This is a genomic window from Nocardia sp. CC227C, assembly GCF_030767025.1.
GTDB lineage: Bacteria > Actinomycetota > Actinomycetes > Mycobacteriales > Mycobacteriaceae > Nocardia.
In genome coordinates this window covers 574,290-629,834 of record NZ_JASITE010000001.1, presented here as the reverse complement: position 1 = coordinate 629,834, position 55,545 = coordinate 574,290, and the positions used below count along the sequence as shown (strand labels likewise).

55 protein-coding genes, 2 tRNA genes and 1 pseudogene (2 of these 58 running past the window's edge) are annotated in these 55,545 nt (G+C 67.4%); 22 read left to right on the top strand and 36 right to left on the bottom strand.

Features of this window, described 5'->3' with window-relative positions:
- Together QMO76_RS02810 and QMO76_RS02805 are read right to left on the bottom strand one after the other, a co-directional pair.
- Window positions 1-995, bottom strand: partial view of an ABC transporter substrate-binding protein gene (locus tag QMO76_RS02810; protein ID WP_306359536.1) — the 5' portion only. It extends 559 nt beyond the left edge of the window; 995 of the gene's 1,554 nt are visible here — the first part of the coding sequence; it begins with the start codon at window positions 993-995; its stop codon lies off the left edge, out of view.
- A gap of 255 nt (window positions 996-1,250) precedes the next feature.
- Window positions 1,251-2,606, bottom strand: coding sequence for an FAD-binding oxidoreductase (locus QMO76_RS02805; protein ID WP_306359535.1), 1,356 nt, complete (start codon window positions 2,604-2,606; stop codon window positions 1,251-1,253).
- A gap of 71 nt (window positions 2,607-2,677) precedes the next feature.
- On the opposite strand from QMO76_RS02805, the gene QMO76_RS02800 reads away from it, so the two are divergent.
- Window positions 2,678-3,586 (top strand): LysR family transcriptional regulator, encoded by a 909-nt coding sequence (locus QMO76_RS02800; protein ID WP_306359534.1) that lies wholly within the window; start codon window positions 2,678-2,680, stop codon window positions 3,584-3,586.
- Window positions 3,587-3,813: 227 nt separating this feature from the next.
- On the opposite strand, the gene QMO76_RS02795 is transcribed toward QMO76_RS02800, so the two are convergent.
- From QMO76_RS02795 to QMO76_RS02780, 4 genes are all read right to left on the bottom strand, one after another.
- Window positions 3,814-4,566 (bottom strand): amino acid ABC transporter ATP-binding protein, encoded by a 753-nt coding sequence (locus tag QMO76_RS02795; RefSeq protein ID WP_306359665.1) that lies wholly within the window; start codon window positions 4,564-4,566, stop codon window positions 3,814-3,816.
- A gap of 26 nt (window positions 4,567-4,592) precedes the next feature.
- Window positions 4,593-5,549 (bottom strand): amino acid ABC transporter permease, encoded by a 957-nt coding sequence (locus QMO76_RS02790; protein WP_306359533.1) that lies wholly within the window; start codon window positions 5,547-5,549, stop codon window positions 4,593-4,595.
- 9 nt (window positions 5,550-5,558) lie between these two features.
- On the bottom strand, window positions 5,559-6,407 hold the full coding sequence (locus QMO76_RS02785; RefSeq protein WP_306359664.1) for an ABC transporter substrate-binding protein: 849 nt from the start codon (window positions 6,405-6,407) through the stop codon (window positions 5,559-5,561).
- A 208-nt stretch (window positions 6,408-6,615) separates the two neighbouring features.
- Entirely contained in the window at window positions 6,616-7,698 is a 1,083-nt protein-coding gene (locus tag QMO76_RS02780) for an isocitrate/isopropylmalate dehydrogenase family protein (RefSeq protein ID WP_306359532.1), read from the bottom strand.
- A 74-nt stretch (window positions 7,699-7,772) separates the two neighbouring features.
- Here QMO76_RS02780 and QMO76_RS02775 point away from each other — a divergent pair, with 74 nt between their 5' ends.
- Window positions 7,773-8,273, top strand: a complete 501-nt coding sequence (locus tag QMO76_RS02775; protein ID WP_306359531.1) for a 2'-5' RNA ligase family protein — start codon at window positions 7,773-7,775, stop codon at window positions 8,271-8,273.
- A 57-nt stretch (window positions 8,274-8,330) separates the two neighbouring features.
- Window positions 8,331-8,696, top strand: coding sequence for a thioredoxin (gene trxA / locus QMO76_RS02770; protein ID WP_029929033.1), 366 nt, complete (start codon window positions 8,331-8,333; stop codon window positions 8,694-8,696).
- A 113-nt stretch (window positions 8,697-8,809) separates the two neighbouring features.
- On the opposite strand, the gene QMO76_RS02765 is transcribed toward trxA, so the two are convergent.
- The gene (locus QMO76_RS02765) at window positions 8,810-9,253 is read right to left on the bottom strand and encodes a 2-keto-3-deoxygluconate kinase (RefSeq protein WP_306359530.1); all 444 of its coding nucleotides are present in this window, start codon (window positions 9,251-9,253) and stop codon (window positions 8,810-8,812) included.
- Window positions 9,254-9,638: 385 nt separating this feature from the next.
- On the opposite strand from QMO76_RS02765, the gene QMO76_RS02760 reads away from it, so the two are divergent.
- Complete coding sequence (locus QMO76_RS02760; protein ID WP_306359529.1) at window positions 9,639-9,980, top strand: hypothetical protein; 342 nt, start codon at window positions 9,639-9,641, stop codon at window positions 9,978-9,980.
- A 108-nt stretch (window positions 9,981-10,088) separates the two neighbouring features.
- Here QMO76_RS02760 and polA read toward each other — a convergent pair whose 3' ends face one another.
- Complete coding sequence (polA, locus tag QMO76_RS02755) at window positions 10,089-12,830, bottom strand: DNA polymerase I (protein ID WP_372341872.1); 2,742 nt, start codon at window positions 12,828-12,830, stop codon at window positions 10,089-10,091.
- A 112-nt stretch (window positions 12,831-12,942) separates the two neighbouring features.
- Between polA and QMO76_RS02750 the strand changes: the two genes are divergently transcribed.
- Window positions 12,943-13,015, top strand: a tRNA-Trp gene (locus QMO76_RS02750).
- Between the two features lie 55 nt (window positions 13,016-13,070).
- Here the strand turns inward: QMO76_RS02750 and QMO76_RS02745 are convergent.
- From QMO76_RS02745 to QMO76_RS02720, 6 genes and pseudogenes are all read right to left on the bottom strand, one after another.
- Window positions 13,071-13,784: an ABC transporter ATP-binding protein gene (locus QMO76_RS02745; RefSeq protein ID WP_306359662.1), complete on the bottom strand. Its 714-nt coding sequence runs from the start codon at window positions 13,782-13,784 to the stop codon at window positions 13,071-13,073.
- 114 nt (window positions 13,785-13,898) lie between these two features.
- Window positions 13,899-14,900 (bottom strand): annotated as a pseudogene (locus QMO76_RS02740) (ABC transporter ATP-binding protein); the annotation flags it as partial.
- On the bottom strand, window positions 14,897-16,138 hold the full coding sequence (locus QMO76_RS02735; protein ID WP_306359528.1) for a branched-chain amino acid ABC transporter permease: 1,242 nt from the start codon (window positions 16,136-16,138) through the stop codon (window positions 14,897-14,899). The gene QMO76_RS02735 and the pseudogene QMO76_RS02740, both read right to left, overlap by 4 nt.
- Window positions 16,135-17,202: a branched-chain amino acid ABC transporter permease gene (locus QMO76_RS02730; RefSeq protein WP_306359527.1), complete on the bottom strand. Its 1,068-nt coding sequence runs from the start codon at window positions 17,200-17,202 to the stop codon at window positions 16,135-16,137. The genes QMO76_RS02735 and QMO76_RS02730 overlap by 4 nt, the downstream gene beginning before the upstream one ends.
- Window positions 17,203-17,339: 137 nt before the next feature.
- Window positions 17,340-18,530, bottom strand: coding sequence for a branched-chain amino acid ABC transporter substrate-binding protein (locus tag QMO76_RS02725; RefSeq protein WP_306359526.1), 1,191 nt, complete (start codon window positions 18,528-18,530; stop codon window positions 17,340-17,342).
- A gap of 246 nt (window positions 18,531-18,776) precedes the next feature.
- Complete coding sequence (locus tag QMO76_RS02720) at window positions 18,777-19,403, bottom strand: ANTAR domain-containing response regulator (RefSeq protein ID WP_306359525.1); 627 nt, start codon at window positions 19,401-19,403, stop codon at window positions 18,777-18,779.
- Between the two features lie 220 nt (window positions 19,404-19,623).
- On the opposite strand from QMO76_RS02720, the gene QMO76_RS02715 reads away from it, so the two are divergent.
- Window positions 19,624-19,710, top strand: a tRNA-Leu gene (locus QMO76_RS02715).
- A 42-nt stretch (window positions 19,711-19,752) separates the two neighbouring features.
- Here QMO76_RS02715 and QMO76_RS02710 read toward each other — a convergent pair.
- From QMO76_RS02710 to QMO76_RS02630, 17 genes are read right to left on the bottom strand one after another with little or no spacing between them, the layout of a single operon-like run.
- Window positions 19,753-20,961, bottom strand: a complete 1,209-nt coding sequence (locus QMO76_RS02710) for a site-specific integrase (RefSeq protein ID WP_306359524.1) — start codon at window positions 20,959-20,961, stop codon at window positions 19,753-19,755.
- A gap of 2 nt (window positions 20,962-20,963) precedes the next feature.
- Window positions 20,964-21,164 carry an AlpA family transcriptional regulator gene (locus QMO76_RS02705; protein WP_306359523.1) on the bottom strand — a complete coding sequence of 67 codons (201 nt, stop codon included), beginning with the start codon at window positions 21,162-21,164 and terminating at the stop codon, window positions 20,964-20,966.
- 2 nt (window positions 21,165-21,166) lie between these two features.
- Window positions 21,167-22,162, bottom strand: a complete 996-nt coding sequence (locus tag QMO76_RS02700; protein WP_306359522.1) for a hypothetical protein — start codon at window positions 22,160-22,162, stop codon at window positions 21,167-21,169.
- Complete coding sequence (locus tag QMO76_RS02695) at window positions 22,159-22,569, bottom strand: hypothetical protein (protein WP_306359521.1); 411 nt, start codon at window positions 22,567-22,569, stop codon at window positions 22,159-22,161. Before QMO76_RS02695 ends, QMO76_RS02700 begins: the two co-directional genes overlap by 4 nt.
- 37 nt (window positions 22,570-22,606) lie before the next feature.
- Window positions 22,607-23,590 carry a toprim domain-containing protein gene (locus QMO76_RS02690; protein WP_306359520.1) on the bottom strand — a complete coding sequence of 328 codons (984 nt, stop codon included), beginning with the start codon at window positions 23,588-23,590 and terminating at the stop codon, window positions 22,607-22,609.
- Window positions 23,591-23,596: 6 nt separating this feature from the next.
- A complete protein-coding gene (locus QMO76_RS02685) occupies window positions 23,597-23,974 on the bottom strand; it encodes a hypothetical protein (RefSeq protein WP_306359519.1) in 378 nt (125 codons plus the stop codon).
- Window positions 23,975-23,980: 6 nt separating this feature from the next.
- Window positions 23,981-24,367 (bottom strand): hypothetical protein, encoded by a 387-nt coding sequence (locus QMO76_RS02680; RefSeq protein ID WP_306359518.1) that lies wholly within the window; start codon window positions 24,365-24,367, stop codon window positions 23,981-23,983.
- A gap of 3 nt (window positions 24,368-24,370) precedes the next feature.
- A complete protein-coding gene (locus QMO76_RS02675) occupies window positions 24,371-25,942 on the bottom strand; it encodes a hypothetical protein (protein WP_306359517.1) in 1,572 nt (523 codons plus the stop codon).
- A gap of 35 nt (window positions 25,943-25,977) precedes the next feature.
- Window positions 25,978-26,358, bottom strand: a complete 381-nt coding sequence (locus QMO76_RS02670; protein WP_306359516.1) for a hypothetical protein — start codon at window positions 26,356-26,358, stop codon at window positions 25,978-25,980.
- Window positions 26,359-26,388: 30 nt separating this feature from the next.
- Complete coding sequence (locus QMO76_RS02665) at window positions 26,389-26,976, bottom strand: hypothetical protein (protein WP_306359515.1); 588 nt, start codon at window positions 26,974-26,976, stop codon at window positions 26,389-26,391.
- Window positions 26,977-27,013: 37 nt separating this feature from the next.
- On the bottom strand, window positions 27,014-29,032 hold the full coding sequence (locus tag QMO76_RS02660; protein WP_306359514.1) for a hypothetical protein: 2,019 nt from the start codon (window positions 29,030-29,032) through the stop codon (window positions 27,014-27,016).
- Complete coding sequence (locus tag QMO76_RS02655) at window positions 29,029-30,108, bottom strand: hypothetical protein (RefSeq protein ID WP_306359513.1); 1,080 nt, start codon at window positions 30,106-30,108, stop codon at window positions 29,029-29,031. Before QMO76_RS02655 ends, QMO76_RS02660 begins: the two co-directional genes overlap by 4 nt.
- On the bottom strand, window positions 30,105-30,602 hold the full coding sequence (locus tag QMO76_RS02650; RefSeq protein WP_306359512.1) for a hypothetical protein: 498 nt from the start codon (window positions 30,600-30,602) through the stop codon (window positions 30,105-30,107). Before QMO76_RS02650 ends, QMO76_RS02655 begins: the two co-directional genes overlap by 4 nt.
- The gene (locus QMO76_RS02645) at window positions 30,599-30,937 is read right to left on the bottom strand and encodes a hypothetical protein (RefSeq protein WP_306359511.1); all 339 of its coding nucleotides are present in this window, start codon (window positions 30,935-30,937) and stop codon (window positions 30,599-30,601) included. The genes QMO76_RS02650 and QMO76_RS02645 overlap by 4 nt, the downstream gene beginning before the upstream one ends.
- The gene (locus QMO76_RS02640) at window positions 30,934-31,236 is read right to left on the bottom strand and encodes a hypothetical protein (RefSeq protein WP_306359510.1); all 303 of its coding nucleotides are present in this window, start codon (window positions 31,234-31,236) and stop codon (window positions 30,934-30,936) included. The genes QMO76_RS02645 and QMO76_RS02640 overlap by 4 nt, the downstream gene beginning before the upstream one ends.
- Window positions 31,233-31,385, bottom strand: a complete 153-nt coding sequence (locus QMO76_RS02635) for a hypothetical protein (RefSeq protein ID WP_306359509.1) — start codon at window positions 31,383-31,385, stop codon at window positions 31,233-31,235. The genes QMO76_RS02640 and QMO76_RS02635 overlap by 4 nt, the downstream gene beginning before the upstream one ends.
- The gene (locus tag QMO76_RS02630) at window positions 31,382-31,612 is read right to left on the bottom strand and encodes a helix-turn-helix domain-containing protein (RefSeq protein WP_306359508.1); all 231 of its coding nucleotides are present in this window, start codon (window positions 31,610-31,612) and stop codon (window positions 31,382-31,384) included. Before QMO76_RS02630 ends, QMO76_RS02635 begins: the two co-directional genes overlap by 4 nt.
- A gap of 188 nt (window positions 31,613-31,800) precedes the next feature.
- Between QMO76_RS02630 and QMO76_RS02625 the strand changes: the two genes are divergently transcribed.
- The 5 genes from QMO76_RS02625 to QMO76_RS02605 all read left to right on the top strand — a co-directional run bounded on the left by QMO76_RS02625 (window position 31,801) and on the right by QMO76_RS02605 (window position 39,054).
- A complete protein-coding gene (locus QMO76_RS02625) occupies window positions 31,801-32,661 on the top strand; it encodes a DUF5919 domain-containing protein (protein WP_306359507.1) in 861 nt (286 codons plus the stop codon).
- On the top strand, window positions 32,658-33,452 hold the full coding sequence (locus QMO76_RS02620) for an inositol monophosphatase family protein (protein ID WP_306359506.1): 795 nt from the start codon (window positions 32,658-32,660) through the stop codon (window positions 33,450-33,452). The genes QMO76_RS02625 and QMO76_RS02620 overlap by 4 nt, the downstream gene beginning before the upstream one ends.
- A gap of 205 nt (window positions 33,453-33,657) precedes the next feature.
- Window positions 33,658-36,879 carry a hypothetical protein gene (locus QMO76_RS02615; RefSeq protein WP_306359505.1) on the top strand — a complete coding sequence of 1,074 codons (3,222 nt, stop codon included), beginning with the start codon at window positions 33,658-33,660 and terminating at the stop codon, window positions 36,877-36,879.
- 235 nt (window positions 36,880-37,114) lie between these two features.
- The gene (locus QMO76_RS02610) at window positions 37,115-37,744 is read left to right on the top strand and encodes an AAA family ATPase (RefSeq protein WP_306359504.1); all 630 of its coding nucleotides are present in this window, start codon (window positions 37,115-37,117) and stop codon (window positions 37,742-37,744) included.
- Between the two features lie 614 nt (window positions 37,745-38,358).
- Entirely contained in the window at window positions 38,359-39,054 is a 696-nt protein-coding gene (locus QMO76_RS02605) for a hypothetical protein (protein ID WP_306359503.1), read from the top strand.
- 138 nt (window positions 39,055-39,192) lie between these two features.
- Here the strand turns inward: QMO76_RS02605 and QMO76_RS35245 are convergent, their stop codons facing one another.
- Both QMO76_RS35245 and QMO76_RS02595 read right to left on the bottom strand, forming a co-directional pair.
- Complete coding sequence (locus tag QMO76_RS35245) at window positions 39,193-40,101, bottom strand: restriction endonuclease (RefSeq protein ID WP_372341886.1); 909 nt, start codon at window positions 40,099-40,101, stop codon at window positions 39,193-39,195.
- A gap of 688 nt (window positions 40,102-40,789) precedes the next feature.
- Window positions 40,790-41,395, bottom strand: coding sequence for a dihydrofolate reductase family protein (locus QMO76_RS02595; protein WP_306359501.1), 606 nt, complete (start codon window positions 41,393-41,395; stop codon window positions 40,790-40,792).
- Window positions 41,396-41,576: 181 nt separating this feature from the next.
- On the opposite strand from QMO76_RS02595, the gene QMO76_RS02590 reads away from it, so the two are divergent.
- Entirely contained in the window at window positions 41,577-42,134 is a 558-nt protein-coding gene (locus tag QMO76_RS02590) for a TetR/AcrR family transcriptional regulator (RefSeq protein WP_306359500.1), read from the top strand.
- Between the two features lie 3 nt (window positions 42,135-42,137).
- On the opposite strand, the gene QMO76_RS02585 is transcribed toward QMO76_RS02590, so the two are convergent.
- Window positions 42,138-43,721 (bottom strand): GMC oxidoreductase, encoded by a 1,584-nt coding sequence (locus QMO76_RS02585; protein WP_306359499.1) that lies wholly within the window; start codon window positions 43,719-43,721, stop codon window positions 42,138-42,140.
- Window positions 43,722-43,877: 156 nt separating this feature from the next.
- On the opposite strand from QMO76_RS02585, the gene QMO76_RS02580 reads away from it, so the two are divergent.
- Window positions 43,878-44,138 (top strand): NUDIX domain-containing protein, encoded by a 261-nt coding sequence (locus QMO76_RS02580; protein WP_306359498.1) that lies wholly within the window; start codon window positions 43,878-43,880, stop codon window positions 44,136-44,138.
- Window positions 44,139-44,456: 318 nt separating this feature from the next.
- Window positions 44,457-45,038, top strand: a complete 582-nt coding sequence (locus QMO76_RS02575) for a GNAT family N-acetyltransferase (RefSeq protein WP_306359497.1) — start codon at window positions 44,457-44,459, stop codon at window positions 45,036-45,038.
- A 1-nt stretch (window position 45,039) separates the two neighbouring features.
- Here the strand turns inward: QMO76_RS02575 and hutC are convergent, their stop codons facing one another.
- Window positions 45,040-45,819: a histidine utilization repressor gene (hutC, locus tag QMO76_RS02570; RefSeq protein WP_306359496.1), complete on the bottom strand. Its 780-nt coding sequence runs from the start codon at window positions 45,817-45,819 to the stop codon at window positions 45,040-45,042.
- Between the two features lie 71 nt (window positions 45,820-45,890).
- Here hutC and hutU point away from each other — a divergent pair, with 71 nt between their 5' ends.
- From hutU to QMO76_RS02550, 4 genes are all read left to right on the top strand, one after another.
- Complete coding sequence (gene hutU, locus QMO76_RS02565) at window positions 45,891-47,567, top strand: urocanate hydratase (RefSeq protein ID WP_306359495.1); 1,677 nt, start codon at window positions 45,891-45,893, stop codon at window positions 47,565-47,567.
- A 65-nt stretch (window positions 47,568-47,632) separates the two neighbouring features.
- Window positions 47,633-48,814, top strand: coding sequence for an imidazolonepropionase (hutI, locus tag QMO76_RS02560; RefSeq protein ID WP_306359494.1), 1,182 nt, complete (start codon window positions 47,633-47,635; stop codon window positions 48,812-48,814).
- Window positions 48,811-49,785, top strand: a complete 975-nt coding sequence (hutG, locus tag QMO76_RS02555; protein WP_306359493.1) for a formimidoylglutamase — start codon at window positions 48,811-48,813, stop codon at window positions 49,783-49,785. The genes hutI and hutG overlap by 4 nt, the downstream gene beginning before the upstream one ends.
- 42 nt (window positions 49,786-49,827) lie before the next feature.
- A complete protein-coding gene (locus tag QMO76_RS02550) occupies window positions 49,828-50,322 on the top strand; it encodes a hypothetical protein (protein WP_306359492.1) in 495 nt (164 codons plus the stop codon).
- Window positions 50,323-50,324: 2 nt separating this feature from the next.
- On the opposite strand, the gene QMO76_RS02545 is transcribed toward QMO76_RS02550, so the two are convergent.
- Window positions 50,325-51,896, bottom strand: coding sequence for a bifunctional phosphatase PAP2/diacylglycerol kinase family protein (locus QMO76_RS02545; RefSeq protein ID WP_306359491.1), 1,572 nt, complete (start codon window positions 51,894-51,896; stop codon window positions 50,325-50,327).
- Between the two features lie 408 nt (window positions 51,897-52,304).
- On the opposite strand from QMO76_RS02545, the gene QMO76_RS02540 reads away from it, so the two are divergent.
- From QMO76_RS02540 to QMO76_RS02525, 4 genes are all read left to right on the top strand, one after another.
- Complete coding sequence (locus tag QMO76_RS02540; RefSeq protein WP_306359490.1) at window positions 52,305-53,051, top strand: hypothetical protein; 747 nt, start codon at window positions 52,305-52,307, stop codon at window positions 53,049-53,051.
- A gap of 407 nt (window positions 53,052-53,458) precedes the next feature.
- Window positions 53,459-54,301: a helix-turn-helix transcriptional regulator gene (locus tag QMO76_RS02535; RefSeq protein ID WP_306359489.1), complete on the top strand. Its 843-nt coding sequence runs from the start codon at window positions 53,459-53,461 to the stop codon at window positions 54,299-54,301.
- 141 nt (window positions 54,302-54,442) lie between these two features.
- Complete coding sequence (locus QMO76_RS02530) at window positions 54,443-55,372, top strand: SDR family oxidoreductase (RefSeq protein ID WP_306359488.1); 930 nt, start codon at window positions 54,443-54,445, stop codon at window positions 55,370-55,372.
- Window positions 55,373-55,467: 95 nt separating this feature from the next.
- On the top strand, window positions 55,468-55,545 hold the 5' portion of the coding sequence (locus QMO76_RS02525) for a monooxygenase family protein (protein ID WP_306359487.1). It continues 423 nt past the right edge of the window; 78 of the gene's 501 nt are visible here — the first part of the coding sequence; its start codon is at window positions 55,468-55,470; the stop codon falls past the right edge of the window.

Below are 55,545 nucleotides of genomic sequence, written 5' to 3'. Positions count from 1 at the left end.
TTGAACGGTTCCACCGCTCCCGGGAAGCCCTGTGGCACCGAGGAGTACGCGGGCGTGTAGGTGCCCTTGTACACGTTCGCCGCCAGCGCCTCGCGGTCGATCGAGGAGGCGATGGCCTTGCGGATGGCGAGCTTCTGCTCGGGGGTGTCGCCCGGCATGGTGTTCATGTTGAAGACGAAGTACCGCAGTTCGCCACCGGGTCCCTCGTGCACCGTCACGCTGCTCTCGGCGCGCAGCGAGTCCACGTCGGTGGGAGTGAGGCTGCGCCACGCGACGTCGATCGCCCCGTTCTGCACGTCGAGCTTCATATTCTCGGTGGTGGCGTAGTAACGGGTGGAGATGGTGTCGGTCTTCGGGGTGCCGAGCGCGCCGTCGTAGTCCGGATTCGCCTGGTACTCCACCAGTTTGTTCTTGTCGTAGCTGACGATGGAGTACGGGCCGGAGAACGGCTTGCCGTTCACCACCTCGTTGTCGTCGAGCACCCGGTCGGCGGGGAACACCTTCTCGTCCACGATGGGTCCGGCCTGTGTGGTGAGCACGGCCGGGAAGGTCTGGTCGTTCGCCTCCTTCAGGGTGAAGCGGACGGTCCGCTCGTCGACGGCCTCGGTCTTGTCCAGATTGCCCAGCAGCGAGGCCGGCCCGTTGGGGTCGTTGATCCCCAGCATGCGGTCGAAGGAGAATTTGACACTGGCGGAGGTCAGTGGATTGCCGTTGGCGAACTTCAAACCCTCACGCAGTGTGCAGGTATAGGTGATGGGATCGGTGAATTCACACTCCTGCGCCGCATCCGGCGTGGGGGTGGTTTCCCCCGGCGGCAGGTTCAGCAGGAATTGATAGACCTGGGTCTCCGGCAGCAGCGACCCATTGTCGTAGGCGGCGGCGGGGTCCAGCGAGAAGATCTTGTCGGTGGTGCCGACCACGATCCCCTCACCGCCCCCGCCGCCCGTGCGGCCCGAACCGCAGCCCGCCACCGCGAGCACCGCGAGGCTCGTCATACCCAGCGCCGCAACACTTCTCGCTAGCCCGGGCCGCTTCGGCCACGAGTGTCCAGCCGAACTTCTCATCTCGATCCCTCATCTCGAAACCGCCGCCGACGACCCCGGATCACAAGACCGATGCGACAACGGTGAACTTTCGGTATGGCGGCACAGTACCGACGAGTAATTGCCGCTATGTTGCGTTTGCAAAGAATCGTGCCCGCATTGATGGGATGATGATGGAAAAATTGTCACGCGGGGATTACTTCACGATCATCGGGTCGCCGGGCGGATATTTCGGTTGCTCCGGAACAGATTCCGGGCGTCGTGGGTCGCCTTGAGCGCGGCGAGGCGCGCGTACGTGTCGGGTGCGTAGCCTTCCCGCGTCTGCTCCTCGTCCGCCCGTGCGCCACCGCCGTACAGGAAGTTCAGGTGGTGACCGATGGTCCACGGGGACAGGCCGTCGCGGATATCCGCCAACCGTTCGTCGACACCCGGCCCCGGGCTGGCGATCACGCGGGCGACGTACTCGGCTTCCCGGTGGTCCACCGCGATCCCGGCCGGCCCGGGTCGGCGCAGCGCACCGCCGAGGTGCCGGAGCCCGGCGACGACGGGAACACCCGAGTCCGGCCCGGTGCGGTCGAGGAAGGTCTCCGCCGCACGCGTGGGCAACGCGCTCAGCAGGGCATTGGTGGCGGTGTAGGGGTGCGGATCGGCCGGATCCCGGTGAATGCCGTGGCTTTCGGCATAGGGCATGGTGCGCAGATCGTCGGCGAGCCGGGCGCCCACCGCCCGCAGCGGAGCGACCAGGCGCTCTCCCTCGGCCGCGGTGCCGGTGTAGGCGAGGGCGATCGTCGCGGTGTAGCGCCCGCGCAGGGGTTCGGGGACCTGCGGGATGTTCGGAATGGTGAGCATGGTGATGGCGGAGGTCATCGTCTCGGGCAGGTCGTGCGTCCACAGCCGCCAGGCTTCCAGCGCCGGTTCCACCAGCCGGGTGTCGAAGGTGAGCTGGCCGCCGTACACCTCGGTGAGCGGCATCAGGTCCAGCTCCAGCGCGGTGACCACGCCGAAGTTCCCGCCGGTGCCGAGTACGGCGGCGAACAGCTCGTCACCGGGCTCGAGGCGGCGCAGGCGGCCGTCGGCGGTCACCAGCTCGACCGCGCGCACATGGTCGGCGGCGTAGCCGAATTCGCGGGCGAGGATGCCGATCCCGCCGCCGAGGGTGTAGCCGACGACACCGACCGTCGGCGAGGAGCCGTTGAGCGGGGCCAGTCCGTGCGCGGCGGCCGCGTCGACCAGCGCCCCGGCGCGGACGCCGGCGGCCACCCGGGCGGTGCCGGCCGCGGGGTCGATCCGGATATCGGTCATGCGCCGGGTGCTGATCAGCACACCGCCGTCGGCCGCCACCGACAGACCGTGGCCGGTGGCCTGGACCGCGACCGGAAGTCCGTGGCGCGCGGCGTATTCCACGGCGGCGCGCACATCCTCGGCGTGCAGTGCGCCGACGACCAGGGCCGGGCGGTGGGTGTAGGCCGTCTGGAAACCGGTGATCTCGGCGTCGTAACCGGGCTCGCCCGCACGGAAGACCGGGCCGGTGGTGGACAGGTCGGGAATGGCTGTTCTCGTCATACCTCCGACCCTGCCTAGCCGAGCACGATAACTCCAACAGATAGTTCTTCTTCTCGCTAGAATAATCAGTTATGGAACTGCGACAGCTGCGCTACTTCGTCACCGTGGCCGAGGAGGCCAACTTCACCCGCGCCGCCGCGCGCCTGCACCTGGCCCAGCCGGGCCTGAGCGCCCAGATCCGCCAACTGGAACGCGAACTCGGACAACAACTCCTGGACCGCTCCGGCCGCACGGTCACCCTCACCCCGGTGGGCGCGGCGGTGCTGCCGCTGGCGCGGGCGGCGCTGGAGGCGACCGAGCGCATCACTCATACGGTCGACGAGTTCACCGGACTGCTGCGCGGCCAGGTGCGCATCGGCATGATCTCCGGGGCCGCCACCGACGAGTTCGACGCGGCCGGGGTGCTGGCGGCCTTCCACCGCGATCACCCCCAGGTCGGGATCAGTCTCACCGAGGACACCTCCGACCGCATGCTCGCCGCTCTGGGACGCGGCGAACTCGATCTCGCCATCGTCGGCGACAGCGGGGCGGAACTGGGTCCCGCCGTGGCCGCCGAAACCGTCCTCGACACCGCCATCGTCGCCGCGGTGGCCGCCGACGACACCCGGTTCGGTTCCGCGCTCACCCTGGCGGAGCTGTGCCGCCACCCGCTCATCGCCCTACCGCGCGGCACCGGCATCCGTGGCGTGCTCGAACGCGCCTGCGCCACAGCCGGTCTCAGCCCCGATATCGCCTTCGAGGCGGCCGCTCCCCCGCTGCTCATCCGGCTGGCCGCGTACGGCCTCGGCGTGGCGGTCGTACCGGAGCCGACCGACACCGAGCCGACCGACACCGAGGCGGCCGGATCGGGGGTGCGCACCCTGCCGCTGACCCCCGCCCTGCGCGGTCGCCTGATCCTGACCTGGCGCACCGACCGACCGCTCAGCCCGGCGGCCAAAGTCCTGCTGGGACAGCTGCGCATCGCGCTCACCGGCCGCTGAGATCCCGTGGACGCACCGTGCGGCGCGAGCCCTGCGTACGTGCGGGGCGAACCCGGCGTACGCGCGGAGCGAACCCGGAGTACGCGCGCGGCGCGAACCCGGAGTACGCGGCGGCAACTCGAACCTGGCACCGCCCGGACGTTCGTGCCGCGCGACGACCGCACTCACGACGGATCGGCCCCGCTCCGCGCTGCGGAACGGGGCCGATCGGGTAAGCCGCTGCGCCGCTACAGAATCCGGGACAGGAAGGTCTTGGTGCGCTCGTGCTTGGGATCGGCCAGCACCTCGCGCGGGTTACCGGCCTCCACCACCACGCCGCCGTCCATGAACACCAGCTGATCGGCGACCTCGCGGGCGAAGCCCATTTCGTGCGTCACCACCACCATGGTCATGCCGTCGGCCGCGAGTTCCCGCATGACGCCGAGCACCTCGCCGACCAGCTCCGGGTCCAGCGCCGAGGTGGGCTCGTCGAAGAGCATCAGCTTGGGATCCATGGCCAGCGCCCGGGCGATGGCGACGCGCTGCTGCTGGCCGCCGGACAGCTGGGCGGGGTAGGTGTCGGCCTTGTCCGCCAGGCCGACCCGGTCCAGCAGTTCCTTGGCGCGGGCCACCGCGTCGGCCTTGGCGGTCTTCTTGACCTGGGTGGGCGCCTCGATGATGTTCTCCAGCGCGGTCCGGTGCGGGAACAGGTTGAAATGCTGGAACACCATGCCGATGTCGCGGCGCTGACGGGCGGCCTCGCGCGGATGCAATTCGTAGAGCTTGTCACCCTTTTCGCGGTAGCCGACCAGTTCGCCGTCCACGTACAGCCGTCCGGCGTTCACCTGCTCCAGATGGTTGATGCAGCGCAGGAAGGTGGACTTGCCGGAGCCGGACGGGCCGATGAGGCACAGCACCTCACCGCGTTTCACCTCCAGCGTGATGCCCTTGAGCACCCGCAGCGCACCGAAGTTCTTGCAGACCCGGTCGGCGCGCACCATGGGCGGCACGGTGTCGGATGTCGCGGTCACTTACCCTCCTCCACCACGTGCTGTTGGGAAGCCAAGGCCCGCAACTGCTTTCCGGTCAACTGCCGCGAGGAACCGCGTGAGTAGTAGCGCTCCAGGTAGAACTGGCCCACCATGAGCACGCTGGTCACCACCAGATACCAGGTCGCCGCGACCAGCAGCAGCGGCACCGGCTGGAAGTTCACGCCGTAGATGTCGCGCGCCCGGCCGTACAGGTCGGTGGTCAGCGGAATCGCCGTGACCAGCGAAGTGGTCTTGAGCATGGAGATGAGCTCGTTGCCGGTGGGCGGAATGATCACCCGCATGGCCTGCGGCAGCACGGTGCGGCGCATGGTTTGCGACCAGGACATGCCCAGCGCCACCGATGCCTCGCGCTGCCCCTCGCCCACGGAATTCACACCGGCACGGACGATTTCGGCCATGTAGGCGGCCTCGTTGAGTCCCAGGCCGATCACCGCGAACAGGAACGGGGCCCGCCAGTCCAGCACATTGAAATCCGCGAAGGACGGACCGAAGGGCACTCCGACGGTGATGGTCTGGTACAAGCCGGGGAACAGGCCCCAGAACACCAGTTGCACGTACACCGGAGTGCCGCGGAAGATCCAGAGGTAGGCCCACGCCACCGAGCGCAGCACCGGGTTCGGCGACAGCCGCATGATGGCCAGCACCACGCCCAGCACGGCGCCGAGCACCATGGCCAGCACGGTCAGCTCCAGCGTGACCAGCGCGCCTTCCAGGATCCGCTTGTCGAACAGGTAGTTCGCGTACGTATCCCAGTGGTAGGCGGGATTGGTCGCCGCGCCGTACAGGAACAGGCCCAGCAGCACCAGGATGATCGCGGCGGCGATCCACCGGCCCGGACGCCGCAAGGGGATGGCCTTGATGGGCTCCGGCTCGGCACCGGCCGCCGCCGCGGTGGCGGCGGCGGACTCCGGCTTCTCGAACTTATCGGACATCGTGTGTGATCAGCCCTGTGCGCCGTTGATGACCGACTTGGCGATCACGCCCTCTTCGACACCCCAGTTCTCGGCGATCTGCCGGTACTGGCCGTTGTCGATCAGGTACTGCATGGCCTGCTGCAGCACCGGGGCCAGCGGCGAACCCTTCTTGACCGGCCAGCCGTAGGGGGCGGAGTCGAAGATCGGACCGGCGGCCTCGATCACCTTCGCGTCCTTGTTGGCTTCCTTGATGGCATAGGCGGTGACCGGCGAATCGGCGGACATGGCGTCCACCTGGCCCTGCACCAGCGCGGTGGCGGCGGCGCTCTGCTCGTCGTAGGCCACCTTCACGATCTCCGGCTTGCCCTCGGCGACGCACTCGGCGCTGCGGTCGGGAATCTCGTCGGTGTCCTGAACGGTGGTGCGCTGCACCGCGACCCGCTTGCCGCAGGCGTCGTCCGGGTTCACGTCCGAACCCACCTTGCGGGCCCACTGGCTGCCCGCGTTGAAGTAGGTGACGAAGTCGGCGGTCTGCTCACGCTCCTTGTTGTCGGTGAACGACGACATGCCGACGTTGTAGGTGCCGACCTCGATGGAGGGGATGATCTTCTCGAAGTCGGATTCCTGGTATTCGGCGGTCACGCCGAGCACCTGGGCGACCGCGTCCATCAGGTCCACGTCGAAGCCGATGATCTCACCGGTGGCGGGATCCTTGAACTCGTTGGGCGCGTAGGGCACATTGACGCCGACGACGAGCTTGCCCGAGTTCTTGATGTCCTCCGGCAGCTGCGCCGCGATGGCGTCCACCTTGGTGATGCCCTCGACCTTGGCGACCTCGGGGCCGCCGCTCTCGGTGTTGCTACACGCGGTCAGCATCAGGACGCCACCGGCGAGCGCACAGGCGGCCCGCAGGGCACGCCCGCGGAAAAATCGAACAGACACAGGTCCTCCACAGTTCGGTTACGCGACATCCGGGCGTCGCCCGCCGTTCGAAATGTAGGCGAGTCGGACATTCCGCGCGGATCGGTAACGGAAGATTAATCCGCGACACGCTGGCGCGTGCCCGTTACGCGCCGGACATCGCTCACCAGCGGTGCAGACGTGCCCGCACCTGCTCGGTGAATTCGGTGGTAGATGCTAACCCACCCAAATCGGATGTGGCGACTCCGGCCCGCAACGTCTCCGCTACCGCGTTGTCGATGCGATCGGCGGCGCGGTGCAGGGCGGAACGGCCGTCGCGGTTGGCCAACCAGCGCAACATCATCGCGGCGGACCGGATGAGCGCGAGCGGATTCGCCCGATTGTGTCCGGCCAGGGCGGGCGCAGCGCCGTGCACGGCCTGGGCCATGGCGTGGGTGTCCGAGCAGTTCAGCGAGGGTGCCATCCCCAGCGAACCGCTCAGTTCGCCCGCCAGGTCGGAGAGGATGTCGCCGAACAGGTTCTCGGTGACCAACACGTCGAAGGCATCGGGCGTGCGCACCAGCAGCGCCGTGATCGCATCCACGTGCTCATCGGTCACCTCGACATTCGGGTAGCGCTCGGCGACCTCGTAGCACACCTCGCGGAACAGGCCCGTGGTCAGGGGCAGCACATTCGCCTTGTGCACGATGGTGACCTTCTTGCGCCGGGTCTCGGCCACCTCGAAGGCCAGCCGGGCGATGCGCTCGATGGCCGCGCGGGTGAACACGCCGACCGCCAGGGCAACATCCGGGGTCGGCCGGAACTCACCCGATCCGGCATACATATTGCGGTCGGCGTAGAGACCCTCGCTGTTCTCGCGCACGATGACCAGATCCATCTCGGCGGCCACCGCCCGCACCCCCGCCATCCCGCGCGCCGGGCGGATATTGCCGTACAGGCCGAACCGCTTGCGCACCGCGCCCGCGGGCGGCAGCCCGGTCCGGTGCTCGGCCGCGTACGACGCACTGTCGTGCGGGCCCATGATCCACGCGTCCACCCCTTCCAGACCCTTCAGCGTCGCCTCGGGCACCGGATCGCCGAACTCCGCGATGGCGGCGTGCCCGATCAGCAGCGGCACCCACTCCACCGCCGGAATCCCCAGTACCGCCAGCGCCTCGTCCACCACGTCGCGGGCGGCGCGCACCACGTCCGGGCCGATTCCGTCCCCCTCGATCAGCCCCAGCCGCAGATTCCCGCCGTCACTCATGCCGGTAATCCTCCCGCAACCACCGCGCTCGCGCGGAACCGGACCCCGGACACTTCCTCACGTATCGTCCACCTGTGGTCCAGTCGGTTGAACTGATCCTCGACGAGGCGGCGGAATCCACCATCCGCGACCAGTGGCGCCTGCTGGCCGAGGCCGGCCTGCACTCCCCCGACGCGAACCACCGCCCCCACATCACCGTCGCCGTCGCCCGCGAAATCTGGCCCCGCCTCGACAAATCCCTGGCCCGGGAGCCCTTCACCGCCATCCCCGTCCTCCTCGGCGGCCTCCTCGTCTTCGGCGCCCGCCGCCCGATCCTGGTCCGCGCCGTCGTCCCCTCCCTCCCCCTGCTGGACCTACAGCGCCGATTGTTCGGTGTCATCTCCCCCTGCCCGGGTATCCCCTCTACCGTGCGTCCCGACGCGTGGACCCCACATGTCACACTGGCCAGGCGCGTGACCCCGACCCAGTTGCCGACCGCCCTGGCGGCCGTCGGCCGGGACGGGGATTTCCCGGCTACCGTTGTGGGTATACGACGGTGGGACGGTGATCGGCGGCGCGAGTGGCCGGTCGGGTAGGGAACACAACCGCATCGTTCGGTGTTGGACCGGACGAAACCGACACGAGAGGATGCCATGGCCACCCAGACTCTTACCGAGCAGAACTTCGATGAGGTCGTGACAGGAAACGACGTGGTACTCGTCGATTTCTGGGCCGATTGGTGCGGCCCGTGCAAGAGCTTCGCGCCGACCTACGAGGCGTCGTCCGAGAAGCACCCCGATGTGGTGTTCGGCAAGGTCGACACCGAGTCGGAGCAGGGGCTCGCCGCGGCGGCGCAGATCCGCTCGATTCCGACCATCATGGCTTTCCGCGAGGGCGTGCTCGTCTTCGCACAGCCCGGCGCGCTGCCCCCGGCCGCGCTGGAGGACCTCATCGGTCAGGTCAAGGATCTCGATATGGAAGAGGTCCGCAAGCAGCTCGCCGAGCAGCAGTCGCAGTAGACCGACGCGAGCTCGCCGCACCCGGGATCGGGTGCGGCGCTGCTGTTTTCGGACCCATCCCGCAATGCACCCCGCCACCGTGCGGGTGGCGGGGTGCGGGGAGCGGCGCTACCTCAGAAGTGTGTTCCGAGGTGGTTGATGCCCGCGATCATGGCACGGATGGCGGATTCGGCTCCGTCGTCGGCGAGGGCGGCGCCCCAGCCGCGGCGGCCGTTGAACTCACACTGGACGAAGGTGGCGATGCCGTCATCGGTGCGGCGCTGATGGAAGGCGAGGATCTCGACCGGATAGCCCTCGTCGTAGAGGGCCGAGGTCAGTGTCGCCACCGGACTGCCCGTCGCCACGACGGTGCGGAGGTGGTCGGCGATCTCCAGGGTCGCCGTGTAGCGCCCGCCGGGTCCGTGGTGCCCGATGGGCGTCCACTCACTGAGCTTGACCGGGCCTTCGTGTTCGCAGTACCGGTCGTAGAACTCGGCGGGGGTGAGGTCGCGGCACTCGGCCCGCAGACTCGCGGGGGCGGCGGCGATGAACATGTCGGTATCGATGGTGATGGTCATGGTGAGGTTTGGTCTTCCCGAATCTTCCGAGGAATGGCAGAGGGGACCAGCGAGAAATCAAGAGCAGAGTGGCCGCAGCGAGGGGGCCGGTCCGAATCAGACCCCGCTACGGCGGGCTACTACGAGAATTCGCGCCACAGCCACCATCGCGGTGAGCGGAAGAAGCGCGGCGCGGTCGCGGTCGGCGACATCGAGCGCGGCGCTGCGGCTGTAGGCGGGATTCGGCACGGCGTCGAGCTTAAGGGGACATCTCGGGGATAGCAACCATATTCCGCGCCGACCCACGAGTAACTTTCGACACGCTCGGACCGGCATGGCTTCGGGATGCCGGAGAGCCACTCCCCGACAATGGGCAAACCAGCAGCGAACTCTCTGGAAGGTTGCGATGACCGATCCGAAGATCCAGAGCACCATCGACCGGCTGCGCGACTGCCACCACAGCTGCCGACGCCGCATCCGGGCCGCATCGGATCTCGGTGCGGCGCATCCGGACCGGCGGTATATCGCCATGCTGACCGACGTGTCCGAACTCAGCGGACTCGCCGCCGATCTGCTGGACAGCGAATCCCCCTGGGCGGACTGGATGTGCGAGCTGACCGCCGACGCCTGCGCCGAACTGGCCGAGCAGTGCGAACTGCGCGGTGAGCGGGGCTGCGCCGAGAGATGCCGCACCACCGCGCTGGCGTGCGCGACAATCGCGCCGAACACGCTGCCGCCACACCACTGATCACCGGCCACCGCCGCCCGGCGTGCGGCCGGGCGAGTGCGCACTCCGCCGATCACGCGCGGCCATCGCCCACGAGCACCGTGCCCACGGGCGATGGTCGCGCACCGGTCAGTGCGCCGCGGCGTCCCAGCTGCGGCCGACGCCCACCGACACCTCGAGCGGCACCGAGAGCTCGATAGCCTTCGACATATGTTCGCGGGCAAGGGATTCCAGCGCCTCACGCTCCCCCGACGCCACTTCGAAGACGAGTTCGTCGTGGATCTGCAAGAGCATCCGCGACTTCAGGCCCGCCGCCCGGATGGCCCGCTGGGTGTCGATCATGGCGACCTTGATGATGTCGGCGGCCGTGCCCTGGATGGGCGCGTTGAGCGCCATGCGTTCGGCGGCCTCGCGGCGCTGGCGGTTGCTGGAGTCCAGGTCCGGCAGGTAGCGGCGGCGGCCGAACAGGGTTTCGGTGTAGCCCACCTTGCGCGCCTGCTCGACGGCGTCGCGCAGATAGTCGCGAATGGCGCCGAAGCGGTTGAAGTACACCTCCATCTGCGCCTTGGCCTCCTCGGCGCTGATCTTCAACTGCTGGGACAGGCCGTAGGCGGACAGCCCGTAGGCCAGGCCGTAGGACATGGCCTTGATGCGGCGGCGCATTTCCGGATGCACCTCCGACAGCGGGATGTCGAATGCCTTGGACGCCACGAAGGTGTGCAGGTCCTCACCGGAGTTGAACGCCTCGATCAGGCCCTCGTCCTTGGACAGGTGCGCCATGATCCGCATTTCGATCTGGCTGTAGTCGGCGGTCATGAGCGAGTCGTAGCCGGGGCCGACCACGAAGGTGTCGCGGATGCGGCGGCCGGTGTCGGTGCGGATCGGGATGTTCTGCAGATTCGGCTCGGTGGACGACAGCCGTCCGGTGGCGGCGATGGTCTGGTTGAAGGTGGTGTGGATGCGCCCGTCGTCGGCGACGGATTTGAGCAGGCCGTCCACGGTCACCTTGAGCCGGGTGGCGTCGCGGTGCTCGAGCAGATGCTGCAGGAACGGGTGCTGGGTCTTCTCGTAGAGACCCTCGAGCGCGTCGGCGTCGGTGGTGTAGCCGGTCTTGGTGCGCTTGGTCTTGGGCATGTCGAGCTTGTCGAACAGCACCACCTGCAACTGTTTGGGCGAGCCGAGGTTGATCTGCTCGCCGATCACCTCGTAGGCATTGTTCGCGGCCTCGGCGACCCGGTCGGCGAATTCGCGCTGCAACTGCTCGAGCTGATCGGCGTCGACGGCGATTCCGGCCTGTTCGAGATCGGCGAGCACGGCCAGCAGCGGCAGTTCCATATCGCGCAGCAGGGCGGTGGACTCGATGCGCTCGAGCTCCTCGTCGAAGGCGGCGGCGAGGTCGGAGACCGCTTGGGCGCGCAGGATCTCGGCTTTGGCGATTTCCTCGTCGACCTGGTCCTCGTCGTCGAGCAGGGACAGCTGGGCCGCGCCCGCATCCTCGACCCGCAGTTCGCGCTTGAGGTAGCGCAGCGACAGATCGTCGAGGGTGAAGGTGCGCTGGCCCGGCCGCACCAGATAGGCGGCCAGGGCGGTATCGCTGGTGAGGCCGCCGAGGTTCCAGCCGCGGGCACGCAGCGCGTGCATGGCGGACTTGGCCTCGTGCAGGGCCTTCGGGGTGTCCGGATCGGCCAGCCAGGCGCCCAGGGCGGCTTCGTCCTCCGGGGTCAGGGCGTGGACGTCCAGGTAGCCGCCCTCGCCGTCGGCGGCCGCGATGGCGATGGCCTTGGCGTCGCCGTCGACCGGACTGCCGATGCCGACCACCGAAACACCGTGGCGCCGACCGGCTTCGGCGTGTTCGGCCAGCCAGTCGGCGACCGAGCCCGGAGCCAGGGTGCCGCCGCTGATCTCGAATCCCGACTCGGCTTCCGGCTCGACCGGGGCCAGGGTGTCGAACAGGCGGTCGCGCAGGACGCGGAACTCCAGGTCGTCGAACAGGGCGTGGATCTTCTCCCGATCCCACGGCTGCATGGCCAGCTGGTCCGGGGTGTAGGGCACCGGCACATCGCGCACCATCTCGGTGAGCTGCCGGTTCAGCACCACGCTGGAGAGGTTGGCGCGCAGCGCGTCTCCCACCTTGCCCTTGACGGTGTCCACCTTGTCCACCAGCGCCGCCAGGTCGCCGTATTCGCGCACCCATTTGGCGGCGGTCTTCTCACCGACGCCCGGGATGCCGGGCAGGTTGTCGCTCGGGTCGCCGCGCAGCGCCGCGAAGTCGGGGTACTGGGCCGGGGTGAGCCCGTACTTCTCCGCCACCGCCGCCGGGGTGAACCGGGTCAGCTCGCTGACGCCCTTCTTCGGGTAGAGCACGGTGACATCGTCGTTGACCAGTTGCAGCGAATCCCGGTCGCCGGACACGATCAGCACCCGGTATCCCTGCGGCACCGCCTGCGTGGTGAGGGTGGCGATGATGTCGTCCGCCTCGTACCCCTCCATCGCCATGGTGGGAATCCCGAGCGCCCCCAGCACCTCCTGGGTGATCTCCACCTGCCCGCGGAACTCGTCCGGCGTGGTGATCCGGTTCGCCTTGTACTCCGGATACGCCTCGGTCCGGAACGTCTTCCGGTTCACGTCGAACGCCGCCGCCACATGCGTCGGCTTCTCGTCCCGCAGCAGATTGATCAGCATCGCCGTGAACCCGTACACCGCGTTCGTGGTCTGCCCGCTCTGTGTCTTGAAGTTCTCCGCCGGCAGCGCGTAGAACGCCCGATAAGCCAGTGAATGCCCATCGAGCAGCAACAACGTGGGCCGCTCCCCCACATCGGGGGTAGCGGTGGACACAGCACTCGGACGCTGATCGATAGAGGCAGGAGTCACGCCCCAGAGTCTAGGGACGTCCACCGACAGCCGGACGCACCGGGCGCGAACAGCACCGACGAAATCCGATTTCGCCCCGGGGCGGCGGCTTGGTACCGTGTTCGAGCAACGAAGGGGCGTAGCTCAATTGGCAGAGCAGCGGTCTCCAAAACCGCAGGTTGCAGGTTCAAGTCCTGTCGCCCCTGCAAGCAGATCGGGCCGGTCATCCGTGGATGACCGGCCCGATCTCGGATTCCGGGTTCAGCCGACGCCGAGGTAGGCGGATTTGATGGCGGGGTCGACCAGGAGGTCACGACCGGGGCCGGACTTGGTCACCTCGCCGGTTTCCAGGATGTAGGCGCGGTCACTGCGGGTGAGGGCCTGCTGGGCGTTCTGCTCGACCAGCAGGACCGTGGTGCCGCTGTCGTTGATCTCGGTGATGATGCGGAAGATCTGCTGGATCACCATGGGGGCCAGACCCATCGACGGCTCGTCCAGGAGCAGGAGTTTCGGACGGGCCATGAGGGCGCGGCCGATGGCGAGCATCTGCTGTTCGCCGCCGGAGAGGGTGCCGCCGACCTGGCGACGGCGCTCGGCGAGGCGGGGGAACAGTTCGAAAACCCAGTCCAGGGTGGAGTCGTACTCGGACCGCTGCTTGAACGGGCGCGCGTAGCAGCCCATGTCCAGATTCTCCTGGACCGTCATACCGGGGAAGACGCCCCGACCCTCGGGAGCCTGGATGAGCCCGGCGAGCACCCGTTCGTGCGCCTTCATACGGGTGATGTCCTCGCCCTCGAACAGGATTCGCCCCTTGGTCAGGGGCAGCAGGCCGGACAGCGCGCGCATGGTGGTGGTCTTGCCCGCGCCGTTCGCGCCCAGCAGGGTCACCAGTTCACCGGAGCCGACATTGAGCGAGATCCCGTGCAGCGCTTGAATTCTGCCGTAGTTGACGACGATGTCCTCGACCTGGAGCAGCGCGGACGGCTCCGCCTCGGCCGTGGCACCCTCGGGTTTGCGCAGCGTGACCGCCGGATCGGGCGTTGCGGTCGCACCGGACTCCATCGCCTCGGCCACCTCCGCCGCGACCTCCTCGGCGGCGGCGTCCTCCGCCACGGCCTCGACCGCCGTCTCGGCCGCCGGACTCTCCTCCGGCACACCCAGATACGCCGCGATCACCGCCGGATCCTCGCGGATCTCCTCCGGCAGCCCATCGGCGATCTTGCGCCCGAACTCGAGCACCACGATCCGGTCCGTCACACCCATGACCAGCCGCATATCGTGCTCGATGAGCAGCACGGTGAAGCCGTCGTCACGGATCTTGCGGATGAGGTCCATGAGCGCGGACTTCTCGCTGGGGTTGAATCCGGCGGCGGGCTCGTCCAGGCACAGCAGTTTCGGCTCGGTGGCCAGTGCCCGGGCGATCTCCAGCCGACGCTGGTCGCCGTAGGAGAGATTGCGCGCCTTCTCCACCGCGCGCGGCGCGATGCCGACGAATTCCAGCAGCGCCATTCCCCGTTCGATGGCGTCGCGCTCCTCGCGCCGGTGGCGGGCGGTGCGGAACAGCGCGCCGGGCACCGAAGTCCGGTGCCGCGCATCGGTTCCCACCACGACGTTCTCCAGCGCGGTCATCTCCTCGAACAGCCGGATGTTCTGGAAGGTGCGCGCGATGCCGAGCCGGGTGATCTCGTTGCGTTTGGTCTTGGTGAGCGGTTTGCCGTCGAAGGTGACGGTGCCCCCGCTCGGCCGGTAGACCCCGGTGATGGCATTGAAGCAGGTGGTCTTGCCCGCGCCGTTGGGCCCGATGAGTCCGAGGATCTCGCCGCGCCGAATCTCGAAACTCACCTGGTCCAACGCCGTCAGGCCGCCGAACCGCACGGTCAGGTCGTCGGTGCGCAACAGCGGTGCGCCGACCGCGGTCGCGATCTCACGATGCGGTGCGACCACCTCCGCGACGGCCGCCGCGCTGCCCAGACCGGGCAGCACCGCGGAGACGTCCACGGTGCCGGTGCTCTCGATCTCGGGTGCCTCGGTGTATCCGGCCGCGAAATCCTCGTTGTCGAACAGCGCGTCGCCCGCGCCCGGCCCGGTCATCGCCGTGCTCCCGTCGTCGCCGGAGCCGCCGTGGCCGCCGGCTTGTGCACTGCCCGGTACACCTGCCGCCCGTAGGCGAGCAGCCGCTGCCGGACCGGGAACAGACCCTGCGGCCTGAAGATCATCACCACCACCAACGCGAGACCGAAGAACAGATACTTGTAGTCACCCAGCGACTGGTCGCCCACCTCCACCGACATGAACCGGTTCGGCAGGTACACCACCAGGAACGCGCCGACGATCACCCCGAGCTTGTTGCCCTGACCGCCGATCACCACGGCGCACAGGAACAGCATGGAGTTGATGATGTTGAACACGCCCGGGTTGATGTACTGCACCTGGCCCGCGTACAGCGCGCCCGACAGGCCGCCGATGGCCGCGCCGATGGTGAAGGCCCACAGCTTGAACTTGAAGGCGGGCACGCCCATGATCTCGGCGGCGTCCTCGTCCTCGCGGATGGCCACCCAGGCCCGGCCGACGCGGCTGCGTTCGAGGTTGCCCACCAGCACCAGCACCACGATCACCAGCGCCATGCCGATCCAGAACCACCAGGTGCCGGAGTTGGCGCGGTCCAACAGATTTCCGCTCTCGGAATCGCCGAGATTGCCGGAGGAGAAGTAGCCGCCGGGGTGATCCTCCGATTCGCCGACCCGCGGGTAGGCGATACCGGAGAGCCCGAGGCTGCCATTGGTGATATCGCCGAGGTTGTCGGCCAGCAGCCGTACGATCTCACCGAAGCCGAGGGTCACGATGGCCAGGTAGTCACCGCGCACCCGCAGTGTCGGCGTGCCCAGGATGAGACCGGAGATGGCGGTCAGCAGAATGGCGACCGGCACACAGGCCAGCCACGCCCACTCGGTATTGAGAAAGCCGCCGTCGGTCTGATTCCACGGACTGTTCGGACTGGTGAGCAGACCCACCGAGTAGGCGCCCACGGCATAGAAGCCGACATAGCCCAGATCGAGCAGACCCGCCTGTCCCACAACGACATTGAGGCCGATGGCGATGAGCGCCGTCATGGCGAACTGCGCCATCACACCGCCGAAACTGGTGCCCGGGGTGTCGAGCAGCGGCGGCGGGAACAGCGGCAGCAGCGCCAGCACCACGATGGCCGGTACGCCGACGGCCCACTGCGCGGGCCGGGACAGCCCGCTCCACCAGGAGCGCAGCGCATCGCCGACGCCCCGCATGGTCCGCTCCGGGTCCTGCGACGGACCGGTCTTCTTCGGTTCGCTCATGCGCGGGCCCTCCCCAGACTCTCACCCAGAATGCCGGTCGGCCGGAACATCAGCACGGCGACCAGCAGCACGAAGGCGACCACGTCACGCCATTCGGTGCCGAACAGGATCTGTCCGTACATCTCGGCCAGCCCGAGCAGCAGTCCGCCCAGCAACGCGCCCCGCAGGTTGCCGATGCCGCCCAGCACGGCGGCGCTGAACGCCTTGATGCCCAGGATGAATCCGCCGGAATAGATGATGCCGTTGGGCACCCGCAGCGTGTAGAGCAGCGCCGCGGCGCCGGCGAGCAGGCCGCCGATGAAGAAGGTCAGCATGATGACCCGCTCGCGGGAGACGCCCATCAGGGTGGCGGTATCGGGATCCTGTGCGACCGCGCGCACGCCGCGGCCGAATTTGGTTCTGTTGATGAAGAATTCGGTGGCGACGGCCAGCAGCACCGCGGCCACGACGATGACGACCGCGGTATTGGTGACGGCGGCGTCGAAGATGGTGAACAGTTCCGTCGGCTGCACCAGCATGATCGGCTGCTGGGCATTGGTGCCGCCCATACCCGGCCAGATCTTCGGCAGCACGTAGTGCACGAACTCCTGCAGGACGAACGACATGCCGATCGCGGTGATCAGGAAGATGAGCCGTTTCGCGCCGCGTTTGCGCAAGGGCCGGTAGGCGACTCGCTCCAATCCGACCGCGGCGCCGCCGGAGACCAGCATGCCGATGATCATGGCGGTGCCGAGGTACACGATCGTCAATCCGGTGCCCTGCGCGTAGACATTTCCGCTGGCCCCGAAACCGAGCAGCATCAGTCCGATCAGCTGACCGAACATGCCCAACATGAATACTTCCGAATGGGCGAAATTGATGAGGCGCAGTACACCGTAAACGAGGGTGTAGCCCACCGCGACCAGAGCGTAGATCGAACCATAGGTGAGACCGTCGACGGTGAGCCGCCAGAATTGGTCGATCACCCCGGTGACATTGAAATCGATGGACCCGTTCGCCAGCAGGGTCACACCGGACCACGCGGTGTAAGCGTCAGGCCCGGAGGCGGCGGCCTGCGTAACCATGGAGGGCCCGATTACGCCGCCATCGAGTACAGCTGGTGAAGACATTCGCTACTTTCGCCGTAGAGGAAACAGCGTGTGCCGGACGGGCCCGACAACCGGCCCAGAATTCCGGCACACGCTGTTTCGAATCGGTGCTGCTACTTGACCTCGTACATCCAGATCAGCGCCTTCTCCAGTTCACCGGTCGGGCCCCACTTGTACTCGCGGGCCAGGCCCTGTCCCTGGTAGGTGCGCACGTACTCGACCATGTCGGCGCGCGACACCTTGCCGGCGACGATGCCCTTCAGCATGATCGTGGTCAGGTCGTAGCCCTCGGTGGAGTACGTACCCGGGTCGTAGCCGTTGAAGTCCTTGTACGCCTGGGTGAACTCCTCCGGCGAGGGACCGCACGGGCAGGAGATGAGCGCGCCCTCGGAGGCGTCACCGGCCTGCCGCACGAACTCCACATCCTTGGCGCCGTCATCGGAGATGAACTCGGCCGTCACACCGCCCGAGCGCAGCTGCTGGACCAGCGGGGCCGCCTCGGCGTAGTAGCCCGCGTAGTAGATGGCGTCCGGCGCGGCCGACGACAGCTTCGACACCGCGGCGGAGAAGTCCTTGTCGCCTTCCTTGACATTGACCGCGCAGCCCGGGTCGGCGACCGACCCCAGGGTCTCGGTCAGGGTCCGGGCCAGGCCGACACCGTAGTCGGTGTTGTCCGCGACGACGCAGATCTTGTTGTACTTGCCGGTCTGCAGCAGGTAGTTGGCGACCGCCGGGCCCTGGATACCGTCATTGCCGAGGCCGCGGAAGAAGGTCTTCCAGCCGTTCTTGGTGAGGTCGACATTGGTGGCCGACGGGGAGAGCGCCAGCAGCCCGGCGTCGCTGAGCACCTGACCGGTCGCCTTGGTCTCGCCGGAGAAGGTCGGGCCGAGCAGACCGACGATCGACGGATCGTTGATGATCGTCGGGATCACCTGGGTGGCCTTCTGCGGGTTGCCCTCGGTGTCGAATTCCTTCAGTGTCACCTGACAGTCGGGATTGGCCTTGTTGAACTCGTCGATCGCCAGCTTGGCGCCGCGGACGATATTCAGACCGAGGTTGGCGTTCGGTCCGGTCAGCGGGCCCGCCATGGCGATGGACTGCGGGTCGCACTTGGCATTGCCGTCACCGGCCGGATCTGCCGCGGCCCCGGAATCGCTGGCGGCGACCTCGCTGCCGTCCAGATCGACCTGGACCAGCGGCTCGATGCTGAGCCCCCCACCGTCTGTGCCGTTGTCGGTCGATTTGCTGCTGCACCCCGCCAGCGCGAGCGCCGCTGCCGCCCCGATGACCACTACGCGTGCCATGCGACCGCGCCGCAGGGAAGACGTGCGCGTCATTGAACCAAGCACGATTCACCTCTATGTTCTGTGCTCCCCCGGCTCGCCGAGGGGGCCGCCTCATCTGTCGGCCCGGTCAGAACATAGCCCCGCCGCGTTAGCTGCGCATCACATTCGCATCAGTCATGTGACATCGAGACAAACTATTTTCCCGCCCGTGTTGCCAGGGCGTTAAGGATCTACGGCCCGCCCCGGCAACATAGCGGTTATCTATTATTTAGGTGCGAGATTATCCAGCACCACTTCGGCGACCGCCTTCATGGTGGTGCGTCGGTCCATGGCCGTGCGCTGTATCCACTTGAAAGCCTGCGGTTCCGATAGCCCCTGCGTCTGCATGAGCACACCCTTGGCACGCTCCACCAGCTTGCGGGTCTCGAGCCGGTCCGCGAGATTGGCGACCTCCCCCTCGAGGGCCGTGATCTCGTGGAAGCGGCTGGCGGCCAGCTCGATGGCGGGCACCAGATCCGATTTCGTGAACGGCTTGACCAGGTACGCCATCGCACCGGCGTCCCGCGCCCGCTCCACCAGGTCACGCTGGCTGAACGCGGTCAGAATCACCACGGGGGCAACGCGTTTCGAGGCGATCTCGGCGGCGGCGTCGATCCCGTCCCGCCGCGGCATCTTGACGTCCATGATCACCAGATCGGGACGCAGCTCCTCGGCCAGGTCGACCGCCTGCTGGCCGTCACCCGCCTCTCCGACGACGTTATAGCCCTCCTCGGAGAGCATCTCGACGAGATCCATCCGGATGAGGGCCTCGTCCTCGGCGACCACCACCCGCTTGGGGGCGGACGGCGCGGAGTCCTTCTTCGCGCCCGCGCCCCCTGCTGTCGTTCCCATAGATAGACCCCTGTCGCTTCCGATAACCAACCACCGACGCTGCTCGTCCGACGCCACCCTCGCCGACCGGCACGCATCCGAGTAACCCAAAGACTACCGCCCACCTCCGCCCACAACCCATCTACCCAGCGCAAACCGACCAGTATCACAACGTCACCCGCCGTTCCCCGGCGTGGTTAGGTCTCCGGCCAGGTCACCCGCTATAGTTTTCACCCGGTGCGCCGGGTTGGCGGAACTGGCAGACGCGACGGTCTCAAAAACCGTTGTCCGAAAGGACGTGTGGGTTCGAGTCCCACACTCGGCACCAAGGTCAGGGGCCGTTTCCGAGATCAGCGGAACGGCCCCGTTCTCATCCCGTACGCAGTTCGTACGCAGCAGCCCGCGCGCCGGCTTCCATTCCCGCGGCGACGGCGTCCAGATCATCCGGGAACAGGTGCCCGTAGAGGTCCAGGGTCAGCATGGCCGTCTTGTGCCCCAGCATTCGCTGCACGACTTTGATATTCGCTCCGGCACTGATCGCGAGCGAGGCTGCGGTATGCCGAAGACCATGCGGGACAACATTATTCAAACCGGCTTCTTTGACCGCCTTGTCGAATACCCACCGGAACTCCGTGGAGGTCAGAAAGCCGCCCTTGTGGCTGGGGAAGACCAGTGCGTCCGGCTGGCGGTCCTCGAGCAGCGTCCGAAGTTCCTTGGCCAGGGTGGCGGGGATCGGCACCGTGCGCGTGGTGTGGTTCTTGGTGTCGGTCTCGACATATCCCTGTCCTGTTACCGGTGTCGCTGACCGGGCCACGGTGATCCGATTGGCGTCGAGGTCGACGGCCCACGCCCGCAGTGCGATGGCCTCTCCGAAGCGGATGCCGGTATAGGCGAGGGTGAACACCAGCGGCCGGAAGCGGCCGGCGGCCATCGCCAGGCGCATCACCTCCAGGTGGGTGAGATACCGGCGCTCCGCGGACGCCATCGACGGAAGGTCGATCTCCTCGGCGGGATTGGTCGCCAGCCGCTTGGCCTTGATGGCGAACCGCAACACCTGGTTGAACACCTGATAGGACTGGATCACCCGCGAGGCCGAGAGCCCGCGGCCCTCGAATCTGCTGCTGCCGGTCTGCGACAGTTCGACGACCCATTCCTGGATGTCCTCGAACTCGATATCGCGTAGCGGCGTCTCTCCCCACCGCGGAATGACGATGCTGTCGAGCAGAGAACGGTAGCCGGCAACGGTCTTCGGCTTCCGGAACTTCTTCGTGGCGAACCATTTCTCCGCGACCACAACGAAGAGAACTCCGCTGCGGTCGGGGTCAACCCACGTACCAGTAACGACCCTCGTAGTGACATCGCTGTCCAGGAACTTCTGCGCCGCGTTCTTGGTAGCGAACGACTGCGTCCGCTCCTTTCCGTTCGGATCGACGTAGCGTGCTCGCCAGCGTTTCCACTGGCCGTATCGCTTCGACTTGACTCTCTCCCGCGACTTCTTCCCCGTGGCGGGGTCGATGGTGACGCTGGTCTTGAACCAGAGATCCTCGACACCCGCCCGCGGATTCCGGCGTCCGGCCATGGTCAGGCCGCTCCGCCGGTCTTCGTCTCGGCCTCCTGGGCGGCGATCCAGGCCGCGATGACGCTTTGCCTCCACACTCGGCGCCGGCCGAGCTTGAAGCTCTCGGGGCCGGTGCCGAGCCACGCCCAGTAGCGCCAGGTGGCGGCGGGTATGCCGGTGAGTGCCTCGCAGTCCTTCGCCTGCAAGTAGCGGTCGTTCTGCATGGTCAGTTGTCCTCTCTGTGTTCCTCGGTGAGCTGACGGGCGGCGGTGAGAGTGCCGACCGCCGATGAGTCGAATCCCGCACGTTCCTCGATCTCCAGCTGGCGGGCGTTGTCGGATCGGGTGTCGGTGCTGTCGGGTTGGGCGACGATTTTGGCGACGGTCGAGTGATGGAGGCCGAACGCGTCGCCGACTATCCGGGTGGACCGCACGGTGCGGTACATGGCGCGGATGCTGTTGTCGCGGTCGCTGTCGGCGGACTTGTCGGCGGCTGTCGCCTTCGCGGCGGCTGTCGGGGGTCGGGTGTCGCCGGTGGTGCCGACGGCGTCGGGTGCCGGTTCCCTGGTGTCGGGTGGGGTGTCGACTACAGCGGACTTGGTGTCACGGGCGTCGCCTGCGGTGTCGGTAGGGTCCGGATCGGGTTGTGCCGGTGTGGATTCGGAGAGCAGGGCGAATCCGCAGATAACCATGAATCCGTCGATGGCGAGTGGGCCGACTCGGGCGCCTACGCTGTCGTAGCCCCAGGACAGTAGGACGTGGTAGACGTGTCCGTAGCTGATGATGGCGGAGCCGAGTGCGACAGTGCCCGCTCCGGCGTAGCGGGCCAGTTTCCACCACAAGCCGGGGAGCCAGCGAACGCGTAGCAGGACTTCGACCGAGAGCATGAGCACGATCGGCCAGACCGCGGAGCCGATCTGGGGTGCGATGCCGGGGCTCCAGCCGTCGGGTTGGGTGTCGGCGGGCAGCCAGGTGTAGAGCCAGTTCGCCATGACCGAGAGCACGGCGCCGAATCCGAAGCCGAGCCAGGCGACCGTCCGGCCGCCGGTGGGTGCGTGCGGGTGTCGGGTCTGCTGTCGGGTGAGGCGACGCTGTCGCCTCGGTGGTGTCGGGTCCGCGACGGTGTCGGGCACGGTGGGGATGTCGGTGTCGGCCGGTGGGCGGCTGTGGTGCACGGCGTCGTTGCCGTGCACCACGAGCGAACCGGCGCCGTTGCCGGTCACGCCTCACCTCCGCCCGCGGTGGTGGGGGTGTAGACGGCGGTGTAGAGCCGCGCGCGGTCGTCGGCGGGGTCGGTGCCGGTGAAGGTGACCGACAGGGTCGCGCCGACCTGGAACTCGGCGCCGGCCTTGCTCAGCGCGGTGCCGATGGCGCGTTCCATGCGCGGGGTCGGGTACAGGTTGCGCAGTCCCGCCGGGGTGTCGAGCGTGATGAACAGCTGCATCACCGGGTTGCCCTGCTTGTCCTTCTGGACCTCGCCGGGGGCGCCGTTGAACTTCAGCCGCGGCTGTTCCCCGATCTCGGTGATACGCCCATAGACGGTAGTGCCGGGGGTGGCGTTCTTGCCGAACGCGCTCGGCGGTTTGGCGGCGGCGGCCTTGAAACGCTGTCCGTAGTCGATTCCGGTCATGATGTGGATTCCTTCCTGATTTCTTGGGATTGGTGGGTCAGCGGCTGCGGGTGATGGCCCGTGTCCGCTGTGGGGGTTGGCGGTAGTGCCGGTCCAGGTAGGGGACGCGTTCGAGGGCGTCGATGCCGTGGCCGGCGTCGAGGTGGTCGGACAGGTCCTTGCCCGCGGCGGCTTGCAGCACGCGGATCTCTCCGACGTGCCCGTGCAGGGTCTCGGCGACGCGGGCGGCGTGCCGGTAGCCGGGCCGGTCGCGGTCGGCGACCACGATCACGCGGCCCGCGCCGTGTAGCCATCGGGCGTGTTCGCGGGTCCAGGACCCGGCGCCCATGGCGTTGCAGGTGGCGATCTGTCCGGCGTCGAACGCACGCTGCACGTCCTTCTCGCCCTCGCAGACGTAGATCTCGCGTCCGGCCGCGACGGCGTCGACGAGTTCGGGCAGCCGGTACGGGATCGGCGCGAAACCGGTGTGCTCCCACTGGTTCCCGGTCCAGCGGGCCTGCCAGAACCCTTTGCTGTAGCCGTGCTGGTGCGGGGTGCGCTGCCGGGCTACGGCACCTTCGACGCGTCCGTCCGGCCACCGGTAGACGTAGGTGCACACCGTTTCCACCGGTCCGACCGCCTCACCCAACTGCGGCTTGTGCGGCGGTGGGAACTGGACGTAGTCGATGGCCTTGTCCACCAACGTCATTCCCGCCCCATGCAGCCGCGGCCGTGGTGTCGGCGGCTGGTTGCGGCGGTGCGGGTCACGCTGTGGGAGTTGGTCCCACATGTCGCGGACCCGCAGGTTCAGGCGCGAGAGAACGTCTTGGTCGTCGCAGCCGGCCCAGCACCGCAGGATGGTCTTGCCCTGGGCGGGGTCGTAGCGGACACCGAGCGATGGATTGTGGTGCTGGCCGTCGTTCTCATGGACCGGGCAGTAGTAGTTCGTCCATTTCGGTCCGGACCTGCCCGGACCCATCTGCGCGGTGAGGGCGGAGGTGATCAGTTCCCACGAACGCCCATGTGTCGGTTGTGGTTCCATGCCCGGTCACCGCCCTCGCTCGATTCCCGGCCGGTGGGTGCGCTGCTGGGAGCGTTCCCAGTGGGCCAGGTCGCGGGTCTGATGCAAACTGCGGCGTTGGATGTCGGTGACGCCGCCGTCCCAGCCCTGAGCGCGGTTGTGTTCGACGTCATCCAGGAGCCGGTTCATGGTGTCGGGGCGGGCACGCCAATCGGAGTAGGCGTCGGTGAGGTACTGCCAGTGTTCGGCGTGCGGGCCGGTCTGCCACCGCTGGTCGCATTCGCTGGCCGTGCGGTAGATCTCGTCCAGCTTGGCCTCGGTGACGCCGGGTTCGTACGCCGTGCGCCACCGCTCGGCCTGGGCGGCGAACTCGGTGCGCATAGCCTCTTCGTGTTCACGTTCCATGGCTGCTCACCGCTCCCGCTGCACCGGAAGCTGCTGCGGCGGGCTGTAGGCCCGGATCGCCGAGCGTTCCTCGTTGGCGATGTTGCGGGCCTGGTCCAGGCTGCGCCGCTGGGTGTCGGTGAATCCGGCACCGTGGTAGACGTCGCGGTGGGCGTCGATGTCGGCGACGAGCTTGGCAGTGTCTTCGGGGTAGTCACGCCAGTCGGTGTAGGCCGCGCACAGGAAGTTCCATTCCCGGGCGTGCGGTCCGGACTGCCACCGTTGGTCGTACTCGTTGACACGAGCCTGGATCCCGTCGACGTGGACGGCCGGGTCGGCCCGCAGGGTCTGCCAGGACAGAGCGATGCAGTCAGAGAACTCGGCGCGCATTGCTTCTTCGTGTTCGTGATGCATGGCTCAGCGGCTCCGCTCGATCGGGTCACGCTGGGGCTTCGGTGTGCCGTTGCCGTTGCGGTGGAGTCCGTTCGGTCCCGGCATCGGCTGGGTATCGCCGGGCTGGGCCTGGTTCTGGTTGCGTTCGGCGTCGACGCGGGCTTTGCTGCCGTAGCGCTTGTGCTCCGGGGTGGCCTGGGCCAGTTTGCGTACGGCCTCGTCGCGTTCGGCCCTGTACTTGTCACGCTCGACGCCGGTCTGAATCGCCTTCTCGCGCAGGTTCTTCAGCTCGGCGTCCTGGCGGACGTTGGTGTTGCGCAACGCCTGTACTTCGGCCTCGGCGGCTTCGCGCTGGCGCTTGTGCTCGTTGCGGTCGGCGGTGACCGCGTCCAGGCCGCGGCGTAGTACGGCGACGTCGCGGGCGAAGGTGTCCCGGTCGGTTCGCAGTTCGGTGAGCTGGCGTTCGACCTGCGAGAGCCGCTGTTCGGCGATGTTCGTGGGTGGGGTGGCGGTCGCGCCCGGTGGCGGGGTGGGTCCTCGGTCGCGGTCTCGGCGGGCCTGGTCGCGGTAGGTGGTGAGTTCGTCGGCAACGAATCCGGGTGTGCCGGCGACGGTGTAGCGCGGATCGTGCTGGCCGCGTTCAGTGACGGTGACTTCCACGCCCGTCGTGTGGTTCGACGTCATGGTGTGGGTGGTGCGCTGTGCCCACTCGGCGGCTTCGGCCTCGTTCGGGTGCAGTCCGAGCCGGTGCCGCTGGGTGCCGTCGCGGTCGGTGACGCGCAGCAGGGCCGCGATGCGCGAATTGTCGGCGGCGGTGTTGAACTCGCGGCTGATCTCCTCGTCGGTGAGTCCGGCCGTCTGCGCGCGGCGGGCCGCGGCCTGGCGCGCTGCATCGAGCTGGGCGCGGGCCTCGGTACTGAGCTGCGCCGCGTTGCGCGACCACTGCCCCTGGATATGCCGGATGCTCTGGACCGCCTCGGCACGGGCGATGTCGTCGCGCTGCTCCGCGCCGGTCGAGGCCGGGGCGGATGCGGCGGTGCCGGTGGCGGTCTGCCGCTCGGCGGCGCGGGTGTAGGCGGGACGGCGTTCGATGCCGGTGGCGGCCTGGGCGCGGGCGACCTGGGCCCGATACCGCAGGGCGTCTACGCCTTTGACCTTGTGGGCGTTGCCGAACAGGTCGCCGAGTTCGTACTCGGGGAACTTGGTGGCCGCGGCCATCCCGTCCAGCGCGATGCCCTGTTCGGTCGTGGTCAGCCCCTGCGACCGCAGGATGCGCTCTTCCAAGTGGTCGTAGTGGCGGACCAGGGCGGCGTGGTCGCGGCTGCGCTGCTCGGCGCTGGTGTCGGGGTCGATGGCGCGGCCGGTGACCGCGGCCGAGTGCTGCCGGTAGGTGTCGATGGCCTGGGCGGTGCGCGTGAGTTCCAGGGCGCGCAGCTGCTGCTGTTCGCGGATCTGCTCGCGGACCAACCCGGTGATGTTCTTCTTGGCGCGGCGCCGCTCCAGCCACGACGTAGCGTGGGTGAGCTGGGTCAGCAGCTGCGCCATCCGTGCGGTGAACTGGCTGGTTTCGCGGGTGATGTCGTCCATCTCGGACATGAGTGGGTATTCCTTTCGGGGATAAGGGGGTTGGACTAGCGGGTGCGTTCGATCGGGTCGCGGTGCTCGCGCTGCTGGATCTGCTGCCAGCGCGCCTCGGCGGCGGCGTCGGTGAGCTTGAGCCGAGTGGCGTAGCGGCCGCGGGTGTCGTTGAGGCGGAGGTCGGCGCGCGAGAGGTCTTCATCGGCGCGCTGTATGGCGTGCATGACCTGCTCGGCGGCATGGATGGGGTCGATCGGGTCGCCAAGGTCGTCGACGGCCAGGGCGTCGGGCTTGCGGTGCAGGCGGCCGTAGTCGATCCGAATCCGTGTCATCGCCCGCCGCAGCACGCCGATCTGCTCGCGCAGGTCGAAGAGTCGGTCATAGAGATCGCTGGGGGCGGGGGTGATCCAGTCGGGATGGGTGCGGTCGGACATGGATGGTCATTCCTTTCTGGTGGTGGGGTTCTATGCGGTGGTGCGGCGGGTTTCGTGCCGGGTACGGACCGTTTCCAGGCGGGCTACGCTCCGGCGGGTCCCGTGGCAGATGCCGCGCACTGTGGCGGCGGTACCGCGGCTAATGGCGGTCGCGATGACGGCAAGCACCTGCGGGATCGGCGGGCGCCAAGCGGCGTTCCACCACAGGTAGGCGATCCAGCCCAGCCCATAGGCGGCCAACGGGATCGCGACCGCGGCGGGCTGTCCCCATCCGGCGAACACGACGGCGACCAGCACGGCCAGCGAGCCGCCCACGCCGGCGCGCAGCAACCGCGGTCGCAACCGTCCGTCCGCTACGGGGCTCGTCGAGTAGTCCTGGGTGTCGTCGGGTTTCACCAGTCGCAGAACGGGTTTCACCGGTCGCGGTGCGGCGGGTTCGGTCGGTGCGTCCTGGCCGATGGGGAACGGGGCTCCGGCGGCGTGGGCGGCTTCGGCGAGGTAGTCGCTGATCTCGTCGGCGAGGATGTCGCCGAGGGCTTTCGGGTCGCGCGATTCGCGGTCCTTGTCGTGGTCGTCGTCCCCGTGGTCGTCGTGGTCGTGGTTGCGGATGATGCGCATGGCGGTTGTGCTCCAATCGGTCTCGGTGGAATAGGGGTTATGCGGCGGAGGTGGCGGTGTCGCCGGGCGCGGCGGCGGTATGGTCGCGGCGCTGGGCTTCGGCGGCGGGGGTGCCGGGCAGCGGGGACAGGTCGGTGAGGTCCACGGGGACGATGCGGCCGAACCAGGCGCGGCCGGCCTTGGCGTAGACGAACTCGCCGGTGTCGAAGCGGCGGACCCGGTCGGGGTCGACCAGCCACCGCTCACCCACCGACACCTGACCTTCGTCGCCGGTGCGCTGGCCCTTGATCAGGTGCCGTGACGGCAGGATGGCGCGGACCGAGCCGACGTGTTTGCACAGGTCGCCGACGTTTTCGCAGTAGCCGATGAGGACACCGCCGGCGCAGGACTTCAGCAGCCGGTTCAGCGTCCAGGCGTCCGGGGCCAGGCTTTCGGGCGATTGGCCGGAGAAGTTGAGCGCGACGCCCTTGGAGCGGCCGCGTTCGGCGATCTCGACCAGCCCCAGCGATCCCTTCTTTGTGGTCAGGGCTGATGCTTCGTCGAGGTTGATGGTGACCGAGCGGCGGCGGTGTTTGGCGGCGCGGCCGGCGCGCTGCATCACCATGCGCAGGGTGGCGGCGACCTGGGCGCGGGCGGCGTCCTTGTCCAGGTCGGGCACGGTCATGAACAGCACGTCGAGGTCGTCGATGTTCTTGCCGCCGTCGAAGACGACATCGCCGTTCTGATCCTTGAGCAGTTCGAACAGGTTGCTGCACTTGATCAGCGCGTCGTCGATCTGCGGGACCTTCTCCGCTTGCAAGGCGTCGACCTGGCGCACCACGTCGGGGGCGTTGCTCCAGATATCCTTGAGCGTCTGCGGATTGAGACGGTCCAGGAATTCGGTAGAGCTGCGCGGCGGGCCGATCGGGGCGTCGATGACCAGGGACACGATGCGGGTGCGCATGTCGTCGAAGTGCTGGCCCTCGCTGGTAGTGGCCTCCCCGGCGCTGAGCAGGTCGCCGACGATGGCGCGCAGGTCGCGGGCGGGCATGTTGTTCCAGATGTCGAGGCGGTCGCCGCCGGGCATGACCAGCGCGATGCGGGCGGGATCGACACCGAGGGTCGTCATGACGGACCGCATTTCCAGACCGAGGTCGCGGTCGTCCTCGCCGCCCTTGCAGGCGATCATCACCAGCTGCGGGCGCGGGTGACGGTTCCGCATGCCGGGCACGTCTTTCCACTGCTGCCAGGCTCGCCACTCGTAGTCGAACACCGCGGTGGCGTCGCGCTTCTGCAACTCGGTTTTGCCCGCGCCGGTGGTCGCGATGGTGACGCGGTGGCGGCGGATCTCCTTGTGCGGCACCGTCAGCCAGTGCTGGTGCCGGTCGGTGAGTTCCCGCCACAGTCCCGGCGGCTGGGAGGTGGTGCGGTCGGCGAGGGTGCCCAGCACGATCGACGCGCCCGCGCTGTAGGGGGCGCCCAGTTTCCCCGCCCGTGCCGCGGCCCGGAATCGGCGGGCCTCCAGCGCGTCCTGGACGCGTTCGGTGCGGCCCAGCGATTTCAACCCGACCGTGTTGGTCTTGAGCACGAACCGCGCCCACCAATAGGTCGCGGCCAGCATCGCGACCGGTGCACCGAGGGCCAGCATCATCCGCAGCCCGGACAGGTCTCCGGCCGCGACTTGCTCGGCTCCGGCCCAGAACAGGCTCGCCGGCGTCGACCACGAACCACTGGCCAGCGCCGACAAAACGGGCAGTCCCAGCGCCGCGATCGCGAAGTTACGCAGCCGATGCGGTGCCAGCGGCCAGGACGCGGCCACCGTCATGATCATGATGAGCATCGCGACGACCACGACGCCGGCGACCAGCGACACCCCCGCCACGTGCGTGAGCTGGGACAGGTCCGGGGCCTGCCAACCCGCGGGCACGACCTCCGGCATTCCGGGCGGGGTCTGCGGGCCGATCTGGTCGAACCCGGCCGTAGGCGGTGCCGGTGTGGTGGGTGAGATGTCGAAGAAGACGGGCGGGTCGACAGGTCCGCAGTCCTGCGGGGTGATCAAGGGTGTGCAATTGCTCATGACGCTTCCTGAGGGAGATGAATTGCCTTGTGGCGGAGCCGGTTCGCCTTCTTCGCGGCGCGCAGCTCACGGCGGCGGGTGAGGAATTTCTGCCATTCCTCGTCCAGGTCGCCGACAGCGAACAGCAGCTTGACCTGGGCCAGTTCGCGGGGCAGCCGGGCATGCGCGGCGTCGACCGCTCGCATGACGGTCTGAGTGCGGCACAGATACAGCAGCCCGATCAGTCGGTGCGGCTGCGCATCTCGGGCCGCGCGGACCGCACCGCGCAGGGCCGTGTCGAGGTAGGCGGGGTCCTTCTTGGTCAGTTCGACCTCCAGAGCCCACCAGCCATGGGCACCGTCGACGACTCCGAGGAACCAGCCATCGTGGATATGGGGACGGTCCGGGCGTGGCTCCCGTCCGCTGCTGAACTCCAGCGCTGGCTTCGCACGCTGCCGTTCGGCCTCGGCGCGGGCACGCTTGCCGGCCTCGTGCCACAGCACGCGTTCGGAAACCCACAGCTCGGGGTCTGAGCCGACCAGCATGATTCGCGCCTGCACGACGGCGCGGTCGTGGTTGGCGTACATCAGCGAGGGCTGCCAGTCCTGCGGCCGCCACCCCAGATAGCGGGCGGCGACATCGCGTTTCGGGTACACCCACGCCCGGCCGCGCTGCACCTTCGCCAGCGGATGCACCGCTCCGTGGTCGATCAGGGCCTGCACGATCGCGTACGCGGTGGACTCGTAGACGTTCAGGAACTCGGCCAGCAGATCGATCTGCATCCCGCGCATGTCCGACACCGCCGACAACACCTGAGACTGGCGCTCGGTCAGCGTGCGCCGACGCGGCGGGGCCAGGACCCTGCCCATCGAACCGGCAGGGACACCCAGCTCCTCGGCGATCTCGCCGACTCGATAGCCCTGGGCGCGCAGTTCGGCTGCCTCACCCAAGCAGGTCTCGACCTGCCGTAGCGAGATGCCGAGCAGTTCGCGGATCTGCCCATAGGTCAGACCTGCATCGCGCAGACCGGCGATGATCTGCGGCCGATAGCGGCGGTCCAGTGCCGCGTAGCGTTCGGACTCGTTGGTGCTGGTCATCGCGTGCGCCTCCGATCGGTTGCGGGGGTGTTCCAGCGGTCCTCGATCTGGGCGAGTCGCTGATCGAGTTCGGCGGCGGGCATCGCCCGCGCCCATTGCGGTAGCGGCGGCCCCCATCGCCCGGTCCGCGGTCGCTCTGCGCGGCGGGCCGCGATGTCGCGGCGGGCGGCCAGCACCACCGCACGCAGGTCCTCGGGGGTGTCCGGGTCCGGTTCCCGGCGCGGGGTCACGCCGCACATCGGGCAGCGCCGCGCCGCTCCTCCTTCGCGTTTGAGCTGCCGTTCCCGGCTACGGGTGCCCGTCCAGGTGCGGGCCAGAGAGAAGCCGATACCGGCCTCGCGGATCACGGCCATCAGCCGCGCACCGTTACCGCTGCGGTGATCCGCCAGCCGCGATTCCAGATCCGTGGTCCAGCCGGTGTAATGCTTGGCGTGCCCGTAGGGTCGGTCGAAGTGCAGCAGATACACAGTGCCGTCAACGTTTTCGCGCCTCATCGCGATCGCTCCACACGCGCGCGAACCTCGCGAATCTCGCGGGATTGCCTGGCGATCCTGCGGCGGGCCTCGGCCGTGGATTCGACGAAAAAGCGGTCAAAGGTGTCACGCTCGCGGTCGCTTACGGCCCACTGCTCGTTCCACACCGACGCGTGCACCTCATCCCAGTGCCGCAACTTCTCCCGCTCAGCTGCGTCGTCGACGTAGCCCTTGCTCCGCTGCACCGCACTGGCGGCGGCGAGCATGTCCGCCAAGACAACCTCGATCTGGCGCAGCCGAGCCTGCTCGAGGCTGAGAGCGTGCAACTCCTGGCGCAGTTCGTCCGCGGTACTCATCGCGCCACCCCGCTGCCCTGAGTAGACGAGACCGCAGGCGGCGGAACGCAATCAATACGACGGCCGACCTCGTCGGCACGGCAAACATTGACGCTGGCGGGGAAATCCGGGGTCTGTCCCTCCAGCTGGATGCCGAACACGATCCCGGCGGCGAACAGCAGCAGTCCGACAACAACGTGCAAACGCCACCGAACCGGGGTCGCCTGAAAACTGGCCCGCAGCAACCCATTCGGGTCGTACTCCGGCCTGCTGAACACCGACAGGCCACTGTGCTCACGGGCGTATGACTGCTGGTTCATCGCGACCGCCCCAACCAGCCGTGCCGGGGGCGCACCAACATCAACCCGAAGATCAACAGGGCGGGAACCAACACCACCCCGGGCGCCATGAACAGCGCGAACGCCATCGACGCCGCGAGGTACACGTACAGCGCAGTCCTGGCCCTCATGCCGCACCGTCCGTGTCCGAGGTGATGACCGGGCGGGCCAGCGCGAGTACCTCATGGAGGTTGACGCGCCACATATTGCCGTTCAGCTTGTAGCCCTGGAGCAGTCCCGCATCGATCCAATGCCGGATCGTCTTGCGGTCGACGTCTACAAGGGCCGCAGCCTTTTTCAGACTGATCAGGCCGCGCTCGCTACGGACTTCGGCGGCGGAAGTATGCCTGGTGGCCAACTGAAATCACTCCTCTGGGTGGATGAATCCGGAAAATCTGTCCACTCAGGGTGTTTTTTGGCGTGGTCCCGCCGCGTCCCCAGCAAGGCATGACCAATCCCAGGGATGCGCCTAATAGTCTCTTCTGTGTCTCCTCAGCGTGCTAGAGTCTTCTCAAGCCTCCGAAATCTCTTGCAAGGCAGATGATTATGGGCACAGTCCTGAAGGCACTTCTCCAGCAACGCCATCTCCAGACGGTCTCGGCGTTCAATCGCGAATACAACCGGCTCGCGAAGAAGCTCGATCCGACCTTGATCAACTGCGGTCCGAAGAAGGCGCAGTTCTACCGGTGGCTATCTGGTGAGATCTCCAGCGTTCCTTACCCAGACCACTGCCGGATTCTCGAGGCGATGTTCCCGGACTGGTCGGTAACCGAGCTGTTCGAGAAGTACTCCGGTAACCCGGCGGACCTCGCACGTGAACCGCGCGCCTCGGCCTCCGCGGCGCGCCCGACGACCGGGACCAATCTCGCCGATGTCGAGGCCGTCTACGCGACCAGGCTCGACTTCCTCCGAGCGATGCCGCCCCAAGAGCTGTTCAAGACGGCACGGACGATCGACATGGCCGGCCTATCACTGAACATGCTGTGCCAGCAGTACTCCGACACCGACATCCTCCGACTGCTCGAAAACGGAACAGTGATTCGCTGCCTGTTTCTCGATCCTGCTGGGACCTTCATTCGCGCCCGAGAGATCGAAGAGGATCACTCGCCAGGTCTGCTGACCAACCTGACCGGGACCAATATCCAGACACTTGAGCGAGTCATGCGGCGGGTTACCGCGCAGACACCGGGATCGTTGCTGATCCGGGTTTACGATCAGCCCATCCGGTTCAACATCACCCTCATAGACTCGACAATCTGTGTCATGCAGCCCTACCTGCCCAAGTCCAGGGGCGTCGAGTCACCGACGTTCGTCGCCCGCAAGTCCGGAATCACGGGGCTGTTCGATACCTTCTCGGAGGTATTCGAAAGCATGTGGGCAGATGGCAAAGAAAGGGCAACCGAATGAATGATTCAGACGGCTTGCTGGAGATCGCCCGCGCCGCGGCAGCTGAAGGTAGCCGGCTGCTCACCACCACCGGGCCTGGAGAAGTCCGTTCTAAAGGAGATCGTGACTTCGTCACCGACCTTGACTTTCGCATCCAGAACTCCATTCGGACGAGTCTTAACCGGGCCACGCCGGACATCGGGTTCCTCGGGGAGGAGCAGGACGCGAGCGACCGGGACACTCCCGTGGAGTACCGGTGGGTCTTGGACCCAATCGATGGGACTTCCAACTTCATCCACGGGCTTCCCCTCTGCGCCGTCTCCCTCGCCCTCACCTGCGAAGACGTTCCAGTCCTCGGTGTCATCGCCGCGCCGTTCCTGAACCTGGAGTACTACGCATCGACCGGGAACGGTGCGTTCTGCAACGGCCATCGCATCAAGGCCAGCCATACACGGTCTCTTGGGCAGGCCATCGTATCGATCGGCGACTACGCCGTAGGCGAGAACGCCGACGAGAAGAACCGACGCCGGCTAGCGCTGACGACGACGCTCGCTACGCACGTCGAACGGGTACGCATGTTCGGGTCGGCCGCTCTCGATCTCGCTTGGGTCGCGGAAGGGCGAACCGATGCCTGCGTGCTGTTGACGAACAAGCCCTGGGACATGGCCGCGGGCGTCATCATCGCCCGAGAGAGCGGGGCTGTGGTGACCGATTCCGATGGTGAGCAGCATTGTATGACCTCGCGGCACACGGTCGCGGCGTCTCCAGCCCTCTCAAAACCGCTGCTCGATCTGGTCGCCTCCACGTTCTAGCTACGCCGGTAAACCCTCACAGCGCACATAGGCGAACTCCGGCGGTTTGGACTGCAAACGTGAAGGTCATTAATCGACTGAAGCTTTCGTATCGCTGCTGAGTTTGTATCCGGTGGTTGCTGCGGCATCCAAGTCGGCGTGGCCACTGCGCTGTACATGCCTGTCGATTCGGGCAGTATCGGGTGGGCTCGGCCACACTGGATGTGTGCAGATGAACGGAGACGATGACGGGTCGTTGCTCGGGTTGCCAAGGCAGGTCGTCGAGCGGGTGGGCATCGAACTATCCGATCGAGGCAAGAAGGCTGTTTCGGCGATCCAGACCTCGGCGTTCTTGATCAGTCAAGGGGTACACCACGGCGCGGGTCTGAGGTTGGCGGAGAGCGCCGTCTACAACCTCCGTGAAGCGTTGGATGCTGTCGTGGAAGGGCGCACACCCACGCCCGGCGGCCTGTCTGTAGTTGTTGCCGCATGGGAGCGATACGAGCGAGAAGTGGCCGACCCGGACAATGATGACACCGGATCCTTGGAGACATTCAAGTCAGTCTTGAGGCGCGCGGGTGAACGGCAGGATCGTGATTCATTTCGTGCAAATCAGCTGCTCGACTACCTGCAAGACAAGTCCGGGATCGCCCCACTCAAGCACCTCGATCCGGCCAAGGAATACCAGAACCTTCGCGCAGCGGCGAGTAGAGGTCTGCACACCAGCACGACGATGAACGATGCGACTGCCCTCCATCAGAGGACTGTGGCGTGGTTCGTCCGCATGTTCACCCCGCCAGACGATCTCGTACTCGCGCTCCGGAACTTGGCCGAGGAACCATGGCAAGGTACGCACCAGATTGATCACCTAAAATCGCTGATCTCGAATCCACACCACCTCCGGCTGTTCTTCATCCACCTCACCGATGAACGGTGGCTCACACCGCTGTACGAGGCTGCGCTGGTACCGATGCCCGACCCGGACTCCCCTTGGCCGGTACACGGATTGGTTGACGGACTCGGCCGCTCAGAACCTGCTGCTGTCGCTGCCGTAATTGAACAGTTGCTCGCGGACACGAAGAAACTGCACGTCGAGCAGCAGTTGGACGCGCGCTTCGAACTTCTTCTGCTTGCGACTCGTCTCGGTCCTAACGGATACGGTGTCATCGGTGAAGTCGCCAAGCTGCATCGGAAGAACGAGGCCGTGCGGTCGTTGGCAACCGCCGCGGCCCGTGAAGCCGATCCCACAGATCCTCTCATTGAACAAGTCGGCAGAGCCGTACTCGAGGCGGGACCGCATGACAGGGACAGCTACTACTACAGGTTGATCCTCGATCCCATGTACGACGGGATGAATGCCGCCAATGCTGAGAGACGAATCGGGATCGTTGCTGCCAAACTTCGGCAGGCGGTCAACGAGTCGACAGCGTACTGGCCCACCATCGACACTGCTTCTCTGACAACGGCTCTCGATGACAGCAACCTAACCTTCTTGCCCATCGCCGCGCACTACCTTGCCTGCATGCTGGTTCGTGCACACAGCCTTAGCCTGCCGAGTCAGAAAATGCTGAACTGCGTCAGCAAGATCTCCGGCGAGATCGGTGAGCGTCTCACCTGCCGTGTCCTGGCGCTCTCAGGGAACATCCCGCTCGACGAGAAAATCGACCATGTCACGCGTCGACTCGTTTCATCGACGGCGACAGGCGACGACAAGGAACTTATCGACGCAGTGCTCGCCACCGATCCGGACCCGACCAGGCTCGCGTCGTGGGCTGATGCCCTCGGTACCCCCTCGCCGCCGTCAGCCGACCCTGCGATACCTCCGTCGGATTGGCGAAAGGTATGGCGGTGGTCAGCACTCCTGCCTGAGTACCTCCTTACCCGCTGGCAGGATCAGATCAGTTCGGTTCGCGAGCAGGCAGGCAGTATAGATCCATCCAGCTTTTCTCGACGGACCCCCACGACGTTCCAAATGTCGGAACAGTCGCCCCTCACCGTCGATGCCCTGAACTCGATCCCGGTTCTCGAAGCGGCTCGCAAGGTCGCCGCGTGGCGCCCCGTAGTCGGCAGTGGCTACTGCCTGACCACCGCTCGCGCGCTCGCACGAACCCTGCGCGATACCGTCGCCACAGATCCCGAATCATGGACCGCCGATCCGACCGCCGTGGTCGACGCGCTGCGCGAACCCATCTACGTGTTGGAGTACATCCGCGCGCTTGCAGATACGGCGGATCGAGTTCTTGACCGGACCGAGGACATGATCGCCGCAATCGAATACATAAAGACTGAGCGCTGGATACCCACAACCCTCAGTTCTGACCTACATGACTACGAACCCGGATGGGACCGTGTAGAAGAAGCTGCGGTTGATCTTATAGCCAAATTAGCTAACCACAACGCACCGTTCGCTGAAAAACTGGACACCGCGTGGTCATGGTCGACGGATCCCTTGCAAGCTACGTTGCCTGACACCACGGCCACCACGACGAACGAAGAGGCCCTCGGCCGTGCGTTCAACAACGCCCGTGGCCGAGGGTTGCAAGCTGCGCTGGCCTTGGCCGGCTGGGAACATCGCAACGGTCAATCCATTCGATCGCAGTTCTTCGATATCCTCGACGAAATTACTGCCGCGACCGGCGAAGCCGGCTCGGAATTCCGAGCAGTCCTGGCGACCCAACGCCCTCGACTCGAACGCATCGCCCGAGACTGGCTTGACCTACACGCCGATATACTGTTTCGCGGCGACTGCGGCCCCGGCGTTGTGGATCTCACCATCAAATATTGCTCCAGCACACCATGGCTGCGCCGAACGCTGCGTGCGGAAATAGTCGCAGCTGCACTGCGAGGAACCGAAAACGCAGTCGCCAATATGCTTATCGGAGCACTGCGAAGCGAGCCCGGCTACGAGATCGCATCGATTATCGCGGCGCTGCGGACAAACCCGAGCATTCTCGCCCAGGCAGCAGCACAGATGGCTGAACTAGTCCAGGATGCGCAGGCCGAGGAACCCGAACTCGTAACCGCAGTCGACTTCTGGCGTGAACTGCTAAAAGCTGACCACACAACTGTCCCTGACACCGTCCTACGCGGGTGCGGCCGGTGGAGCTATGTCACGGCTCTACCGGATGACATATGGTCGGCCCTGACCCTGCTCACCCTCGAACGCACCAACGGATCCATCGACCACGCTATCAGCGTCGCAGATCGCTGTAAGGCCGCACTCATCCCAGAAGACAGCACCAAAATCCTTCTTCTACTCCAAAATCGTGGTGCACCATGGGAACGTCATTACATCGCCAACACTGCGCTTGAGACACTCCGCGCTCTGAGCACCACACGTAAGGACCAGAACTTCCACGCATTGCGAACCAGACTGATCGAACTCGGGCACAGCCAAGCCGGTGACATTATCCCCTATGCCGATCCAGAACCTGACCGGTCCGCATAGGCGGCCGCGACGGTCCTCAGCGGGCAGACTCGCTAGCCTTTATCACGTCCGATAATACCTGCGGGGGCTCAGGCGGTGTCAGGATCCACCGATCAACGGCGTCATGATTCGCCCGATGCAGCCACGTGGGCGAACGCGGACGACCAGGTCCGCCGTCCAGTGGGTCTGAGAGACTATGACTACGCCCTGCAACAAGTAGGTAAGCGCGACAGTCCGCAGAACCTTTGGAGGAACGATGAATCCGACCGCCAGACCAGCGGTTCGATCACTGCCTGCCGAAGTCCGCCCGCCGATGGCGGATGCGCTCGACCAGATCGCGGAGGGAGGCTGCGGAGGTGTGACGATCATCTGCGGATTCCCCGCCTCCGGCAAGTCCACGGCCGCCAAGTATCTCGCTGCCATGGTTGATGCGGTCATCATCGACAAGGACTCGTTCGCGCCGGGCCTCGAGGAATCAGTTATGTCCGAGCTGACCGGCAACCCGCACGACAAGGACAGCGCCACGTACATGCGCGTCGTGAACCCGCACATCTACGCGGCCTTCATCCACCAGGCGCTCATGGTCGGGCACCGCGTGCCAGTGGTCGTCGATGCGCCGTTCCTCGGCCACGTCCAATCGGCTGCGGCTCGCGGTATCTCGCTTTCCAAACAGATCATCTCCAGTACCGCGATATCTGTACCGCCGGTGCGGACGGTCTGGATCTCCGCTCACCCCAATCAGATTCGGGAACGCATGACCCACCGCGGCGCGCACAGGGATTCCGGAAAGCTGACGAACTGGGACGACTACAGCGCGAATGTACTCGAATCCGGAGTCGAAGACGCTGCACGAACAGTCGTCGACTACGTCGTCCGGAACTACTGAACCAGGCTGCCCACCCATCGGCGCCTGCCGGGTGCTGGGCGAATCTCCTCTTTGTGGTCTGCCACTTTCGCGACATTGACTGCAAGCTGTACCACCGCACTGAGCGCGTCCTGACGCGCGAACACGACGCCGCAAGCGTCGGACATCCCAACGTGCCCGCCTGCCCTACGCAAGGTCCGCACCCAACCCTCTCCTTTGTGGTCCTGCTTCTTGTGGTCTCCCTTCCTTCTGGTCCTCCCCACTCCCCCTTCCTCTGCCTCCGACTGCACCACTACTTGGCTTCTCGCTCGCCCGGCCGACATTCTCTGTGATCAGCGAAGCCACAGAGAATGTCGGCCGGGCGAGCGAGAAGCCTGCGCCAAAGGCGCAGGTCAGTATCTAAATCACGCCGCAGTCGAGTCGGAACAGCGCTCCGATCTATTCCGCATCCGTTCCGCATTCATTCCGCACCAGATCCGCATCGAAATCTCGGGTGAGGCCCCCGACTCTGCCGTGCTCGCATCCGGGTGGGCAGCCGACACGACAGCGAGGTCCAGATGGCCCGACATCTTCCATCATGGGCCATGCTGCTCCGATCCGACGTTGGAACGATGTCCGCCGCATATGATCTCAAGATGGCATGGCTCCAGATGCTGCTCGACTTCATCGAGACGATCACATGGCCGCTGACAGTCATCGTGCTGTGCGTCCTCTTTCGAAAGCCAGCAGCACGCTTTCTTGAGGAGCTTCAGGAACTGGCGTTCCCAGGAGGACACCTGAAGCGGCACGAGGGAGACCGTCGCGCTGCCGAATTGAAGGCCAGCAGCACAGACGAAACTCTCACCGGGCCAATCGAACTGCCGACAGTTCCTCCATCAGACTCCACACCAGACCCATCAATCGAATCTGCACTTTACGCCCGCATCGAGAAGCAAGCAGATCTGGCACAAGCCGCGTTGAAGACAGCACTCAGGATCAACGACCGTGAACCTGCCCGCAAAGTTGCGGCCGCTTACAGTGCACTGATGATGGCGATCGACGATCGAAGCATTAGTACGGATCCGCTCATGCCGGAAGAATTTCTGTTTGGCGCAATCCAGCTAATGGATCTCGCAATGAATGTGGAAAGGGGAAAGGTCACGGTGTCAGAACAAGGGGCAAGTGACTTTGCCCAAGCCACTGCCATCTGGCTCTACGACTACCAAAAATTCGTCGAACGACAGCTCGAAGCTGCGTGGCGCGTTGCCGACGGGAATCTCACCGAAGAGACCGCACCGAAACCCCTTGACGATTTAGATGAGGACGAGAACGACCAGGCCGGTGCGGTCTAGCCTTAGCTCGGTTTGGAGGTCGAACGACTGCCGCGACGGAACGAATCTGCCACTTCTCTAGAGGGCGGATCGCCTGGAAGCGGCGATGGACCGACCTCAAACGTAATCATACTTCTACCCATCAAACACTCATGTGGACTATTTACCGTTCCTCTTGTCGAGTCGAGCACTTACGCGATCCAGCGACCAATAGATAGCAACGAGCACGGCCGCCATAAAGCCGAATACGATCCTGAACGCAACCGGTTCGACATCCGCAGAATCTGATGGGCCGACAATCGTAATGAATGCGAACAGCACGGCTCCGAGCAGACTGATAGTAGCCACAGCGAGTACTGCGGAACTTGCGATTCCCCTGGCTGAGCCCAAACTTGTTGCACGATCCACTGGTTCAGGTGTCCGTGCGGCTGTCGTCAGTGGTGGCCTTTCGGAACCGGTCATCCGACTGCGCACCACTTCCCAACGGTCAACGGCGGTGCGCGGTTGAGGGTACCGATCGGTTCGCGTACGGGTCGCTGGACGAGGCAGTTGCTTCCGAGATCGTCGAGGTAGCTGAGGTGGAGGAGTTTGCCGTGTCGCCAGCGGGAAGGCGTTCGCTCCGGGTGCACGCAGCCGAGCTGCTGCCCACCGCTCCGCAGTGGTCTCAGGCTTCGCGAGATTCCCGGGCAGCGGTGGTGAAGGACGTGTTCGTAAGGGCTGCTTTGGTTCCGATTGAGCGGTAGGCGCCGAAGCCTTCAGTTGTTCTGCGTCGCGGAGAAGCCGCCTAGCTGCGTTGTTGACCGGATCGAGCGCCCCAAGCGGATCGTAGGTGAACAGCGCCATGTCGACGTCGTCGGCGTACTCGACCGCACGAGCGCTGTAGGTTGTGGCAGCGAAGAACAGCATCTGCTTGTCAGCGTGCTTTCCACGGGCACCGAACAGTCGTTGCAGCTCCGGCCTTCCAACCTGTGCACCTTGCCATTTCACCTGAGCGACTGCATCGGCAGCCGCAACATCGATACCACCGTCTGAACCGGGCCCGGTCACCGCAGCATCCTGGTAGCCCATCTCACGCATGCGTACGGCTGCGTTCTCTTCGGCCTGAGCGAAGTGCCTGATATAGCTTGCTCGCTCTGCCCCAGTCGAGGATTCTTCCGTCATAGCATGATGAAACATACGCGCCCATGCGGACAGGACGCAGCTTGTCCGGCCAAGGGTTCGCGCAGATCCCCTCCACCCGAGAGTGCCGATAGCTCTCACGCCAGCGACCTTCTCGGTACGCAATCCGTACGCAGCAACCGCGAATCCGGCCAACATGGCCAAAGCTGCCAATTCAGAAGTAAGCAGCTCAGGCCGCTTAACCACGCTCGTCAGAAGATCTCAGACACCGCCAAACGTCGAGAGTAGCAACCTCAAAAACCGTTGTCCGAAAGGACGTGTGGGTTCGAGTCCCACACTCGGCACCAAGGTCGGGGGCCGTTTCCGAGATCAGCGGAACGGCCCCGTTCTCATGCGGTCCGCAGCGAGTCCGCAGCAGTCCGCGCGGCGGCGTCCACGCCGAAGCCTTTGCGGCACAATGTTATTCAGAACGGATGCCTTCACCGCACTGCCGGATGCCCTTCGGAACTCCGTGAGTCGGAAAGCAGCCGTTGTCGCCGGGAAGTCACGATCGGCGCGCTTTCACCGGCTCATTCGTTTCGTCGGTCCGAAGTGCCCCCTCGTACGGCATTGCGGGACGTCGGACTATCGGCTCACCTCAGGCAGGGGCACCGAGCGGCGGGTGTTCGAGGACGCGGGGCTTGTACTCGACCAGTTGGATGCTGCCGTCGAAGGTGCGGTGCTCGATCATCTCGAGGGCGACGTCCGGATAGCCGTCGTAGATGCGTTCCGCGCCCGTGGCGCCGGTGATGACGGGGAACATGACGACCCGGAATCGGTCGACGAGTCCGGCTCGTAGCAGGGAACGGCACAGGCTCAGGCTGCCGATCGTGCTGAGCACCCCCGAGCCGTTCGCTTTCATGGCGCGGACCGCTTCGATCGCGTCGTCGCGGACGAGCGTGGAGTTGGCCCACGTCAGCGGCTCCTCGAGGGTAGAGGAGAACACCACCTTGGGCGCTCGGGTGAGCTCGTCGACCGAGGCTTGTTCTTCGGGCCGGAACTCGTCCTGGCCCTCGGGGACCTCGCCGGCGGCGAAGCCCGACATCTGGCGGTAGGTGTTGGTTCCCATCAGGTAGGTGGGCTCGGGCTGCTGGCCGAGCCATGCGAGGTACTCCGGGCCCTCGAGGCCCCAGAAGCCGGGCCATCCCTCGCCCGACGCGTAGCCGTCGAGGGAGGTGATGAAGTCGACGAGAAGCTCCGACATGGTGGTGTCCTTACCGAGTATCCTGGTCCCTTCCGGGCTGTCCTGAGCTTTGACCGGCCGGGAGCCGAAAACTCATCGGCCGGAGCCGTGGGGGCGGGGAAGTCCACGACACGGCAGCCGACCCTTCTCGTCCCAGGAAGATCGGGCCGGGTATTGCGGTGACTCCGGTAACGTGCTGGCGATGAGTTCGGGTGGGCAGCGGAACCGGGGGCCGGGGGCGGCGGCGGGGAATCGGGCGGCGATTGTGGGAGCGGCTCGGGTCTTGTTCGCGGAGAGCGGGTTCGAGGTGCCGATGTCGGCTATCGCGCGGGCCGCGGGGGTGGGGCAGGGGGTGTTGTATCGACACTTTCCCACCCGGGAGAGCATCGCGTTGGCGGCGTTCGACGAGAACATCGCCGAGATCGAGGGGTTGGCGGCGGATCCGGGGCGGACCCTCGATGAACTGTTGGGCACGATCGTCGACCAGCTCACGGGCTCGGCGGCGCTCATCGCGCTCATCGACCCCGTGGATACCGAGGATGAGCGGTTGACCACGCCCGCGCGGCGGCTGCTGGAGTTGATCGCGGGGAAGCTGAAGGATCCGAGGCAGCGGGGAACGGTGCGGGCGGATGCCGACGCGGCGGATGTGGTGATGGCGCTGGCGATGCTGGCCGCGATACTGACCAAGACCGCGCCCGCCCAGCGGGAGGCGGCCTCCCGGCAGGCGTGGAAGATACTGTCGCGCGGACTCCTCCACTGACGGTCAGACAGTGGTGCCGACATCGGTGGCCACGATGGCGTCCATGGCCCGCTCGGCCACCGCGGCGATGGTGAGGGACGGATTGCAGGCGCCCGTGGTGCCCGGAATCAGCGCGCCGTCGAGGACATAGAGGCCGGGATGGCCGTGCACGCGGCCGTTCAGATCGCACACCGGACCCATATTCGCGCCGCCCAGAGGATGCCAGGTGGAGGGGAAGGCGGCGTTGGTGTCGAGCAGGGTGGCGCGCGGTCCGGCGATGCGGTGCACCGCCGGGCCGATGTGGTTGTCCTGAATGACGCCGTCGCCGTGCTCGGGCCAGTGCAGGATGGCGTCGTCGCGGCCGGTGTCGTAGCGGAAGTGGCCGCGCCCCGGGCTCACGCCGAAACCGACCATCATGGTGCTGGCCGGATCCATGGCGAGCGGCGGTATGGACGCCTGCACGACCGTATGCGCCGAACTCGGGTCGTCCCAGTTCAGACTGCCGTATACGACCGGACCGCCCTGTACCGCACCGAAATTCGCGGACGGATCGGACCAGACGTAGATCCGGTCGGCATTGGTGCCCCAGCCCTCACCGAGGCCGTCGGGCAGGTCGGGAATCAACCCTTTGGCCCCAGCGCGCACCAACAGCCGCGTGGTGTTGAGGCTGCCCGCGGCCATAATGAGCGCGGTGGTGGTGAGCACTTTGTGCTCGACCACCGCGCCGGTGGGATCGAGGCGCTGCACGTGCACCGTCCAGCGGCCGTCGGGGGCGCGTTCGACATCGGTCACCTCGTGCAGGGTTTCGACCCGCACCAGCCCGGTAGCCTCCGCGTGCGCGATGTAGGTGACGTCCACGGAGTGCTTGCCGCCGTTGTTCACCCCCATCGCGCCGTCTCCGTTGCTGTAGGACGCCTTCATCTCCCCGCGCAGCTCGGCCAGCGCGTAGTTCCAGTCGATGGGCATCGGAATCTTCGACACCGGCAGCCCCGCCTGCCGCACCCGATCGGCGAACACCCTTGCTACCCGGTAGTTCTCGGTCTCGACCAGCTCGTCGGGAGCCACCGCCAGGCCGAGCATGCGTGCCACCCGCGGATAGTGCACGCGGTTCATGGTGGCCCAGTCCAGTTCCTGCGGCAGCCAGGTGTCGAACACCGCTTCCGCGGGTTGCAGCGACATGCCCTGGTAGACCAGCGATCCGCCGCCCACCCCGGCGGCGCACAGCGCGGTCATATTCACGCCCGCCACCGCCTCCACCAACCCGGCGTAGGGCTCGAAAACCAGCGGCGCACCGAACAGATTCGGACTCGACCGGCACCACAGCATGCGCTTGTCCGGCGCCGTCGCGCGCGGAAAGGTTTCGGCGTTCGGCCCTGTGGGCCAGCGCAATCCGCGTTCCAGTACGGTCACCGGCACCCCGGCCTGCGCCAATCGCAACGCACCGACTCCCCCGCCGAAGCCGGAGCCGATCACCACCACGCGGTGTTCCTCGCGGGTGACCTCGACGCGGCGTACCCGAGCCGCGACGGGAGCGGGCCGGGCGAGTGCGGCGGTCAGGAGCGTGGCGGAAACGCCGGTCATCATCGACCGCCGCGATAGTGCTGTCATCGAAAAGCCTTCGAGTGTGGGCGAGGTCGCGTTCGATCACGCGGTTGACCGACCATACCGGACAATGCTGTCCGGATAAAGGGTTGGCGAGAATCGAGAAGCACCCCGGACGCCGAGACCGCCGAGCCCCGGAACCGGGCTCTACGATGACCGGCCATGAGCACCGACCCGGGCGCGCCCACCGCGACTCCGCGCGTCGCCGCCGGGGTCGTCGTCGTGAACGGCACGGCGGTACTGCTGGTGCGGCCCACCTACAAGGACCACTGGGATATCCCCGGAGGATATGTCGAGTCAGGCGAATCTCCCCGCGACGCCTGCCGGCGGGAGGTCGCCGAGGAGTTGGGACTGGCGATACGCGAGTTCCGGTTCGCGTCCGTGGATTGGGCTCCGCTGGGCGCGGAAATCACATACGGATAACGCCCCACACGGCGAAACTCCTTGCCGCGTTGGGCTATTCGCCGTGGCCCCAGGGAATTCGCTCCTGTCTGACAGTGGCGCCCGTCCGAGGTGCCCCATCGCGCACGACGGCGGATCCCACCACGGACGCGAGTTCACCCGACCCGGCGTCAGCGAAAGTCAGGTAAGGCACACGACGCAACCACATTTCCAATCTCTTGATCTCTGCCGCAGCCAGCACGGCGGAGAAATCACCGGTCGGCCATCATGCTTCACGTATGAAATCGACGCCGACATTCAGTTCACTTGCCTTCGCACGACTGCCGCTGTATTTCACAGATGGCGGAAGACACGACACAGCGGATGGTGGCGATGGCGGCGAGAGTATTCCGGGGCGGCAGCGACGAGGCCGTCGGGTACCTGGATGCCATGGTGGGGCTGTACGCGACGGTATTCGCCGAACCGCCGTATCGGGAGCGCGCCGATGCCGCGCAGCGGTTTCGGCGGTGGTTGGGCGAGGAACTCGGCGAGCCGGGGTTCGAGTTGGTCGGTGCGGTCGATGACGGTGAGTTGGTGGGCATGGCGTACGGGTACGGCATGGCCGCCGGGCGTTGGTGGTCGGATGCCGTGGAGCCGCCGCCCGTGGCGGTAGCGGGCGTGGCGAAGTTCGTGATCATGGAGTGGGCGGTGCTGTCGCGTCGCCGGGGAACGGGTCTCGGCCGCACCCTGATGGATACGTTGCTCGCCGGGCGAGCCGAGCGCTACGCCTCACTGTGCGCGAATCCCGCCGCGCCCGCGCACGACATCTATCTGCGGTGGGGTTGGCAGCCCGCCGGGCGTACGGAATCGGGGCATTCACCGCCCATGACGATCATGGTCAAACAACTCCACCACGACGACCCGGGTTGCCACGCGGTGTGATTCAGCGGCCGAAGACGCCTTCCAGGCGGTTGCGGGAGCCCGGGTGGATGAGGCGGGCGACGCTCACGAGACCGTCGTCGGACCAGGTGCGGCGGCGGATGAGCAGGCAGGGTTCGGTGGGGGCGATATCGAGGAGCTCGCATTCGCCGGGGGTGGCGAGGACGGCTTCGACCACGTGTTCGCCGCGCACCAGAGGGGCCACGCGGGTGAGATAGTCGTTGGGGGTGGTGGCGGTGAAGTCCTGGTCGAGGTAAGAGGGGGCGGCGGCGGGGTTGACGTGGCGATCTTCGACCTGGATGGGCGTGTCGTCCTCGAAGTGGACGAGAACGGAGTGGAAAGCCTTGCCGCCGATGGAATCTCGCAGATAGACGTGGGAGGGGTCGATGGTCTCGGCGCGCATCAGGATCACCTCGGTGCGATGACGGTGGCCACGGCGCGCGATATCGTCGGCGATATTGCGGACCTCGAACAGCGGTGAGGAGGTCTTCGCGCCGCCGACGAAGGTGCCCACGCCCGCCTTCCGGACGATGAGACCCTCGGCGGTCAGTTCCCGCAGGGCGCGGTTGACGGTCATGCGGGACAGGCCGGTGGCGGCGACGAACTGGTGCTCCGACGGCACCTGATCGCCCTCGGCCCAGCGGCCGGAGCGGATCTGCGCGGACACCAGGTTCTTGACCCGTTCATAGGCGGGCACCGCGTCGCCGCCCGCCTGCGCGAACAGCCCCGCGAGTTCGGTGTCGACCGCCGTCATGCCCCGCATCAGCTCCTCGCCCGTATCCATCGGTCCCGCAGCCTACCGGCCGGAACCCACCCCTTGACTCCTGTATATACAGGACTATACAACTAGACACCATGGATCTCACTTCCCCCGGCCACCCGGCCCGCACCGTGCGCGCTCCCCGGGGCGCGGAACTCACCACCCTCGGCTGGCAGCAGGAGGGTGCGCTGCGGATGCTCATGAACAACCTCGATCCGGAGGTGGCCGAACATCCCGACAGCCTGGTGGTCTACGGCGGCACCGGCCGGGCCGCACGCAATTGGGCGGCCTTCGACGCCATGGTGGAGACGCTGCGGACGCTGCGCGACGACGAGACCATGCTGGTGCAGTCCGGCAAGCCGGTCGGGGTGTTCCGCACCAGCGAATGGGCGCCGCGGGTGCTCATCGCCAACTCGAATCTGGTGGGCGACTGGGCGAACTGGGAGGAGTTCCGGCGGCTCGAGGCACTCGGGCTCACCATGTACGGGCAGATGACCGCAGGGTCGTGGATCTACATCGGCACCCAGGGCATCCTGCAGGGCACCTACGAGACCTTCGGCGCGGTGGCGCGCAAGCGATTCGGGGGCACGCTCGCCGGAACCATCACGCTCACCGCGGGTCTCGGCGGCATGGGTGGCGCGCAGCCGCTCGCGGTCACCATGAACGAGGGGGTGGCGATCTGCGTCGAATGCGATGTGACCCGTATCGACCGGCGCATCGCGCACGGGTACCTCGATGTCAAGGCGGACAGCGTCGCCCACGCACTGGAGCTGGCCGTCGCGGCCCGCGACGAGCGTCGCCCGCTGTCCATCGGCGTGGAAGGCAATGCGGCCGAAGTGTTTCCGGCCCTGCTGGCGCAGGGCGCGCCCGTCGATATCGTCACCGATCAGACCTCCGCGCACGATCCGCTCGCCTATCTGCCCGCGGGCGTGGAGTTCGGAGAGATGAAGGCACTCGCCGCGAAGGATCCGGTCACGTTCACCGAGCGGGCCCGCGCGTCCATGGCCGCGCACGTCGCCGCCATGGTCGGCTTCCTCGACCGCGGCGCTGAGGTCTTCGACTACGGCAACAGCATTCGCGACGAGGCCCGCAAGGGCGGCTGCGCTCGCGCCTTCGACTTCCCGGGCTTCGTCCCGGCCTATATCCGGCCGCTGTTCGAAGAGGGTCTGGGTCCGTTCCGCTGGGCGGCGCTGTCCGGCGATCCGGCCGACATCGCGGCCACCGACCGCGCCATTCTCGAATTGTTCCCGGAGAACGAGCATCTGCGGCGCTGGATCACCCTGGCCGGGGAGAGGGTGGCCTTCGAGGGACTGCCCGCCCGCATCTGCTGGCTCGGCTACGGCGAAAGGCACCGCGCCGGACTGCGGTTCAACGAGATGGTGGCCAGCGGCGAGCTGCGCGCACCCCTGGCCATCGGACGCGACCACCTGGACTCGGGTTCGGTGGCCTCGCCCTACCGCGAGACCGAGGCCATGCGCGACGGCTCCGACGCCATCGCCGACTGGCCGCTGCTCAACGCCCTGGTCAATACCGCCTCCGGCGCGTCGTGGGTGTCGATCCACCACGGCGGCGGGGTCGGCATGGGACGCTCGATCCACGCCGGGCAGGTGTGCATCGCCGACGGCACCGACCTGGCGGCGCGCAAGCTCGAGACCGTGCTGACCAACGACCCGGGGATGGGCGTCATCCGGCACGCCGACGCCGGATACGAGCACGCCCGGCACACCGCGCGCACCCGCGGCGTGCGCATCCCCACGACCGAGCACAACTGAATCCGCGCGGCGGATACGCACTCTGGCAATGCGGGCAGACAGCCTGCGGCGGAAAGGATTTCACCGTGGCATCGTTCGTCGTCTCGAATATCGGGACGCTCGTCACCAATGAACCCGAACTCGGCGCGGGGCCGCTCGGGGTACGCCACGACGCGGCCGTCGCCTTCGCCGACGGGGTGGTGAGCTGGGTCGGGGACAGCGCCGACGCCCCCGCGGCCGACAGCGGACTCGACCTCGGCGGGCGGGCACTGCTGCCCGGCTTCGTGGAAAGCCATTCACACCTGGTGTTCGCCGGTGACCGGGCCGAGGAGTTCGCGGCGCGCATGACCGGAGCGCCCTATACGGCGGGCGGTATCCGCACCACCATCGCGGCCACCCGCGCCGCCGACGACACCCAGCTCGCGGCCACGGTCCGGCGGCTGATGGACGAGGCGCTGCGCTCGGGCAGCACCACCGTCGAATGCAAGACCGGCTACGGGCAGACCACCCGCGACGAACTGCGCGGCGCACTGGTGGCGGGCCGCTTCACCGACGAGGTGACCCTGCTCGCCGCCCACGTGCCGCCGCCGGAGTACGCCGGACGGGCCGACGAGTACGTCGCCATGGTGTGCGATGAGATGATCGAAACCGTTGCACCGCACGCCAAGTGGATCGACGTGTTCTGTGAGCGCGGCGCGTTCGACGAGGATCAGTCGCGCGCGGTGCTGGCGGCCGGAGTCGCGCACGGGCTGGTGCCGCGAGTCCACGGCAATCAACTCGGGACCGGACCGGGGGTGCGGCTGGCCGTCGAGATGGGCGCGGCGTCGGTGGACCACGTCACCTATGTGACCGATGCCGATATCGACGCGTTGGCGAGCGGTTCGACGGTGGCGACCCTGTTGCCGGGGGCCGACTTCTGCACCCGCAACGCCTATCCCGACGCTCGTGCGCTGCTCGACGCCGGGGTCACCGTGGCGCTGGGCGCGGACTGCAATCCCGGCACCAGCTACACCACCAGCCTGCCGTTCTGCATCGCGCTGGCGGTGCGCGAGCTGCGGATGAGTCCCGAGGAGGCGGTGCGGGCGGCCACCCTGGGCGGGGCGGCGGCGCTGCGGCGCACCGATGTCGGACGGCTCGGCATCGGCGCCCGTGCCGACGCCATCGCGCTGGACGCGCCGTCCTATCTGCATCTCGCCTACCGGCCGGGGGTCGCGTTGGTGCGCGAGGTCTGGAAGGACGGGGTGCTGGTCGCGGGCGATGCCGCGTGAGCGCCGTCGATTCGGCGCGGTCGGCGTTCGTCGATATCCCGCCCGCACCGTGGGCCGGGCGGATCGACGGCAGCACACCGGATCACCTGCGCTGGCATCAGGCGATTCGCGAGTTCGATCCCGGCCGGGCCGGGAACGGTTGTGCGCTGATCGGTTTCGCCAGCGACGAGGGTGTGCGGCGCAATCAGGGCCGACCGGGGGCGGCGGCCGGACCGGATGCGCTGCGGGCGGCGCTGGCGTCGCTGGCGCTGGCCACGCCCGTCCCGCTCGAGGATGCCGGGACCGTCGCGGTCACCGATGCCGATCTGGAAGCCGGGCAGGTGCGGCTCGGACGGGCCGTCACCGTCGCCATGGACGCCGGTCGGCTGCCGATGGTGCTGGGTGGCGGGCACGAGGTCGCCTACGGGACGTATCTGGGCGTGGCCGGATCGGCGCGCAGGCGTGACCGGCCACGGCTGGGCATTCTGAATCTGGACGCGCACTTCGATCTGCGCGCCGATCCGATTCCCAGCTCCGGCACGCCTTTCCGGCAGATTCTGGACGCCGAGCGGGCGGCGGGCACCGACTGCCGCTACGCCGTGCTCGGTATCAGCCAACCCGCCAACACCGCCGCGCTCTTCGACGCCGCGCACCGTCTCGACGTCCGCTATCTGCTCGACGAGCAGTGCGGCACACTGGATTACGCGATCGTCGATGCCTTCGTCGCCGAACTGCTCGATGCCGTGGACCTGTTGTATCTGACCATCGACCTCGATGTGCTGCCCGCCGCCGTGGCTCCCGGCGTCAGCGCGCCCGCCGCCTACGGGGTTCCGCTGGAGATCGTCCAGCGTGTCTGCGACCGGGTGAGCGCCAGCGGCAGCTTGGCGGCGGTGGATGTCGCCGAACTCAACCCGGCGCTGGATGTCGACTCACGCACCGCGCGCACCGCGGCGCGACTGCTGCACCGCATAGCCACCCGCTACATTTGCTGAGAAGTAACCTGAGAACTCTTCAGCCCTGCACAGGAGGCATGGATGCGCCGGACCTCGAAGTTCCTCATTGCCGCGAGCCTGTTGCCCGTCGTCGCGGCGGGTTGCTCCGATGACGACCGGGAGGCGAACCCGGCGTCGGCCAGCCCGACCGCGGTCGACACGCCGGCCACCACCGCACCCCCGCCGACCACCGGCGACCCCGGCGAGGCGGCCGGTGCGGAACGCATACCGCTGGGACAGACCAAGGTGGTGGTGATGCCCGCCGACGCCGTCCTCGATATCAAGGGACTCGCGGCATGGGACAGGTCCGCGCTGGAGTGCACCGCGACCGACACCTCGGGTGCGGCGATCGAACTGCTGCCGCCGCCCGCCGACGCCGAACCCGAGCAGGCCGCGGGCGGGACCTGGGTACCACTGTGGACGGTCGGGGCCACCCCCGGTGAGCTGACCATCGGATGCGGCGACCCCGACGGCAAGCTTCCCGACAGCGCGACCAGTTTCGTGCGGGTGGTGCCGCGCGGCATCTGGTTCGGCTGAACTCAGCTCGGGCGGCGCGGGCGGAAGGCGTCGAGCAGCCAGGGCGCCCGGCGGTGGTGCGGTCGATACCGGTTGGCCCACAGCGGATTCGACTCGTCGCGGCGGTAGGCGGCGAGTTCGCCCGCGATGTAGTAGCGCAGGTGGGTGGTATCGCCGATGACCTCACCGTCGGTGGCGAGCGCCTCCGGAGCGGACAGCTGCACGAGCAACTCCGGCAGCTGACGTTCCCCGTAGACCCGGCTGTGGCCGATCGCGCCCAGCAGCAGCGCCACCACCGCCCGCGCCCGCGACCAGCGCAGGTCGGCCCGCAGCCAGCGCACATCGAGCAGCCCGGAGTCGAGGCGGTCGCGGAAGGCGGGCACCGCGCCGTGCGGGTGATAGGGACCGTTGCCCACGAACAGGAACCACACCCGCTGCCAGCGGCCGTCCAGGTAGATCTCGATCGGCTGGGCGCGGCGCAGCGTCACCACCAGGGCGGCGGCGAAGGCGGGCCACTTGCCCCAGCGGTGCCGCCACTGCTCACGCAACCGCACCAGCTCGGGATAGGTGCCGATGCTGGAGGTATTGATGAGGTGCCGGGTGTGCGTCCCGTCGTCGTCCTCGAATTCGACGCCGGCGATATCGACGGCGACCGCCTCGCCGACGCCGGTGGCGTCGATGACCTCGCGCAAGTCGTAGACACCGAGGTCGCGCGCGAAGTGGTTGAGGGTGCCGGTCGGAATGACCACCAGCGGCAGTTCGTGGCGCAGCGCGACGGCGGCCACCGAGGCGACCGTACCGTCGCCACCGGCGACGCCCACCGCCAGTACCGGCTCCTCGGCCGCGGCGATGGCGCGCGTGAGCTGCGCCGCGGCGTCCAGGTCGCGTTGGGTGCGCAGCACCGTGGCGGCGGGCAGCGCGGCGCGGATGTCGTCGGTCGGGTCGTAGCTGGCGTCGCCGGAGACCGGGTTCACCATCACCACGAGTCCTTTACCCTCCACCAGCACGGGCGCCTCCCGCACCGGGCGGGCCTGCGCCTCATCGGATTCCCGCACCGGCCACCAGCGCCGGGTGGCCAGGGCGATACCGGAGCCGACCGCCGCACCGACCAGCACATCGGAGCCCCAGTGCACGCCGGTGTGCACCCGCGAATACGCGACGGTGGCGGCCAGCGGCGCGACCGCCAGCGCGGTGCGGGGACTTTCGAGCGCGACGGCGGTGGCGAAGGCCGCCGCGCAGGCGGCATGCCCGGACGGGAAGGACGACGATGTCGGCGCGGGCACCAGCCGCCGGTACACCGGCAGTACCTCGGCGGCCGGACGGCGGCGGGCGATGAGTGTCTTGAGGCCGACATTGACGGTGAGGCTGGCCCCGGCCACCGAGACCACGCCGCGCATGGCCGCGCGTCGCGGCGAGCCCTTGCGGGTGGCCAGCACGGCCGCGATGCCGAGCCACAGCATGCTGTAATTGGCGCTGTTGGTCAGCCTCAGCAAACCGCTGTCCATGATCGACGCGGGCAACTGCGCCACGGCACCCTCGATCGTCCGATCGAATCGGCCGACCTTCCGGAATTTGCTACGCACCCAGCTACTCACCAGCCCGACATTACCGATTCCCCCGGCACGACACCGTGGTGGGCGGATTCACCCCGGCGACAAGCGTATTCGGCCATGCGTCGCCGCGCCACCACCGTGGCGGCATCGCGAAATCCCCGTCCGAGGTCGGCCACGCGTCACCCCGGCCGCACCGGCCACCGACGGACCGAGCACACGCACGCGCCCGCACCCCGCCCGCACGGAGCGCGGGAGTGGACGCGACGATGCCCGCCGCCGACACCCGGCCGCCTACGCGAGGGCGGCGGCGCGCGCCGATATATTCGGCGGGAAAGGGCACGACCACACCTGGACGGCTGGTTCACGGCACGGCCACCCCCGCGGCCGTTCGAGGTGCGGCCGCGGCCGGACAGTCGTTGGACACCGAAAGGCGATATGCACTGGGATCAGATGACCGACACGGTCGAGGACCTACGCAAGCGGGCGACGCGGCTCCGGCGCGGCGTCGGACAACTCGGGGTGCTCGAGTCGATCATCGACGCGGCCGACGGGCCGTGGCTCGGGGCCATGGACGCCGATGGGCGCGGCGCGGCGGAATTGCGCATGCACCTGGTGGGGCGCTACCGCCTCACCGTCGTGGTGACCAGCGCCGGAAAGATCAGCCACGTGCAGCTCAACACGCCCGCCGCGGGGGCGGCCGGTGAGCGGGTGCTCTCCCCCAAGCCCGCGCTGCGCAAGGGCTGGGATGAGCACGAGAAGATGCCCAAACAGCCCGGGTGGCTGGACTACGTGGTCGAGTGGGTGGAGAACGCCAGCGGCTCGGTGGGCCGCCACGCCATCGTGGAATGGCGGCTGCGCGGAGCCGACCGCCAGCTGGCCGCCATGAACGACACCATCGACACGCTGCGCGCCAACCTCGTCGAACGCGAGGCCGCCCGCGACGAACTCGCGGCCGAGGTCGCCGGCCTGCGCGCCGAACTGGTCGCCCTGGTGCAGGAACTGGAGGGGGTGATCTCGCGCAGCCGGGCCGAGGACGCGGACGCCACCGCCGACGTCGCCCCGCAGCCGTCCGAGCACGAAACCGCCGCGCCCGAACCAATGGGGGACACATCGGACGCCGGGGTGGCGGCGCTTTCCTCGGCGGCCGATCGCTCGCCGCTCGCCGCCGCACCGCACGAGGCCGACGTGCACGAATAGAGCCGGTCCGCATCGGGGCCGAGGCGTCTCCGGGGGGGCGGCACAATCGGATCCCGAACGGAACTCACCAGAGCCTGCCGCGCCGATTCCGATGCGCCCGGCCGCTCGCCGCGCGTCGGTTGGCGCAGCGCCGGAGCACGGGACGAATCAGCCGTGGGCGCAGTTGCCGAGCGGGCTGCGCTATGCGGCCACATGGGCTGCGGCGGACGGCCACACAGGATGCGGCGGGCAGCCACACAAGATGCGGCGGGCAGCCACACAAGATGCGGCGGGCAGCCACACAAGATGCGGCGGGCAGCCACACAAGATGCGGCGGGCAGCCACACAAGATGCGGCGGGCAGCCACACAAGATGCGGTGGGCAGCCGCGTGGGATGCGGTGGGCGGGTTTCGTTGTTGTCGTGATGCGTGATCGGAGAATCCGAGCGGCGGCGGGAACAGTTGCGGGAGTTCTTGCGGAGTCGGCGGGAGCGGTTGACGCCCGAGGATGTCGGGATGCCGACGGTGGGGCGGCGGCGGACGCCGGGGTTGCGGCGGGAGGAGGTCGCGGTGCGGGCCGGGGTGGGAGTGTCCTGGTATACGTGGCTCGAGCAGGGGCGGGATATCACCGTGTCGGGTGAGGTGCTGGACGCGATCGCGGGGGCGCTGCTGCTGAACACGGTGGAGCGGGCGCATCTGTATCTGCTGGCGGGATTGAATCCGCCCCCGGCGGCCGGACTTTCCGGCGGAGAGCTCACCCCGGCGGTGCGGCAGCTGCTAGACGCTTGGGGGCGGCGGCCCGCGGTGCTGCGGGACCGGGCCTGGAATGTGCTGGCGTACAACGAGACCGCACGGGCGGTGCTCGGCTTCGACGGCGCGGCGCACAACTGCCTGCGGACCTACTTCACCAGCCCCCGCTACCGCGCCCTCCCCGAGGTGTGGGCCGATGCCGCGCCCGCGGTAGTGGCCGCCTACCGCGCCGATGCCACGCACTTCCCCGGCGACGCCGCGTTCGACCGGGTGATCGCCGAATTGCGCACGGCCAGTCCCGAATTCGCCGAGCTGTGGGACCGGCACGAGGTCGGGGTGCCGGTGCAGGCCGTGAACGCCATGCGACATCCCGAGGCCGGTGACCTGTACTTCGACGCCACCACCCTCACCGTCACCGACCACCCGGACTGGTCGCTCATCCTCTACGACCCGCGGCCCGGCACCCCCACCGCCGCCCGGCTGAAAACACTGCACCCGCGGCCCGCCACTCGAAGCCGATAGAGCCACTGCGGCTCCCGAACCACCGTCGACCACGCCGCAGCGCGCGAGTGCGGGCGCGATCGCCGCCCGCCAGCCTGGTGGTGCCACGCCTACGACAACTTCGCACTGTATCCCCCGCGCAGCCCCGAGCACGCTGAAGTCATGGCACACCACAACTTCCGATACGACGGCAAGATCGCGCTCATCACCGGCGGCACCAGCGGGATGGGGCTGGCCACCGCGCGCCGCCTGCTCGCCGAGGGTGCGCGGGTGATCATCACCGGGCGCGACAAGATCCGCTTGGACGCGGCCGTCGCCGAACTCGCCGACCGACGGGCAGATGATGTCGCCGAACCGGGCTACCAGCAGTCGAGTCATGTCGCCGAACCTGATGGCCGGAGGTCGGGTCACGCCGCCGGGTCTGGCGGTCGGCAGTCGGGTCACGCCGCCGGGTCTGGCGGCCAGCAGTCGGGTCACGCCGCCGGGCTGGCCGACCGGGTGCTCGGAATTCCCGGTGATGCCGCCGATCTCACCGATCTCACCGCCCTGGCCGCCACCATCGGCGAGCGCTTCGGCCGCCTGGACCTCGTCTTCGCCAATGCGGGCATCGGCGCGTTCCAGGCCATCGACGACGTCACCGAGGCGGAGTTCGCGCGCGTGGTCGACGCCAACGTCAAGTCGGTGTTCTTCACCGTGCAGAAAACGCTGCCGCTGCTGTCCGATCGGGCCGCCGTCGTCATCAACGCCTCCTTCGCCGTGCACCGCGGCGCGCCCGGCACCGCCCTCTACACCGCCACCAAGGCCGCGATCCACAGCCTCGCCCGCACCGCCGCGGCGGAACTGGCTCCCCGGCGTATTCGGGTCAACTCGATCAGCCCCGGATACATCGACACCCCGGCCTTCCGCGCCGAAGCCTCCCCCGAGGCGCAGGCGGCGGCCGCGACGCTGGTCGCGGCGGGCCGGATCGGCAACCCCGACGAGATCGCGGCGGCCGTCGCCTTCCTCGGCTCCGAGGAGGCCGCCTACGTCAACGGCCAGGATCTGCTGATCGACGGCGGTCTCACCACCGTCGTTCCGGCGGCCACGGTCTGATGGGAAGGCGGATGCGGATCGGCCGTCGGCGCGGTGAACCGCGGCGGCACGCGTTTCGTATCCCCGGGGCAGAAGACTCATCACGGAGGTCGCGCGTGCGTGTCAACAGGGTGACGGTTGATCTGTCGGAGTATCCGGATCTGGTGGTGATCTATCTCGGTATGCGGGTGCGC

What these genes read in the sequence shown, in the direction of transcription:
- QMO76_RS02805 (WP_306359535.1), bottom strand. Translation starts at nt 2,606, where the DNA reads ATGACGAGAACAGCCATTCCCGACCTGTCCACCACCGGCCCGGTCTTC.
- QMO76_RS02800 (WP_306359534.1), top strand. Translation starts at nt 2,678, where the DNA reads ATGGAACTGCGACAGCTGCGCTACTTCGTCACCGTGGCCGAGGAGGCC.
- QMO76_RS02795 (WP_306359665.1), bottom strand. Translation starts at nt 4,566, where the DNA reads ATGGTGCGCGCCGACCGGGTCTGCAAGAACTTCGGTGCGCTGCGGGTG.
- QMO76_RS02790 (WP_306359533.1), bottom strand. Translation starts at nt 5,549, where the DNA reads ATGTCCGATAAGTTCGAGAAGCCGGAGTCCGCCGCCGCCACCGCGGCG.
- QMO76_RS02785 (WP_306359664.1), bottom strand. Translation starts at nt 6,407, where the DNA reads ATGCTGACCGCGTGTAGCAACACCGAGAGCGGCGGCCCCGAGGTCGCC.
- QMO76_RS02780 (WP_306359532.1), bottom strand. Translation starts at nt 7,698, where the DNA reads ATGAGTGACGGCGGGAATCTGCGGCTGGGGCTGATCGAGGGGGACGGA.
- trxA (WP_029929033.1), top strand. Translation starts at nt 8,331, where the DNA reads ATGGCCACCCAGACTCTTACCGAGCAGAACTTCGATGAGGTCGTGACA.
- QMO76_RS02765 (WP_306359530.1), bottom strand. Translation starts at nt 9,253, where the DNA reads ATGACCATCACCATCGATACCGACATGTTCATCGCCGCCGCCCCCGCG.
- QMO76_RS02760 (WP_306359529.1), top strand. Translation starts at nt 9,639, where the DNA reads ATGACCGATCCGAAGATCCAGAGCACCATCGACCGGCTGCGCGACTGC.
- QMO76_RS02735 (WP_306359528.1), bottom strand. Translation starts at nt 16,138, where the DNA reads ATGAGCGAACCGAAGAAGACCGGTCCGTCGCAGGACCCGGAGCGGACC.
- QMO76_RS02730 (WP_306359527.1), bottom strand. Translation starts at nt 17,202, where the DNA reads ATGGTTACGCAGGCCGCCGCCTCCGGGCCTGACGCTTACACCGCGTGG.
- QMO76_RS02725 (WP_306359526.1), bottom strand. Translation starts at nt 18,530, where the DNA reads ATGGCACGCGTAGTGGTCATCGGGGCGGCAGCGGCGCTCGCGCTGGCG.
- QMO76_RS02720 (WP_306359525.1), bottom strand. Translation starts at nt 19,403, where the DNA reads ATGGGAACGACAGCAGGGGGCGCGGGCGCGAAGAAGGACTCCGCGCCG.
- QMO76_RS02710 (WP_306359524.1), bottom strand. Translation starts at nt 20,961, where the DNA reads ATGGCCGGACGCCGGAATCCGCGGGCGGGTGTCGAGGATCTCTGGTTC.
- QMO76_RS02705 (WP_306359523.1), bottom strand. Translation starts at nt 21,164, where the DNA reads ATGCAGAACGACCGCTACTTGCAGGCGAAGGACTGCGAGGCACTCACC.
- QMO76_RS02695 (WP_306359521.1), bottom strand. Translation starts at nt 22,569, where the DNA reads ATGACCGGAATCGACTACGGACAGCGTTTCAAGGCCGCCGCCGCCAAA.
- QMO76_RS02690 (WP_306359520.1), bottom strand. Translation starts at nt 23,590, where the DNA reads ATGGAACCACAACCGACACATGGGCGTTCGTGGGAACTGATCACCTCC.
- QMO76_RS02685 (WP_306359519.1), bottom strand. Translation starts at nt 23,974, where the DNA reads ATGGAACGTGAACACGAAGAGGCTATGCGCACCGAGTTCGCCGCCCAG.
- QMO76_RS02680 (WP_306359518.1), bottom strand. Translation starts at nt 24,367, where the DNA reads ATGCATCACGAACACGAAGAAGCAATGCGCGCCGAGTTCTCTGACTGC.
- QMO76_RS02675 (WP_306359517.1), bottom strand. Translation starts at nt 25,942, where the DNA reads ATGTCCGAGATGGACGACATCACCCGCGAAACCAGCCAGTTCACCGCA.
- QMO76_RS02670 (WP_306359516.1), bottom strand. Translation starts at nt 26,358, where the DNA reads ATGTCCGACCGCACCCATCCCGACTGGATCACCCCCGCCCCCAGCGAT.
- QMO76_RS02665 (WP_306359515.1), bottom strand. Translation starts at nt 26,976, where the DNA reads ATGCGCATCATCCGCAACCACGACCACGACGACCACGGGGACGACGAC.
- QMO76_RS02660 (WP_306359514.1), bottom strand. Translation starts at nt 29,032, where the DNA reads ATGAGCAATTGCACACCCTTGATCACCCCGCAGGACTGCGGACCTGTC.
- QMO76_RS02655 (WP_306359513.1), bottom strand. Translation starts at nt 30,108, where the DNA reads ATGACCAGCACCAACGAGTCCGAACGCTACGCGGCACTGGACCGCCGC.
- QMO76_RS02650 (WP_306359512.1), bottom strand. Translation starts at nt 30,602, where the DNA reads ATGAGGCGCGAAAACGTTGACGGCACTGTGTATCTGCTGCACTTCGAC.
- QMO76_RS02645 (WP_306359511.1), bottom strand. Translation starts at nt 30,937, where the DNA reads ATGAGTACCGCGGACGAACTGCGCCAGGAGTTGCACGCTCTCAGCCTC.
- QMO76_RS02640 (WP_306359510.1), bottom strand. Translation starts at nt 31,236, where the DNA reads ATGAACCAGCAGTCATACGCCCGTGAGCACAGTGGCCTGTCGGTGTTC.
- QMO76_RS02635 (WP_306359509.1), bottom strand. Translation starts at nt 31,385, where the DNA reads ATGAGGGCCAGGACTGCGCTGTACGTGTACCTCGCGGCGTCGATGGCG.
- QMO76_RS02625 (WP_306359507.1), top strand. Translation starts at nt 31,801, where the DNA reads ATGGGCACAGTCCTGAAGGCACTTCTCCAGCAACGCCATCTCCAGACG.
- QMO76_RS02620 (WP_306359506.1), top strand. Translation starts at nt 32,658, where the DNA reads ATGAATGATTCAGACGGCTTGCTGGAGATCGCCCGCGCCGCGGCAGCT.
- QMO76_RS02610 (WP_306359504.1), top strand. Translation starts at nt 37,115, where the DNA reads ATGAATCCGACCGCCAGACCAGCGGTTCGATCACTGCCTGCCGAAGTC.
- QMO76_RS02605 (WP_306359503.1), top strand. Translation starts at nt 38,359, where the DNA reads ATGGCATGGCTCCAGATGCTGCTCGACTTCATCGAGACGATCACATGG.
- QMO76_RS35245 (WP_372341886.1), bottom strand. Translation starts at nt 40,101, where the DNA reads ATGGGCTACCAGGATGCTGCGGTGACCGGGCCCGGTTCAGACGGTGGT.
- QMO76_RS02595 (WP_306359501.1), bottom strand. Translation starts at nt 41,395, where the DNA reads ATGTCGGAGCTTCTCGTCGACTTCATCACCTCCCTCGACGGCTACGCG.
- QMO76_RS02590 (WP_306359500.1), top strand. Translation starts at nt 41,577, where the DNA reads ATGAGTTCGGGTGGGCAGCGGAACCGGGGGCCGGGGGCGGCGGCGGGG.
- QMO76_RS02585 (WP_306359499.1), bottom strand. Translation starts at nt 43,721, where the DNA reads ATGACAGCACTATCGCGGCGGTCGATGATGACCGGCGTTTCCGCCACG.
- QMO76_RS02580 (WP_306359498.1), top strand. Translation starts at nt 43,878, where the DNA reads ATGAGCACCGACCCGGGCGCGCCCACCGCGACTCCGCGCGTCGCCGCC.
- QMO76_RS02575 (WP_306359497.1), top strand. Translation starts at nt 44,457, where the DNA reads ATGGCGGAAGACACGACACAGCGGATGGTGGCGATGGCGGCGAGAGTA.
- hutC (WP_306359496.1), bottom strand. Translation starts at nt 45,819, where the DNA reads ATGGATACGGGCGAGGAGCTGATGCGGGGCATGACGGCGGTCGACACC.
- hutU (WP_306359495.1), top strand. Translation starts at nt 45,891, where the DNA reads ATGGATCTCACTTCCCCCGGCCACCCGGCCCGCACCGTGCGCGCTCCC.
- QMO76_RS02550 (WP_306359492.1), top strand. Translation starts at nt 49,828, where the DNA reads ATGCGCCGGACCTCGAAGTTCCTCATTGCCGCGAGCCTGTTGCCCGTC.
- QMO76_RS02540 (WP_306359490.1), top strand. Translation starts at nt 52,305, where the DNA reads ATGACCGACACGGTCGAGGACCTACGCAAGCGGGCGACGCGGCTCCGG.
- QMO76_RS02530 (WP_306359488.1), top strand. Translation starts at nt 54,443, where the DNA reads ATGGCACACCACAACTTCCGATACGACGGCAAGATCGCGCTCATCACC.